This is a genomic window from Amycolatopsis sp. NPDC049159, from assembly GCF_040648295.1.
GTDB lineage: Bacteria > Actinomycetota > Actinomycetes > Mycobacteriales > Pseudonocardiaceae > Amycolatopsis > Amycolatopsis pretoriensis_A.
Genome location: NZ_JBEZDL010000010.1, coordinates 1 through 57671, shown reverse-complemented (window position 1 = coordinate 57671; position 57671 = coordinate 1). Strand labels below are relative to the sequence as shown.

Here is a 57671-nt window from a genome sequence, read left to right as displayed (position 1 = left end):
TGGCCGACCCGGCGACCGCGCGGAAGGCGTCGAGCATGCCGTCCATGTGCGGGGAGTGGAAGGCGTGGCTGACGGTGAGGCGCCGGGTCCGCCGCCCGAGTCCGGCGAAGTGCGTTTCGAGCTTCGCGACGGCGGTTTCGTCGCCGGCGACGACGACGGACCGGGGCCCGTTGACCGCGGCGAGGGAAACGCCGTCGCCGAGCGGGATTTCGGCCTCGGTCGCTTCGATGGCGGCCATCGCCCCGCCGCCGGGCAGTGCGTCCATCAGCGCGCCGCGGGCGGCGACGAGCCGGGCGGCGTCGGCGAGGTCGAGGATCCCGGCGACGTGCGCGGCGGCGAGTTCGCCGATCGAGTGCCCCGCGACGAAGTCCGGCCGGATGCCGTGGTGCTCGAACAGCCGGAACAACGCCACTTCGACCGCGAAGAGCGCGGGCTGGGTGTAGGCGGTGCGGTCGAGGAGGGTGGTGTCGTCGGCGAAGACGACAGTCTTGAGTGGACGGTCCAGGTGCGGGTCGAGCGCCGCGAAAACCTCGTCGAGGGCGGCGGCGAAGACCGGGTCGGCGTCGTAGAGGGGCTGGGCCATGCGGGCGCGCTGGGAACCCTGTCCGGTGCAGAGGAAAGCGAGCTTGCCCGGGGTCGTGCAGTGGATGCCGGTGCCGTGCCCGGCCAGCGCTTCGAGCGCGTCGAGCTGACCGCCGACGATCCCCGCGCGGTACTCGAACCGGCTCCGCGCGGCCAGCGTGGCCGCCACCTCGCCGGACGCCAGCTCGGGGTGCGCGAGAAGGTGTTCCCGCAGTTCACGGGCTTGCCGCCGGAGCGCGTCCGGGGTCTTGGCACTGAGCACCCACGGCGAGACCGAGCGCCCCGATGTCGCGTCGGGGTGCTCGGGGGGCGCCTCCAGGATGGCGTGGGCGTTCGTGCCGCTGATGCCGAACGACGAGACCGCCGCCCGGCGGGGGCGTGGGACCTCGGGCCAGGCGCGGCTCTCGGTGAGCAGTTCGACCGCGCCCGACGTCCAGTCCACGTGCGGGGTCGGCTCGCCGACGTGCAGCGTCTTCGGCAGGATCCCGTGCCGCATCGCCAGCACGAGCTTCAGCACGCCGCCGATGCCGGCCGCCGCCTGGGCGTGGCCGATGTTCGACTTCAGCGAGCCCAGCCACAACGGCGTCGAGCGGTCCTGGCCGTAGGTCGCCAGGACCGCCGACGCCTCGATCGGGTCGCCCAGGACCGTGCCCGTCCCGTGCGCCTCGACGACGTCCACCTCGGACGCCGTCAGTCCCGCGTCCGCCAGTGCCGCCCGGATCACCCGTCGCTGGGCCGGGCCGCTCGGGGCGGTCAGGCCGTTGGACGCGCCGTCGGAGTTCACCGCCGTGCCGCGGACCAGGGCCAGCACCGGGTGGCCGTGGCGCCGCGCGTCGGACAGCCGCTCCAGCAGCACCACCCCGGCGCCTTCCGCCCAGCCGGTGCCGGCCGCGTCGGCCGAAAACGCGCGGCAGCGGCCGTCGGCGGACAGGCCGCCCTGCTTGGCGAACTCGACGAACATCCCGGGCCCGGACATGACCGTGACCCCGCCCGCGAGCGCCATCCCGCACTCGCCCGCCCGCAGCGACCGCACCGCCAGGTGCAGTGCGACCAGCGACGACGAGCACGCCGTGTCCACCGTGATCGCCGGGCCCTCCAGCCCGAAGACGTGCGCGACGCGGCCGGAGATCAGGCTCGGCGACGTCCCGGTCAGCAGGTGGCCGTCCTCGGCTTCGTGCAGCCGCGGGCCGTATTCGTGCGACGTCGCGCCGAGGAAGACGCCGTCGCGGTGGCCGCGGATCGTCTCGGGTCGGATGCCCGCGCGCTCGTAGGCCTCCCACGCCGCCTGCAGCACCAGCCGCTGCTGCGGGTCCATCGCGAGCGCCTCGCGCGGGCTGATGCCGAAGAACGCCGGGTCGAACTCGGCCGCGCCGGTCAGGAACCCGCCCTCGCGGACGGCGTCGCTGTCCCAGCCGCGGTCCGACGGCGGCGCGGACACCGCGTCCCGGCCCGATGCGACCAGCTGCCAGAGGTCTTCCGGCGTGCGGACGTCACCGGGGAACCGGCAGGCCATCGCCACGATCGCGATGGGTTCGTCCGACGCGGCGGCGAAGTCGTCGCGGGACTCGGCGGCACCGGCCAGGTGCGCGGCCACGGCCTCGGGCGTCGGGTGCTCGAACAGCAGCGTCGCGGGCAGCGCGCGGCCGGTCGCCTCGGCGAGCCGGTCCCGCAGCTCGAGGCCGGTCAGCGAGTCGACGCCGAGGTCGCGGAAGCTCCGCGCCGGGTCGACGTCGGCCGCCGACGCGTACTCCAGGACGGCCGCGACCTCGGCGCGGACCAGGTCGAGGGGAACGAGCGGGTCCCCGGCCCCGCGTTCGGGGACCCGCTCGGCAACCGGACCGGCGGTCAGGATGTCCCGCCGGTCCGGCAGCTCGGCGGGCAGCCAGTAGCCGGCGCGCTGGAAGGGGTACGTCGGCAGCTCGACGCGGTTGCCTTGCCACGGCGCGAAGAGCGCGGCCCAGCCGACGTCGCGACCGGTGACGTGCAGGGTCGCCAGCGCCCGCAGCAATGCAGCGGTCTCGGACCGCGCGCCGCGCTGGGCGGGGACGACGGCGGCCCGCGCGACGGTCGCGCGCACCTGCTCGGTCAGCACCCCGGCCGGGCCGATCTCGACGAAGTCCGTTACGCCGCGGGCTTCCAGCGTCCGGACGCCGTCGGCGAACCGGACCGCCTCGCGCGCGTGCCGCACCCAGTATGCGCCGGTGCCCAGTTCGGCCGTCGCGAGCCAGCCGGTCACGTTCGACACCACCGGGATCCGTGCGTCCGCATAGGACAGTCCACTCGCGACTTCGCCGAACGCCGCCAGCATCGGCTCGATCCGCGCGGAGTGGAAGGCGTGACTGACGGTCAGCCGTTTGGTGCGGTGCCCGCGCGCGGCCAGCTCCGCCGCCGCGGTGAGGACGGCGTCCTCGTCACCGGACAGCACGACCGCCGACGGCCCGTTCACCGCGGCGAGCGAAACGCGCTCGCCGAGCATCGGCTGAACGTCGGCTTCGGCGGCTTCCACCGCGACCATCGCCCCGCCGGCCGGAAGGGCCTGCATGAGCGCGCCGCGGGCGGCGACCAGCCGGGCCGCGTCGGCCAGGGAGAACACGCCGGCGACGTGCGCGGCGGCCAGCTCGCCGACCGAGTGCCCGGCGACGAAGTCCGGCCGCACCCCCGCGGCCTCGAACAGCCGGAACAGCGCCACTTCGAACGCGAAAAGGCCGGCTTGGGTGTACTCCGTCCGGTCGACGGCGTCTTCGAGGACGACGTCGGCCAGCGGCCGGTCGAGCAGGCCGTCGAAGGCCGCGCACGTCTCGGCGAAGGCGTCGGCGAACGCCGGGAAGGCTTCGGCCAGCTCCCGGCCCATCCCGGCGCGCTGGCTGCCCTGCCCGCTGAACAGGAAGGCGAGTGCGCCCCGGTCCGCCACCCGGCCCCGGACGATCTCGTGGGCGCTGCCGCCGGCGGCGAGCGTGCGCAGGCCGGCCAGGAGCGCCGCGCGGTCCCGGCCGATGACGACGGCCCGGTGTTCGTGGTGCTTGCGCGTGGTCGCCAGCGAAAGACCGACGTCGACGGTGTCCATTTCGGACATCGTGGACAGCTGGGAAGCCTGATCGCGCAGGGCTTCCGGCGTCCGCGCCGACAGCAGGAACGGCAACGCGTGCGGGACGTCCGGTGCCGCCTTCTCCCGCGCGGGCGGCTCCTGCAGGACCAGGTGGCAGTTCGTTCCGCCCATGCCGAACGAGGACACGCCGGCCACGAGCGGGCGGCCGGGCTCGGGCCAGTCCGACAACGACGTCTGGACCCGCAAGCCGAGTTCCGCCAACGGGATCGCCGAGGTCTCGAAGCCGGGGGTGGGTGGCAGTTTCCGGTGCCGCAGCGCGAGAACCACCTTGACCAGGCCGGTGATCCCGGCCGCGGCTTCGGTGTGACCGACGTTCGCCTTCGCGGACCCGACGGCCAGCGGCGCGTCCGGGCGGCCGAGGACCCGGCCCAGCGCGGCGGCTTCGACCGGGTCACCGGCCTTCGTGCCGGTGCCGTGCAGCTCGACGTACTGGACCGACCGCGGGTCGATCTCCGCGTACGCCCGCCGCAGGACTTCGGCCTGGCCGTCGGCGTCCGGCGCGGTGAGACCGGCGCCGCCGCCGTCGTTGCCGACCGCGCCGCCGAGGAGCACCGCGTGCACGAGGTCGCCGTCGGCGAGAGCCTGGTCGAGGGGCTTGAGGACGACGGCCGCGCCGCCCTCGCCGCGCACGAACCCGTTGGCGCGCGCGTCGAAGACGTGGGCGGTGCCGTCGGGGGACAGCCCGCCGAAACGTTCGGCCAGGACAGCGCTTTCCGGCACGAGGTTGAGGTGCACACCGCCGGCGAGCGCGACCGCGCATTCCCCGCGGCGCAGGCTTTCCACGGCCTGGTGCACCGCGACCAGCGACGACGACTGTCCGGAGTCGACGGTGAAGCTCGGCCCGCGCAGACCGAGCGCGTAGGAGACGCGGTTGGCGATCAGGCCGCGGCGGATCCCGGCCATGGAGTGCCGCGTGACGGCGTCGGCACCGGCGCGGTCGAGCAGGGTGGCGTAGTCGTCGGAGGCGGCGCCGAGGAAGACGCCGGTCCGCGGTCCCGGCACGAGACCGGCGTTTTCCACGGCCTCCCAAGCGAGTTCGAGCATCAGCCGCTGCTGCGGGTCGATCGCGGCGGCTTCCCGCGGCGAGATCCCGAAGAACGCGGGGTCGAAGTCCGCGACGCGCTCGAGGTACGCCGCCGGCGGCGCGCCGGGGGAAGCGGCGCGGCCGGCGGGTGGTTCCCCGATCGCGCTGCGGCCTTCGCGCAGCAGCGCCCAGAACCCGGCGGGGTCCGCGGCCGAGGGCAGCCGGCAGGACAGGCCGACGATCGCGATCCCGTCCGGCATGGGCCCTCCTCACAGTTTTCTTGCGGTACTTGGAAAAACCTAGAAGGAGTGGCTTCTGCTTCGCTTCCACCGGCTTCCCCGGGCCTGAAAGTCACCGGCCGCGACGGGAGCGACGCGATCCGTGGTGTCCCCCGGACACGAAGAAGGGGACTGCCCTCGCGGACAGTCCCCTTCGGCACCAACGGGTTTCAGGCTCCCGGCGGAGGTGGCACGGTCGCCCAGAAATCGCACTGGCTGCGCGTCGCCAGGTCGATCTTCTGGTTGCCGCCGGCGGACGCGAGGTCCAGCGACAGCGCGTCACGCGCCGTTCCCGTGCTGAAGCGTGGCCACGTGGGCAGGCCCGAAGCGTTCGGGTCGCCCGTGCGGGCGAACGTCGACCAGTACTTCACCATCTGGTCGGAGAGCGCTTGCTGCGGCGCGTTCAGCGTCGCGCCGGTGAACTTCGGGAACAGGTAGTTCAGCTCCGCGCCGTGCTCGGCACCCTCGTCGAAGCCGGGGACGTCGACGACCGGCGGGGCCGTGCGGTCGGAGAACTGGTAGACGAACAGCTTGGCCTGCCCGGCGATCGCGGCGCGGTACGCCGTGACGTGCTGGCAGGTGGCGAGCTGGTCGTCCCCGGCGTCACTGAGCACCTGCGACAGCGCGAGCCCCGGCGTCGGGTACGCGGCCGCGGGGTACTTCGCCAGCACGCGGTCTGCGTCCACGCCGAAGGTGTTCCGGATGATCCGCGGGTACGACTCGGCGGTGACCGGGTTGCCCGCGGCGTCGTACTGGATGCTGACGATCAGCCGCATCTCGTCGCGGTTGTTGCCCCACAGCATCGGCACGCGGTTGAACCTGCCCTGCCGGAACGCGTCGATCGGCTGCAGCGGCTGTTCGCTGCCCCCGGCCACCGGTCCCTGCGGCAGCGGCGGCCACGCCTGCATCAGCGCCTTGACGTCGGTCTTGCCGCGCAGGCAGTTCGCGGCGGTGGCGGCGTCGGCGCAGCCGGACTGCGTGGCCACGGTCGTGCCCATGGTTTCGGCGGCGTCCTTGGTGAGCAGCGGCGATCCGCAGCTGTAGGTTTCGCCGATGGCGCGCTGGAACAACCCGGCCGAGGCGGGCGAAGCGAGGTGGATGCACGCGGACCCGGCGCCGGCGGACTGGCCGCCGATGGTGATGTTGCCCGGGTTCCCGCCGAAGCCGGCGATGTTGCGCTGCACCCACTTCAGCGACGCGCGCTGGTCCTGGATGCCGAAGTTGCCGGACTGCACGCCGGGCGTCTCGCCGTCGAGGGACGGCAGGGCGAGGAAGCCCAGCACGCCGACGCGGTAGTTGACGGTGACGACCACGACGTCACCCTGCGCGGCCAGGCGCGCGGCGTCGTAGGTGGAGCTGGTGCCGTTCTGGAAACCGCCGCCGTAGAACCAGACGACCACCGGCTTGACCCCGGCGGTCTTCGGCGCGAAGACGTTCAGGTAGAGGCAGTTCTCCTCGTAGGACTCGATGATCCCGCCGAGGCCGCCGAGCTGCGCGCACTGGCTGCGGAAGTTCGTGGCGTCGAGGACGCCGTCCCACGCCTTCGCGGCCTGCGGTGCCCGCCAGCGCAGCGCCCCGACCGGCGGGGCGGCGTACGGCACGCCCTTGAACGTCACCAGGTCGGCGGCCGCGGTCCCGCGGACCACACCGGTCTCGGTGAGCGCCAGCTCCCCGACGTACTTCGCCTCACCGGCGGCCGCCGGACCGGCGACCCCCGACACCGCGAGCGCGACCGCGGCACCGACCGCGGCGACGGCTCTACCCCATCTCATCAAAGCTCCGAAGGTTCTCTCGCCGGAAGGGACGGTCGGAACGCTAGGCGCGCCCGCTTCCAATCCGCTTCCCCACCGGCGAGAGCACCCCAATGTGGCGCTCGGTGCGGCTGACGCACCGAAGGCCACATTGAGGTTTTCTCAGTAGCGTCCGTGGTGTTCGTGGTGGGTGAGGACGAGGGCTGCTTGGACGATGGCGCCGATGCGGTGGGGGCAGAGGCTGATGTGCTGGAGTGCTCGCCAGCGGGTTTTGAGGATGGCCATGGCACGTTCGCCGAGAGCGCGGAGTCGGCTGTGGAGCAGGTTGTGGACCCGCTGGCGGGTGCCGAGGGGTGGTTGACCTGCGGCTTTCTTGAACGGGGTATGGATTCCGATGCCGGCTGAGTGGTAGGCCTTGTCGGCCAGTGTCGGCAGGCCTACGGCTGCGGCGGCGGTCAACGCGCCGACGATGCCGAGGTCGCGGGCGGCGGAGAGGTCGTTGCGGGAGCCGGGCAGCACCGGCGAGGTCCAGAGCGGGAACCCGCCGGGGCTGGCCAGGAACTGGATGTTTCCGCCGAAGGTGCGGTGCTTGCCCGAGTACCACAGATGCACCGTGGCCCCACGGTTGCGGCCTTTGGTTTTGGTGGTGGTCGCCGCGACCCGGTCACAGGTGAACAGGGAGCCGTCCAGGACCATGTGTGTATCGCCGGTATCGCGGCGTTGCGCCAGGACCTGGTGCAGGTCCGGGGCCTGGGCAGCCAGGGCGGTGATGGCTTCGTGCAGGTAGCGGTAGGCGGTGGCGATGCTGATGCGGTGGTCGGTGGCCAGCCGGTGCACCGGGATGGCGTCGCGGAACCATCGCAGTACCAGCACCGCGTGCCGGTAGGGGGTCAGCGCCCGCCGGCCCCGGCGCGTGCCGCGCCGTAGCCGTTCCGCCCGCAGGACACCGGCGACGAACCAGACCAGGTCACCTGACACATCGAGCGTGGCGCCATAATTGATCACGTGGGGCCTCTGGAACCTCGGACTTGATCTTCGCAAATCCAGTCCTACCAGGGGCCCCACGCCTCATCTCAGGGCAGCACGCACCTGTCCAGCCCCAGTCTTACTGAGAAACCTCATTGGGGCGCTTGGGGTCAGAGGCGGGCGAGCACCTCGCGGGCCCGGGTCTGCAACGCGGGGAGCCCGGCCGCCAGCCGCAGGCCTTCGCCGCACAGGCGGCGCGCTTCCTCTCGCCGCCCCTGGCCCGCGTGGGCGCGGGCCAGCGCGAGCAGGCAGCGGACCTCGATCAGGCGCAACCCGCCGCCGCGGGCCAGGTCGAGGGCTTCCGTGCCGATCAGCAGGACCTCCGCGTGGTCGCCGCGGGCGCCGTGGACCGCCGCCATGCCGCTCAGCGCTTCCGCCACGTGCCACGGCGAACCCCAGTGCCGGGCCACCGCGACCGCCTCCTGCTGGTGGCGGACCGCCGAGCACGTCTCCCCCAGCGCCGCCTCCGCCCTGGCCAGCGCGTTGAGCGCGCCCACTTCGGTCTCGCGGTTCTGTTCCTGACGCGCGATCTCCAGCCCCTGCACGGCTTGCGCGCGGCCCTGCTCGAACTCGCCGAGGTCGATCGACACCAGGCTCAGCCCGCACAGCGCCGAACCCTGGCCGTACGGGTGGGAGTGCGCCTTGTGCAGGTCGAACGCCCGGGTCAGCGACCGCCGCGCGCCCGGCAGGTCACCCTGCAGCCGTTGGACGACGCCGATCCCGACGAGCACCACCGCCTCCCCGAGCTGGTAGCCCTCGTCGACCGCGAGCTCCAGCGCCTCGTCGAGGCATGCGCGGGCGGCGTCGAGCAGGCAGCGCTGCCGGTGCACCGAAGCCAGGTTGTTCAGCACGCTCACCTGGCCCAGCCGGTAGCCGGACTGCCGCTGCAGCTCCAGCGCCAGCTCGAACTGCGAAGCCGCCTCCTCGAACCGGCCGGCCACCCGCAGCGCGATGGCGGACGCGTTGAGCGCGGCGGCCTTGCCCTCGGGCCAGTCCACGCGCTCGAACACGCGCAGCGCCTCGGTCATCCACTCGACGGCCTGCTCGTGCCGTTCCCGGTGGACGAACGCCAGGCCGATGCTCTGCGCGGTGACCGCTTCCACCGCGGGCACGTCGAGGCGGCGCGCGGCGGCCAGGACCGTGGTCGCGATGTCGACCCACTCGACCCGCCGTCCCCGGTGGTAAAACGCCGAGCGCACGGCGTCGGCGAGGTACCAGGCGATCGGGTACGGCCCGTCGGTGACCGCCTGCGTGACGACGGCGCAGAGGTTCTCGTGCTCGGCGTCGAGCCAGGCCGCGGCCTCGGCGGAGTCGGCGAAGGAGAGGGGGTTCGCCGGCACCACCGCGGGCTCGCGCGGCAGCCGCGGGTCGTGCCGCCTGCCGAAGATCCGCTCGGCCGCGTCCGCGCCCGAGAGGTACAGCTCGACGAACCGGCGCCACGCCCGGGCCCGCGCCGCCGGGGCTTCGTGCGCCCCGGCCTGCCGCAGCGCGTACGCCCGCAGCAGGTCGTGCAGCCGGTAGCGGCCGGCCACGTGCTGCTCGACCAGGTGCGCCGCGGCCAGCAGCCGCAGCTGCCGCGCCACCGCGTCGACCGGGTCGCCGGTGAGCGCCGCGGCGCCGCGGGCGGTGAAGTCGGCGCACGAAGCCAGGCCGAGCAGCCGGAACAGCCGCCGCAGCTCCGGGGCGAGCGCCTCGTAGGAGACGGCGAACGCCCGCGTCACGGCGCTCTCCTCCGCCCCGTCCACGACGAGTTGCTTGAGCCGGTCGCCCTTGGCGAGGTCCGCGGCCATCGCGGCGACCGTGGTGTCCGGGCCGGTCGCGATGTTCGCGGCGGCGATCCGCAGCGCCAGCGGCAGGTGCCCGCACAGCTCGGCCAGCTCCCCGGCCGCCGCCGGCTCGGCCGCCACCCGGCCTTCGCCGAGCACGCCGCCGAGCAACGCCCGCGAGTCGGCCTCGGTCAGCGCGCCGAGGCCGAGGGAGAACGCGCCGTACTCGGCGACCAGCCTGCCGAGCCGGTGACGGCTGGTGACCAGCACCGTCCCGGTCGGCGGCAGCAGCGGCAGGACCTGCTCGGCGTCGCGGACGTTGTCGAGCACGAGCAGCACCTGGCGGTCGGCGAGCAGCGACCGGTAGAGCCCGGCCTGCGCGTCGACCTCCTCCGGGATCCGCCGCGGGTCGGCGCCGAGCGCGCGCAGCAGCTGGGCCAGCGCGACCGCCGGCTCCATCGGCTCGCGATCGGCGTCGAACCCGCGCAGGTTGACGTACAGCTGCCCGTCCGGGAACCGCTCGCGCACGCGGTGGGCCCAGTGCAGCGCGAGCGCGGTCTTCCCGACGCCGGGGATGCCGTGCACGAGCCAGACGTCCGACGCGTAGGACCCGGCGCGCGCGGCGAGCTGGTGGTCCAGCTGCGCCAGCTGTTCGGTCCGCCCGGCGAAGCCCCGGACGTCCCGGGGCAGCTCGGCGGGCCGGGCCGGGACGACGACCTCGCCCACCGGCGCCGGCGGCTCGGGCGGCTCGTCGCCGTCGCCCTTGAGGACCTGCAGGTGCATCGCCCGCAGCCGCTCGCCGGGTTCGACGCCCAGCTCGGCGTCGAGGCGCTCGCGGGTCGCGGTGTAGACCTCCAGCGCTTCCGGCGTCCGGCCGGACCGCTGCAGCGCGAGCATCAGCTGCTCCTGCAGCCGCTCGCCGAAGGGGTATTCGTCGACGAAGTGGCGCAGCTCCCGCACCACGTGCGTGTGCCGGCCGGTGGCGAGTTCGGCGTCGAAGAGCGTCTCGAGCGCGGTCATCCGCTGCTCGGCCAGGAGCTGGCCGCTGCGCCGGACGAGCACGTCGGTGACCCCGCCCAGCGGCGGGCCCTGCCACAGTTCCAGGACCGCGCGCAGGCGTTCGACGCCCCGGCGCGGCTCCCCGCTCTCGATCAGCCGCCGCGCGTCCTTGGCGACGTCGTCGAAGAGCTCGGTGTCCAGTTCGCCGGGCCCGACCTCGATCAGGTACCCCGGTTCGCGGCGCACGATCACTTCGCGGCCGAGCAGCTTGCGCAGCTCCCAGACGCGCACCTGCAGCTGCCCGCGCGCGCTGGCCGGCGGGCGGTCTTCCCACAGCAGTTCGATCAGCTGGTCTTCGGAGACGACCTGGTTGGCGTTGAGCAGCAACGCGGCCAGGACGGTCCGCTGCTTCGGGCCGCCGAGCCGGGCGGGCCCGTCGACGCCGACCGCCGACACCGGCCCGAGCAGGCGGTACTTGAGGTCCGTGAAGGCCGGGAGCGTCAGCACGGGCGCCGGCCGGGTCCGCACCGGCACGGACCGGTACGAGACTTCGTCGGCCGTCATCGGCGTCCTCCGGCGCGCCGGAGGAACCGCGCTCTGCGTGCGTCGTTCGTCATGCGGGCGTCCGCCTTCCCCAGTAAAGTTCAGCCCCAGTGACGGAAAGTGTTCAGATCGTCACCACGTCGTCCCCCGGCCGGGTGAAGACACTCTCGTCGAGCCGAACGTGCCAGCGGCGCGCGAGCAGCGTCAACCGGCTCGAAAACGTTTCGCGCCAGCCCGAAACGTCCACTCGGGACCCGAATTCCGGAACCTCTGTGACGTCGGGCCCGTGCCAGCGAAAACCCGCTCCACCAGGGCTATCCTCAGCCGGGAAGGGAGCGGTCGGCGTTGTTGAAAATTCACTTCACGGAGGCGGACCTGGCGCGGGTGACCATCGCCGAGGACGCCGACCCGATGTGGGAGCTGCTGATGAGCAGCTACCGGATCCGGCGCCCCGAAGGCGAACCGCTGTTCGGCCGGTGGCGCCGGGGATCACGCTCCGCAGTCCCCGAGTCCGGCCGGCTGCTCATGTCGGCGGTACCGCCGTACGGCTATTGCCCCGACTTCCTCACCCCGGCCGGCGCCCGCACCATCGGCGAAGGCGTCTCGACGGTGCTCGAAACGACGTCCCCGGTGCTGGCGGCCGACGTCGCCGAGCTGGCGGCGCAGGGCACCCGCGTGCCGCCGTGGCTGCGGCGCCTCGGCGAGGGCGAACCCGCCGAACTGCGGCGCCTGGGCACGGCCCTGCACGACTACTACCGCCAGTGCGTGGCCCCGGACTGGCCGGCGGTGCGCCGCGCGGTCGCCCGCGACCGCCGCCGCCTGCAGTCCGGCCTGGACCGCGGCGGCCCGCAGCTGCTGCTGTCGACGTTGCACCCGGACATCACGTGGACCCCGCCGGTGCTGCGCGTCCGCTTCCCGATCGAGCAGGAACTGCACCTGGACGGCCGCGGGCTCCGGCTGATCCCGACGTTCTTCGCGCACGGCATGCCGACGACGTACAAGGACCCGGGCCTGCCCCCGGTGCTGGTCTATTCGATCAGCCACACGCGCTTCGACAGCGACGCGGAGCCGGGCCCGTCACTGGCGGCGCTGCTGGGCCACACGCGGGCGCGGGTGCTGATGACGGTCGCGATCACGCGCTGCAACACCAGCGAGCTGGCGGAGCTGACGGGGATTTCGCTGGCCACGGCGAGCCAGCACGCGTCGATCCTGCGGGCGAGCGGGCTGATCACGAGCGCGCGGTCGGGCAAGTCGCAGATCCACGAGATCACGCCGCTGGGCCTGGGAGTCATCCGGGCGAGCTGAGGGACTTGCCCGGCGTGTTAGCCTGTCGCCGTGCAGCGCCCCACGATGTTCTCGCGACTCGTAGTCCGGCGCGCCGGCTGAACCCAGGTCGCCGGCGCGCAGCTCCGGCGATCGCGGATTCCCCGCGGCACCTCTTTCGGGACCTGGCCCCGATCCCATCCGCACTTCCCCGTGGAGATCACGCCATGTCCAGTCCCACGTCTTTCGCCACCCGCCCGGCCATGCTGCTGCGCCGCCGCATCGCCACGTACTTCACCGGTGGTGCCGGGGAAATCCCGGCGCTGGTCCGCGCGCTCGGTGGCACTTCGGTGCACGAGCTGTCCGTCGACATCAGGGACGGGGTCCGGGAGAGCAGCATGGTCTGCGCCGTCCTGCTGGGCGGCGACGAGATCGACGGTCTGCTCGAGCAGCTCCGCGCGTTGCCCTCGGTGGTCTCGGCCGAGCTCGCCTGACGCCGGCTCCGTTTGCCGGCGCGGCCGCCGGGTAGCCCCGGCCCATGACGGATGTGCGAGTTCGACGCAGTACCGCCCGGACCGCCGCGGCGCTGTTCGGGATCGCGTTCCTGGCGGTGGGGGTGCTGGGGTTCGTCCCCGGGATCACCGCGGACTACGGTGCCTTGCGGTTCGCCGGGCACGAGTCGGGTGCGCAGTTGTTCGGCGTGTTCACGGTGTCCGTGCTGCACAACCTGGTCCACGTGCTGTTCGGTGTGCTCGGCGTGCTGGCCTCCCGCGCCAACGGGAGTTCGCGGGCGTTCCTGATGATCGGCGGCGGGGTTTACGTGCTGCTGTGGGTGTTCGGCCTGGCGATGGACCACGACAGCGCGGCGAACTTCCTCCCGATGGACAACGCCGACGACTGGCTGCACCTGGGTCTCGGAGTGGCGATGATCGCCACCGGCATCGCGACGACCGCGGCGGATCGCGCGCGGGGACAGTACCCGGAGCCGGAGAAGCAGGGCCGCTGAGGTGCTCCGGCTCGGTTTCCCGGTGATCGGCGTCTCCGACGTCCCGCGCGCCACCGCCTTCTGGACGGCGGCGCTGAACCTCGTCGCCACCGACGAGTGGGCGAGCGAGGGCTGGCGCACCCTCGAGCACGCCGACGGCTCCGGGCGCGCCCTCGGGCTGATGTCCAGCGAATCGGTGCCCGAGCCGTACCCGCGGATCCACCTCGACCTGCTCGTCGACACGACCGAGGAGCACGAGGCCGAAGTGGCCCGGCTCCTGCGGCTCGGGGCGTCCGAGGTGGCGTGGGACCGCTACCCGGCCGTCCCGGACTTCGTCGTGCTCGCCGACCCGGACGGCAACCGCTTCTGCGTGGTCGACCTCAGCAGGGCTCCGTCCAGCGGCTGACTCACGGCTTCCGGCCCACCCCGGTGGCGATCTCGTGCAGGCGGTGGCGGTCCGGGGCCAGCGGCGCGGTGTCCGCCCCGGCACCCGCACGCAGCCCGGCGAGGAACTCCTTCAGCGTGTCCGCGGCATCGTGGCGCGGCTGCCAGTCCAATTCGGACTGTGCGCGGCTCGTGTCGAGCAACGGCAGCCGCAGGACGGCGTCGAACAGCCCCGGTGTCGCCGGGACGGCGTGCAGGCGCCAGGCCGCGGCCACCGCGGCCCGGACCACGGCCGCCGGCACCGGGATCGTGCGGGCGCCCAGCAGGTCCGCGGCGAACCGCGCGTCCACCACCGGACCGGTCGCGATGTTGAACGCCCCCCGCACCGGCCGGGTCACCGCCTGGCGAACGGCGTCCGCGAGATCCGCTGTGTGCACGATCTGCGCACGCAGCCCACGGACGTCCGGCACCACCGGGAGCAAGCCCGGCCGCACCAGCGAGCCCGGGACGAAGGGCCCGGCGAAGAGCCGCCGCTGTTCGGTCGCCGCGGCGCGCTGGAACACGAACCCCGGCCGCAGGCGGACGACGGCCGGTTCCGGGTGCCGGACCTCGAACGCGTCCAGGTACCGCTCCAGATAAGCTTTTTCCCGCGTGTAGGCCGCTCCTGGCCAGCCGTGCGTCGGCCAGTCCTCGGTGACCGGCTCGTCGTCCGTCCGCGGGGAGTACGCCCCGATCGAGGACGTGTACACGAGTTTGGGCACGCCGGCGGCCGCCACCGCGTCGAACACCCGCATCGAGCCGAGGACGTTCGCGCGCCACGTCCGTTCGGGACGGCGGGCCGGCTGGAACAGCCACGCCAGGTGCACGACCACGTCGGCGCCGCGGAAGTGCGGCACGAGGTCGTCGCGCTCGACGTCGGCCGTGACGATCCCCTCCGCCGGCCGCCTGGCCAGCCCGACGACCGTGCCGACCCGCGGGTCGGCGCGCAAGGCGGCGACCACGCCCGTCCCGATGTTGCCGGTTGCTCCGGTGACGACTACGCGCATGCACGGCGGCTACCCCGCACCCCGGCGGTCAACCCTGCTATCTTCGGAAGCGTGGCAGGTGACGTCGACATCTCCGGATAGCTCCGGAGCAGGCAGGCCCCCGGCAGCGCCGGTGCGGGCCGCCCTTGTCGACCACCTTTTCCGCCACCCTCCACAAAGGTCTTCACCGTGTCCGAAATCGTTCTGTCCGGCCTGTCCTTCTCCTGGCCGGACGACACCCCCGTCTTCGACCGCCTCTCCGCCACCTTCCCCGGTGGGCGCACCGGGCTCGTCGCGCCCAACGGCGCCGGCAAGACGACGCTCCTGAAGCTCGTCGCCGGCACCCTGACCCCGTCGGCCGGCAGCGTCGTCACCGACGGCGTGCTCGGCTACCTCCCGCAGGACCTGCCGTTGAGCGGGGAGCCGTCCGTCGCCGAAATCCTCGGCGTGGCGCCGGTTCTGCGTGCGCTCGCCGCCGTCGAATCCGGGGACGTCGCCGAGGAGCACTTCACCACCATCGGCACCGACTGGGACGTCGAGGAACGCAGCCGCGCCCAGCTCGACCGGCTCGGGCTCGGCGACGTCGCACTCGAGCGCACGCTCGGCACCCTCAGCGGCGGCCAGATCGTCTCGCTGGGTCTCGCCGCGCAGCTGCTGAAGCGCCCCGACGTGCTGCTGCTCGACGAACCCACGAACAACCTCGACCTCGACGCGCGGCGCAAGCTCCACGCCGTGCTCGACGACTGGTCCGGCTGCCTGCTCGTCGTCAGCCACGACCGCGCGCTGCTCGACCGGATGGACCGGATCGCCGAGCTCGACCGCGGCGAAATCCGGTTCCACGGCGGGAACTTCACGTCGTACGAAACGGCCGTCCGAGCCGCGCGTGAGGTCGCGGAGAAGAACATCCGCAGTGCCGAACAGGAAGTCAAGCGCGAGAAGCGGGAACTGCAGCAGGCGCGGGAACGCGCCGCGCGCCGGGCGAGCACCGCGTCGCGCAACCTCGGCAACGCCGGGCTGCCGAAGATCTTCGCCGGCACCATGAAGCGCAACGCCCAGGAGTCGGCGGGCAAGGCGGACGGCACGCACACCGCGCGCGTCGGCGCCGCGAAGGCCAAGCTCGACCAGGCCGAGCGCGAGCTGCGCACCGAGCAGAAGATCAGCTTGGAGCTGCCGCAAACGGTGGTGCCGGCGGGCCGGACACTGTTCCTCGGCGAGGGCCTGCGCGTGCGCGACCTCTTCGGCACCGGCGTCGACCTCGCCATCCGCGGCCCCGAGCGGATCGCGCTCACCGGCCCCAACGGCGCCGGGAAGTCGACCCTGCTGCGGATCCTGCGGGGCGACCTCGAGCCCGGCGGCGGTGCGGTGTCCCGCGCCGACGGCCGGATCGCGTTCCTCTCCCAGCGGCTGGACCTGCTGGACGACGACCGCTCGGTGGCCGAGAACCTGGCCGCGGCCGCCCCCGCGTTGCCGACGGCGCAGCGGATGAACCTGCTGGCCCGCTTCCTGTTCCGCGGCTCGCGCGTGCACCTGCCGGTCGGCGTGCTCTCCGGCGGGGAACGGCTGCGCGCCACGCTGGCCTGCGTCCTGTTCGCCGAACCGGCGCCGCAGCTGCTGCTGCTCGACGAGCCGACGAACAACCTCGACCTGGTGAGCACCGGACAGCTGGAGAGCGCGCTGGCGGCGTTCCGGGGCGCGTTCGTCGTCGTCAGCCACGACGAACGGTTCCTCGACGCGATCGGCGTCGACCGGTGGCTGCGCCTGGAAAACGGTGACTTACACGGGTGACGTCGCACGACGGTCGCCGCGGGGGTGCCCGGATTCCTAGCGTGGTGCCATCACCCGCTGAAAGGAACACGATGTCCGAAGTCACCTACACCGCCGTCGCCACCTCCACCGCGGAGGGCCGCAACGGCGGCCGCGCGACCTCCGACGACGGTGCCCTCGACGTCACCCTCGCCGTCCCGAAAGCCTTCGGCGGCGCGGGCGACGGCACCAACCCGGAGCAGCTGTTCGCGGCGGGCTGGGCGTCCTGCTTCGTCGGTGCGGTGCGCCGCGTCGCGAGCGTGAAGAAGGTGCCGCTGAACGACCTCGCCGTCGTCGCGGAGGTCACTCTCCACCACGACACCGAAGCGGGCGAGTTCCAGCTCAGCGCCGTGCTGCACCTGGAGGCGACCGGTATCGACCAGGCCACCGCCGACGAGCTCGTCAACGGCGCGCACCAGGTGTGCCCCTACTCGAAGGCGACGCGCGGCAACATCGAGGTCACCCTCGACGCGACGGTCGCGTGATGAAACGCGCGCTCGGCGTCCTGGGCGTCGCGGCGGTCGTCGGGGCGGGCGTGCTCACCGCCGCCACCCCCGGCGCCGCCGTGACGTCGCACCCGAAGCCGACGGTCGTGCTGGTCCACGGCGCGTTCGAGGACGCGTCGGCGTGGGCCCCGGTCACCCGACGGCTGCTGGCCGAGCACTACCCGGTGCTCGTGCCGGCGGTCCCGCTGCGCGGCGTCGCGGCGGATGTGGCTTCGCTGCAAGGGGTCCTGGATTCCGTGCCGGGCCCGAAGATCCTCGTCGGGCACTCGTACGGCGGGCTGCTGATCAGCGAGCTGGCGGGCTCGACGTCCGAGGTGAAGGCGCTGGTCTACGCGGCGGCGTTCATCCCGGAGGCGGGCGAGACGGCGGGTCAGCTGAACGCCCGGTTCCCGGGCTCGCTGATCGGCCCGTCGACGACGCACGCGGTCGGCCCGGACCTGTTCGTGAACGCGGCGAGCTACCCCTCGCTGTTCGCCGCGGGCCTGCCGGCCCTGGACACCGCGGTCGCCGCAGCGGGCCAGCGCCCGATCCTGGCGGCGGCGTTCGACGAGAAGGTGCTCTCCACAGCCCCTTCTGCCATCGCGAAGTACGCACTGGTTGCGACGCGCGACCAGGCGATTCCCCCGGCGGCGGAACGCTTCGAGGCCCGGCGCGCCCACGCGTCGATCACCGAGGTGCCCTCCCCGCACGCGATCGCGTCGGCGGCTCCCGACGCCGTCGTCGACGTCATCCACCGCGCGTCCCGCTGAGTGCCGGTCGTGGGTGTTCAGGCGGGTTCTGACCCCCTCGGTTCTGGCGGTCGTTGCAACACCTGACACTGGAGGTGTTGCCATGGTTGACAACCGTCGTCGTTGGCTGTCCCGGGATGCCCGAGTGGCGTTCTGGGACCAGCTACGAGCAGGCCGGCCCGTAGAGCACGCCGCAGTAGCCGCGGGTGTGTCGACGGCCAGCGGAAGACGACTGTTCGAGCAGGCTGGAGGCGTGATCACCAACGCGCCATCAGCCTGCTCGGGCCGCTATCTGTCCCTGGCCGAACGCGAAGAAATCATGGTCCTGCACGCCCAGCAACTCCCGAGAGCGCAGATCGCGCGGCGGCTGGGCAGGGACCGGTCCACGATCGGGCGGGAACTGGACCGCGACAGCACCACGCACGGGTACCGGGCCAGCACCGCCCAGCACGCCGCTGAGCAGCGAGCGAAACGACCGAAGACTGCGAAACTGGCCGCGGACCCGGTGTTGCGGGAACTTGTACGGCAGGATCTGCGGGCCTGCTGGTCCCCGGAGCAGATCGCTGCCAGGCTGAGGCGGGACTTCCCTGACCTGCCGAGGATGCACGTGACCCACGAAACGATCTACCAGGCCATTTACGTCCAGGGCCGGGGCGCGCTGCGGCGTGAGCTGGCGGCGTGCCTGCGCACCGGACGAGCCCTGCGCAAGCCCCAGCGCACACCCGACGGGCGTCGTGCCCGTCAGGGCAAGATCGCCGGGATGGTCCCGATCTCCGAGCGGCCCGCCGAGGCCGCCGACCGGGCTGTTCGGGGGCACTGGGAAGGGGACCTGATCGTCGGCGAGGACAGTCGTTCGGTGATCGGGACCTTGGTGGAGCGCAGCACCCGGTTCTGTTTGCTGCTGCACCTGCCCGAAGGCAAGGACGCCGCCGCGGTCGCCGAGGAGATGATCACCGTGGTCGGTCGGTTGCCTGAGCAGCTGCGCCGGTCGCTGACCTGGGATCAGGGCACCGAAATGGCTCAGCATGCCCGGATCACGATGGCCACCGACATGGCGATCTACTTCTGCGACCCGCACTCGCCCCGGCAGCGTGGTTCCAACGAGAACACCAACGGTCTGCTCCGTCAGTATTTCCCCAAGGGCACCGACCTGTCGGTGCATACCCCTGCTGACCTGGGCAAGTCGCTGCCGAGCTGAACGGTCTTCCTCGCAAGACCCTCGGCTGGGATACCCCAGCCGAGCGACTCGCGATGTTACTGTCCGAAAAGGACCCCGTTGCAACGACCGCTTGAATCCACCCCCGCCTGAACACTCACGACCGGCCCACGTCACATCCGGTCGGCGTCCACAATGGCCTGGGCGAACGGCTTCGGGGCTTCCTGCGGCACGTTGTGGCCGATCCCGTCGAGGACCCGGTGTTCGTACTTGCCCGTGAACTTCGCGCGGTACGCCTTGCCGTCCTTGGCCGCCGCGTCGAAGTCGCTGCCGATCGTGATCGACGGGACCGTGATCGCCGGGCCGGTGGCCAGCTTCTGCTCGTAGGCGTCGTACTGCGGCTCGCCCGGGGCGAGGCTCAGGCGCCAGCGGTAGTTGTGGACGACGATGGCCACGTGGTCCGGGTTGTCGAACGCCGCCGCGCTGCGGTCGTACGTCGCGTCGTCGAAGTGCCACGCCGGGGACGCCGTCTTCCAGATCAGCTTGTTGAAGTCGTGGCGGTTCGCCGCGTAGCCCGCGCGGCCGCGCTCGGTCGCGAAGTAGTACTGGTACCACCAGCCGAGTTCCGCTTGCGGCGCCAGGGGTTTCTGGTTGGCCACCAGGTTCGTGACGATGTACCCGCTCACCGCGACGACCGCCTTGCACCGCTGCGGGAACAGCGCCGCGATGATGTCGACCGTCCGGGCGCCCCAGTCGTAGCCGCCCAGGACGGCCTTGTCGATCTTGAGCGCGTCCATCAGCGCGACGACGTCGAGCGCCACCGCGGCCTGCTGCCCGTTGCGGACGGTCGCCGCCGACTTGAACACGGTCGGCCCGTAGCCGCGCAGGAACGGGATGATCACCCGGTAGCCGGCCGCGGCCAGGATCGGCGCGACGTCGACGTAGCTGTACGGGTCGTACGGCCAGCCGTGCAGCAGCACCACCGGCTGCCCGGTCGCCGGGCCGGCCTCGAAGTACGCCATGTCCAGCACCCCGGCACCGACGTGCTTGACCTCGCCGAGCGAGGTGTGCTCGCCGGACCCGGCCCGCAGGTCGGGTGCCGTGGACGCGACGGGGGCGGCCGGGGACGAGCAGGCCGCCAAGGAGGTCGCCGCCAGTCCCGCCGCGAACGCCTGCCCGAACCTTCTCCTGCTGATCATCGTGACTCCTGCGCGAAAGACTGTGGGACTTTCACGACGTTAGGGAGTGTCCGGTGAGCTGCGCGCCCGTCAGGTGACGCAGCGGGTGTAAGTCACCCTTCCAGGGCCTTCAGCGTCCCGGCGAGGTCGGCGCGCGAACTCACGCCGAGCTTGGGGAAGATGCGGTGCAGGTGCGTGCCGACGGTCCGGTGCGAAAGGTACAGCCGCTGCCCGATCTCCCGGTTCGTCAGCCCCTCCGCGGCCAGCTGCGCGATGCTCAGCTCGTGCGGGGTGAGCTTGTCCCGGGCGTCCGGACCGCGGTTCGGGCTCGACTCGCCCGCGCCGCGCAGCTCGCGCCGGGCCCGCTCGGCCCACGTCGTCATGCCGAGCGCGTCGAACGTCTCGCGGGCGGTGCGCAGGTGCGTCCGCGATTCGACGACCCGCCGCTGCCGCCGCAGCCACTCGCCGAACGCCAGGTGGACGCGGCCGCGTTCGGCGGGCCAGCCGGCCAGGTCGGCCTGCAGCGCTTCGGCGAACCGCTCGTCGCACGGGTCGAGCACGGCGCGCGCGTACCGCAGCCCGATGTGCAGCGCGGGTGACGTCGGGCCGAGGCGCTCCAGCTCGGCCAGGATGTCCCGCACCGCGTCGGTCTGCCCGGCCCGGACGGCGGCTTCGGTCAGCTCGGCGACGCAGTACGCGCGCAACGCCAGCTGGTACGCGGGGTCGGCGGGATCGAGCAGCCGGCGAAGGTCGGCGAAGGCGTCCTCGAAGCGCCCCTCGCCGAGGTTGACGAGGCCACGCGTGAGCTGGACGGTGGCGAGCACCGGCCGCGCCCCGGCGGCGAGCCCGGCGCGTTCGGCCTCCGCGGCCAGCGCCCCGGCCTGCCGGTGGTCACCCCGCAGCGCCGCGATCTCGGCCTGGACGGCGGTGGCCAGCCCGGCCATGAACGGCTGCCCGGTCTCCTGCGCGAACCGGGCCGCCTCCGCCGCGGCGGGCACGGCGCCGGCCAGGTCCCCGAGCCGCACGCGGCTCCAGGCGAGCACGGCGAGCGCGCGCGGCAGCAGCCCGAGCCGCCCCTGCGCGCGCAGCCCGGGCGCGGCGGCCGCGGAGAACCGGGCGGCGAGGTCGAAGGCGCCGACCTGCAGCGCGGCGCTGCCGAAGTACCGGTCGACCTCGGGATCGGCCCCGGTCCGCGCGACCAGCGCCCGAAGGTGCCCGAGGACGGCCTCGCCCCGCTCGAACGGCGCGACGTACGCGGTGACGGCCACGATCCGCGGGTCGTCGGCCGGGACGGGCAGCAGGTCGGCGACGTCGAGCAGCGCTTGCCTCGCGGCGGGCCCGGGCTCGGTCCAGAAGCAGCGCATGGCGGCGCTCCAGAGGATCCGCATGGCGGCGTCGTGCTCCCCGTCGGCCGCGACGGCCCGCGCGACCTCGGCCAGCTCGGCGACGCGCGCGGGATCTTCGCGGACGCCGTCTTCGAACTCGCTGAGCAGCCGGCTCGCGGTGGCCCGGCGTCGAGGGTCGGCGGGCCGGGCTTCGCGGACCAGCCGTTCGGCGGTCTCCCGCCGTCCCGATTCGACGGCCAGTCCGGCGGCCTTGAGCAGCCGATCGGCCCGCGGCCCGGGCGCACAGCTGAGCCGAGCGGCCTGTTCCAGCGCGGCGATCGCGGCGGCGGCTCCGCCCCGGTACCGGGCGCGTTCGGCCGTGCGCTCGAGTTCTTCGGCGACGGCTTCGTCGGGCCCGGCGGTGGCGGCGGCCTGGTGCCAGGCGCGGCGGTCGGGTTGGTCTTGGAGGGCTTCGACGAGGGCGAGGTGGGCCCGGCGCCGGTCGAGAGCGTTGACGGCGGCGGGGATGGCGGAGCGCATGAGGGGGTGGCGGAAGGTGACGACACCGGCGGTGAGTTCGATCAGCCGAGCCTCGACGGCGGGGGCGAGGATTTCGGGATCGGCGCTGGTGGTGGGAGAGTCGGCCGCCGCACCTTGCCCGGCGCCGGTCGCGGGCACGCCGTCCGCGAGCAGTGTGCTGGTCGCCGCCAGCGTCTCCGCCAGTGAAGTCGTCTCGTTCAGCGCCGCCACCAGCAACGCCGTCCGCGTCGCCGCCGGCAACGCCGCCACCCGGGCCGTGAACGTGCGCTCCAGCCGCTCCGTCAACGGCAGCACCGGGTCCAGCCCGTCCAGCTCGGCCACCGCCGCCGGCAGCTCCGTCAACGCCAGCGGGTGGCCCGCCGCCTCGGCCAGCAACCGCGTCCGGACCGCCGGGGCCAGCCGCGGCGCCACCGAGTCCAGCAGCTCCGCCGCGTCGTCGGCCGCCAACCGATCCAGCGGCATCGGCGCCAGACCCGCGTCGAGCAGCGGTGACTCCGCCCCCTCGCGCAGCGTGGCGACCAGCACGACCGGCTCGGTCTCGATCCGCCGCGCGACGAACGCCAGAACGTCCGCGCTCGCGCGGTCCAGCCAGTGCACGTCCTCCGCGACCAGCAGCAGCGGCTTCGCCACGGCTTCCTCGGCCAGCAACGTCAGCGCCGCCAGCCCCACCAGGTAGGCGCTCGGCTCAGCGCCGTCCGCCAGCCCCAGCGCCGTCCGCAGGGCGTCACGCTGCGGCGCCGGCAGCCCGGCCGCCCCGCTACGGACGGGGTACAGCAGCTGGTGCAGGCCGGCGTACGCGAGGTTCTGCTCGCCCTCGGCGCCGGTCGTGCGCAGCACCCGCAGCCCGGCGACCGACGCCGCGGCCGCCGTCTCCGTCACCAGCGCGGACTTGCCGATGCCCGCTTCGCCGCGGATCAGCACCCCGGCTCGGTCTTCCGGGCCGTCGACGAGCTCGCCCAGCTCCTTCAGCTCGGTTTCCCGGCCACGCAGCACCATGGAAACGACCTTACCCAACGCACGTTTCCGCAGTTCAGCGCCGAGTGACGTACATCGACAGCGTCACCCGACGGGCGCGGTGCCCCCGGCCCGGCACCTAGCTTTCGCAGCGGATGAAAGACGCAAGCGATCAGAGAGACCGATGAGACGCATACTCCTCGCGGCCGCCGTGCCGCTCCTGCTGACCACCGTCACGCAGCTCGCACCCGCCGCCTCGGCTTCGGCCGCGCCGGCGTGCGCCGCCGTCGCGGTGCCGGCCCCGCCCGGCGCGAAGGTCGAATCCGTGTCGGCGGAGCGCAAGACCGACGCGCCCGCGTTCTGCCAGATCACCGTGACCCTCACCCACGACGGCCACGACCACGTCAAGGTCGTCGTCGGGCTGCCCGAATCCGGCTGGACCGGGCGCCTGCAGGCCCTCGGCGGCAGCGCCTACGCCGCCGGCGAGTCCGGGGCGCCGTTCACCCAGGCGGTCAAGGACGGCTACAGCGCCGTGACGACCGACGCCGGCGTGTCCGCGAACCCGCTCGACACGGCGTGGGCGCTGACCGCCGGCGGCAAGGTCGACCGCACCCTGCTGACGAACTTCGCCACCCGGTCGGCCCACGAAGAGGCCGTGCTCGGCAAGGCCGTCACGGAACGCCACTACCAGCGGCCGATCACGTTCTCCTACTGGACCGGCTGCTCGACCGGCGGCCGCCAGGGCTACTCGGAGGCCCAGAACCACGCCGGCGACTTCGACGGCATCCTCGCGAACGCCCCGGCCGTCGAGTGGTCGCAGTTCGCGGTCGCGACGCTCTGGCCGCAGGTCGTGATGAACAACGAGCACGACTTCCCCAGCAACTGCGTGCTTTCGGCGTTCCAGAAGGCCGCGGTGCAGGCGTGCGACGCGCGTGACGGCGTCACCGACGGCATCATCGATCACCCGGACGAGTGCAGCTACGACCCGCGCAGCCTGGTCGGCACGAAGGTCGTCTGCGACGGCCACGAGTTCACCGTGACCACGGCCGACGCCGAGGTCATGCGCAAGATCTGGGCCGGGCCGACCGACGAGCGCGGCCGCAAGCTGTGGGCCGGGCTGCCGAAGGGCGCGGACTACACGTGGGTCGCGGGCACGCAGGCCGGACCCGACGGCACGCTGACCGCGCCGGGCTTCCAGGTGGCCGTCCTGTGGGTGCAGTCGTTCCTCGAGAAGCAGCCGGGCTTCGACACCGCCAAGCTGACGTACGCGCAGTACCGGGACGTCTTCCGGCAGTCGGTGCGCGAGTACGACGGCGTGATCGGCACGTCGGACCCCGACCTGTCGGCGTTCCGCCGCTCCGGCGGCAAGCTGCTGACCTACGTCGGCACGAGCGACCAGCTCATCCCGCCCGGCGGCGCGCTGTACTACCGCCAGCAGGTCGAGCGCGCACTGGGCGGCCCGCAGCGGGTGAACGACTTCTACCGGCTGTTCCTGGCCCCGGGCGTCGAGCACTGCGGCGGCGGCATCGGCCCGCAGCCGTCGAACCCGCTGGGCGCGCTGGTCGACTGGGTCGAGCACGGCAAGGCCCCGGCCACCCTCGCGGCGGCGACCGCGAGCGGCGCGACCCGTGACCTGTGCGCGTACCCGAAGGTCTCGCGCTACACCGGCCACGGCGACCCGGCCACGGCGGCGAGCTACCGCTGCCGCTGAGTCCACGCGCCCCGATGCGGCCGGCCCCACCGCATCGGGGCGCCTGCCCGGCGACGTACGCCGGCAGCGTCGTCCGACGGGCGCGAAGCCGATCATGGAAAACCTAGCATCGAGGGCATGACGCACCTGATCCGCGGAGCCGTTCTGACCGCCGTCGTCGCGCTCGCCGCCGCCTGTTCGCCGAGCGCGGCGCCGCCCGCACCACCCGCCACCCCGGCCGGCTGGGCCCCGGCGCCGGTCGTCCCGCTCCCTTCGCAGCCGCCGCCCGCGCTCGTCGTCGACGCGCCGCTGCCCGAGCAGCTCGCGATGGGGCTCGTGGTGCTCCGGTACCGCGCGGAGAACCTGCGGATCGTCCCGGTCTACGGCCCGGCCGCCCTCGACGTCTCCCCACGCGTCGGCCACATCCACGTGACGGTCGACGACGCGCCGTGGCACTGGGCCGACGCCAGTGGCGAGCCGCTCATCATCCAGGCGCTGCCGCCGGGTCCGCACCGGGTGTGGATCGGGCTCGCCGACCCCACCCACAAGGTGCTGGACAGCAAAACGGTGAGCTTCGTCGTGCCCTCGGGTGACGGCCACCACTAGTGGACTTGCGGGTCCAAAAATGCGCGGGCACGGTGGAGAAGTCAACGGATTTCCCTTTCCCAGGAGCACTTCCCATGCCTCTCGACCAGTACTACCTCCTCGGCCGCTCCGGTCTGCGCGTGAGCAGGCTCGCCCTCGGCACGATGAACTTCGGCACCGGCGGCTTCCACGCCGCCTACGGGAAGACCGAGGACGAGGTCCGCCCGATCTTCCGCAAGTACCTCGACGAAGGCGGCAACTTCCTCGACACGGCGGACTTCTACACGGCGGGCGAAAGCGAAACGATCCTCGGCAAGCTGATCGCCGAAACGGGCACGCGCGACCGGGTGGTCCTGACCACCAAGTTCACCAACAGCGTCGACCCGGCCGACCCCAACGCGGGCGGCAACGGGCGCAAGCACATGATCCGCGCCCTGGAGGCGTCGCTGCGCCGGCTGGGCACGGACTACGTCGACCTGTTCCTGCTGCACACGTGGGACCGCATCACCCCGGTGGAGGAGGTCGTCCGCACGTTCGACGACCTCGTCCGCGCGGGCAAGATCCGCTACCCGGGCCTGTCCGACGTCCCGAGCTGGTACGCCGCCCGCGCCCAGACGTACGCCGAGGCCCATTCGCTGGCCCCGATGATCAACCTCCAGCTGCCGTATTCCCTGGTGCAGCGCGAGATCGAGACCGAGCACGTCCCGATGGGCCAGGAACTGGGCCTGGGCGTCACGGCCTGGAGCCCCCTGGCCGGCGGCTTCCTGACGGGCAAGTACCGCGACGGCGGCGCGGGCCGCTTCAGCGACGCGGGCAACCAGTGGACCGACCGCGATTGGCAGCTGCTGAAGCCGCTGGAGCAGGTGGCGGCCCAGCTGGGCGTGACGATGGCCCAGGTGGCGATCAACTGGGTGGCCACCCAGCCGGGCATCGCGTCGGCGATCGTGGGCGCCAGCAGTGCCGAGCAGCTGGGCAAGAGCATGGCCGCGTTGGACTTCGAGCTCCCGGCCGAGCAGCGGAAGCTGCTGGACGAGGCGAGCGCGGTCGCGCCGGCGTCGGTGTACCGGATGTTCACGGCGGAGTACCAGAACTGGATCGTGAGCCCGGGCTTGAAGGTGGGCACCAAGCCGGCGGGCTACGCACCGGCGGTCCGGAACTGGTGACGCTGCGGATATCACGGAGACAGAGTCAACACCCCATCGAGTGAAATACTTTCGCGTTATCACAACTGGTTGCACCCGTCGGAGAAACTGATCACTCCGACGGGTGAATTCGACACTCGGGCGGCATTCTGACCCGCCGATCCGGCGAAGGCCGAGTGTCCACGGTGAACTGAGGACAGCCGCAAACCTTTGACTCCCCACAGGAATCAGCCGCCAGACCTTCGGGTGCACTCTCCCCGAACGTGGCAATCAGCCGGGTGACACCCCACCTCGGATCGGACCTCGTCCCTACTGTATGGTCATGCCACCCCCGACCGGACTACATCAAAAAACACCTCACCAGACCCCGAGGATACTTGTGAGTTCGATGATCACACCTCATCCACTCGGACATCGAGGAACCGGTCTTTTATTCACGAAGGAGTTGTCCCCTTGCGCGCTTTCATGCCGTTCTGGTGGATTATCATGTGACCACCGACGAAGTGAGCTTGACTGCGCCGGGCCCGTCGGCACTCGCCACGGGTTCCGGCGCAGCCGGCGGTCACGACCGGCGCCGCCGTCGAAGTTCGACACCTTCGGCCAGGAGGATGTTCCGCGTCTGCCCGTACGACATGCCGTAAGTAGCGGCGAGTTGACGGATGGTCCGCCCGTCGAGATAGGCGTTGACGAGACCAGGCGGCGTCGGCGGCAACTGGATCCGCTGAGGACGCAGGGTGACACCGGCGTCAATCAACGCGGTGCGAATCTTGCGGTAACTGTACGGGTGACGGGCGACCAGGCTCTCGATCGTTTCTCCCGCAACGTAGTCGGCGACGAGTTCCAGCACGACCTTGTCCGGGATGGGGCCGGGTGAACGCGGTGCTCTGCACTCGTCCTTCACCAGATCATCGCCGCCCCGACCAGCTGATCCGAGTGCGTGATGGCGCGGCCGAGGTCGCTGGCTCGCGGGTCACGCGGTCCGATCCCCAGCCAACGACATCGATGTCGGCGGGTACACCGCCAACCGAGTGGCAGTCGGTCGTCGCTTCGTGCGTTCATGGCGTGCTCCGCTCCCCGTGCGGTGTGCCTGTCCCGAAGGGGAGACGAGCTCGCCCGGCACCCATGACGTCGGAAGCCCAGGAGCTTCTGCGACGGCCACCACACTGCCCGGCCGATCGGGCGGCGGACGGGCGGATCGAATGCATGCCCTCAGGCTGCGGTACTCGACCACCGCCACGCCAGACACCCGATACTGGGTGATGTCAAGCACAATCCAAGTTTCGGGCGCTGATCATCAACGCACGCAGGCGAATCAGCGGGCCCTCGCCGGATCGACGGACACCCGCGCCGCAAACACCCGCAACGAGTGAACGCCTAGCGATCACCCCGCAACGGCGGCGGGAGCATCGCCACCGTGTCCCGCTCGCCTTCGCGGGCCGCCGGGACGACAGCGGCGGACGCGTCGAGGTCGGCGATCAGCTTCTCGATCTCTGCCGCACGCCTCGTCCTCGCGCGTCCTCGGTACAGCTCCGCTGCCTGGACCCACAACCGGCGAGCGTCTTCCCCGTTCCCGTGATCCCTCAGGATCTCCGCCAGCGTCGACAACGCCCTGGCCTGGCCGGTCGCGTGCCCAGTGCGGTCGGCCAGCTGGACCGCCCGGTGCGCGAACCACAACGCAGCCCTCGCGTTGCCCTGCTCGTGCCGCAGCCTGGCCAGCACCGTGTTCAGCTTCATCACCGACGGCAGGCTCAAGCTCGCGGGCGTCAGGTCGGACGCCCGCCGGCACTGTTCGTCGGCCTCGTCCAGCCGGCCCAGGTCGGTCAGGAGCGCGCCTTGCGCCGTGTGGATCTGCAGCCGCGCCGTCACGTCGTCAGAGCCCCGCAGGTAGTCCAGTGCCTCGGCGTACAGCGCCAACGCCTCCTCTTCGAGCCCGCCGGTCGCGACCATCGCGTTCGCCAGCCGGTGGGCCGCAGCGGCGCACAACGGCGGCTCACCGAGCTCGTACGCCAGCTCCAACGCCCACCGGCACAGCACCGCCGCCTCGGCCGCCCGGCCGACTCGCAGGTTCCAGCGCGCCAGGTTCAAGGTCGAGGCGATCCGGCCCAGGGACAGGCCATCGGCCTCGGCGAGTGCCAGGGCCCGCCGGAGGTTTCGTTCCGCCTGCCGCTCCTCCCCCTTGTGCATCAGCACCACGCCGAGGTCGTTCAGGTGCGATCCCAGCACCTGACGCAGTTGCGGCACGGCGTCGCCACCTTGGGCCAGCACCTCCTCGACACCGCTGATCGCCGTGGTCAGGCAACTGACGGCATCGGCGTAGAAACCCATCTCCGTGATCAACTCGGCGAACAGGGCGGGGAGGTAGGTGCTCTCGGCGCCACCCGCGGAGGCGATCTCCAGCAGCAGGTTCTTCTCGCGGACCACCCACTGGCGGGCCAGCGCCGCGCTGCCGAACCCGTTCCCGCGCCACACCAGGGTCGTGGCGGGCAACCGCGGCGGCGGCTTGTGCGGGAAGACCAGCCGATGCGCGTCGTAGGCCATCAGCAGGTAGAACTCGAACATCCGGCGCCGCACGGCCGCGATGTCGGCCAGCTGCTCGGCGACCGAAGCGGCGTAGGCGTGCAAGAGGTCGTGGACGCGGTAGCGGTCCAGGTCGCTGGGATGTTCGAGCAGATGAGCCGCCACCAGGACGTCGAGCGAGCGGCGGACGGCCGGCAGGGGACGCCCGTCAGCCGCGGCGACGGCTCCGGTCGTCACCTCCGGCCCCGGGTGTGCACCGATCACCGCGAGCGCTCGCCGCTCGCCGGGTCCGAGCACCTCGTAGGAGGCTGTGAACGCCGCGCGCAGGCTTCGCTGCGGCCAGTCTCCTTCGTATCCGAGGTCCAGAAGCATGTCCGCGTCCCGCAGCTGACCGGCCAGCGTCGGCAGCTGCATGCCGGCGCGCGCCAGCGCGTGGTCGGCCACCAGCGTGAGCGCCAGCGGGTTTCCCTGGCACATCCGCACCAGTTCGGCCGCCCCGACCTGGTCTTCCCTGGCGCGCCGACCGATCCGGCGGCCGAGCAGGGCGATCGCGTCCTGTGTGGACAGTGTCGGCACCGTAACCACGGGCGGAGACACGGTCGCGGCCAACGACGGCAGGCGCCACCTCGACACCACCAGCACCGTGCAGGTGGCGAGCACACCCAGCAAAGGCGCGATCTGCTCGCGGCTGCGGACGTTGTCGAGGATCACGAGCAAGGGTCGCCGCTGCAGGAGCGCCGACAGCTTCGCGGCTCTCACCACGGGGTTCACGACCTGGTCGACCGGAAAGTCCAGCAACGACAGGAGCGTGTCCACGATCTCGCCACTGTTCGCCGGCGTCGCCTGGCTGTCTCCGCGCAGGTCCAGCAGCACGACGCCGTGCGGAAACCGCCGCCGGACCCGGTGCGCCCACCGCACCACGGCCGTGGACTTGCCCACGCCCGGCCCGCCGGTCACCACGACCACGCCCCGGCGCGGCGCCCCGGTCGAGTCAGAGGTGAAGGCGTCGAGCTCCGCGAGCAGCTCGGCGCGTCCCTCCATCCCGTCGCAGTCCGGCGGAACGTGCCACACCGCCGGACCGCTCGACTCGTCGTCGGCCTCGGCGGCACGGACTTTCACCACCTGGCGCGGGAAATCCCCGCCACCGTCGATCACCTCGTCGTGCACCAGTCGCAGTTCCTCCGCGGCCCGGAGCTCGCCTGCGTCGCGGTATTCTCGCCGCTTCGCGAAGTAGAACTCGGTCACTTCGTCCGGACGGTCCGTCCCGGCCAGCGCCCGCAACCGCAGCTTCGCCAGACTCAGCTCCAGCGGATGCGCGTGTTCGAGCTCCATCAGCCTGCCGAGCGCGAGGTCGGCGTGCCCGACGGCCAGCAGCTCGGAGATCAGGAAAGCGTTGGCGGGCAGCCAATTGCCACGAAGCCAATGAGCACGCCAGTCGTCGGCTCGTTGCGTCCGCAGATCGGCCAGCGGCTCGTCCCGCCACAACCGCACGGCTGCCTGCGCCTCGACCTGGGCGCGGTGGTGATCGCCCCGGTCTCGCAGCTCGCGCGCTCGGGTCATCGCGCTGGTGAACACGCGGTGATCGACCAGCGCCTCGTCGATCTCCACGACGCAGCCCTGCTTCCCGACGCCGACGTTCGCCGGGATCCCGTTCGCCTGCAGCGCCTGCCGCAGGTGCACGGCGTTTTGGTGGAGGGTCGCGAGCGCACCTCGGGGTGCGTTCTCGTGCTCGGCCCACACCCAATCCACGACCGCGTCGATCGGGAACCGCTGGTTCGGGAACGTCAGCAACGCAGCGAGAACCTGCCTCGACCGGGGTTGAGCCCACTTCACATCCACTTTCCCGTGCAGCAGCATGGCCGTTTGCCCGAGAATTCCGAACGCGATTTCCACGAGACCCCCTTCGCCATGACGTCAACCGCCCGCCACCCACTCCTCCGCCGGACATTTTCCCATTCTTCCCAGTAAATCGCCACGTCAGAGCCTTGATCAACCGTGGTAAACGAAGTTCGTTGATCAATTGTCAACCAGCAAAACCACAGGCCGAAAGCCTTTTATCAACCCTCTCCTCCACCTTCGTGACAACAACAGGACACGACCGAGGAGGACCTCGATGGCCGACCACACCTGGGTACGCAGCCCCATCGGGCAGACCGATGGGCACTTCGCGACCCGGCGTGGCACGAAATCCGTGCTCGTGCTCGTCCCGCACGTCGTCGCCGGAACGCGGCTGCTGGACCTGCTGCCGCTGCTCGAAGCCGACCACCGCGTCCAGGTCGCGTTCACCGATCCCGAAGCCGACGGCACCTGGCCGGCCACCCACGACTTCCTGCGCGCCCAGGGCGGGACCGTGCTGCCCTGGGCGCAAGCGCGCCGCAGCGAAGTCGACCTCGTCCTCGCCGGCAGCACTCGTGGTCTCGACGATCTCACCGCCCCGGCCATGCTGATCCCGCACGGCGGTGGGCTCGGGCAGTACCGGCCTTGGCGCCCGCCCGGCGAGGCCGGCCGGCAGCACCAGCCCCAGACCGGTCTCGGACCCGATCAGCTGATGCGCGAGGGGCGGGTCCGGGCCGACGCGATCGTCCTGGTCCACGACCGCGAACACGAGTTGCTCGCCGAAGTCTGCCCGCCCGCACTGCCCGCCGCGGTCGTCGCAGGCGACATCGCCCTCGACCGCCTCATCGCCAGCCTGCCCCACCGCGGCCAGTACCGGCGTGCCCTCGGTGCCTCGGACGACGAGCAGGTCGTCGTGGTCACCTCGACCTGGTCGCCGCGGTCGGCGTACGGACGGCACCCCGACCTGTTCGATCGCGTCCTCGCCGCGCTGCCCCAGGACGGCTATCGGGTCGTCGGTGCCCTGCACCCCGCGATCTGGTCGCACCACGGCGCTTGGCAGATCCGGTCCTGGCTCGCCGGTGCCCTCCGTACCGGGCTTGTCTTGCTGCCGCCGGAGGAAGGGTGGCGCGCCGCGCTGGTTGCCGCCGACCACGTCATCGGCGACTACGGATCCGTCACCGGCTACGGCGCTGCCGTGGGCGCGTCGATCCTGCTCGACGAGAACCCCGGCCAGCCGCTCCTGCCTGGCACCCCGACCGAGGTGCTCGCCCGGCACGCACCCCGCTGGGATCCCGGCCGGCCCCTGCTACCTCAGCTGCGTGCCGCGGCGGAGGCAAGCGACGGCGCTGGGCTGCCCGAAGTGGTCCGCAGGCTCCTCACTTCGCGTCCCGGTCAGACCGGGACCATCCTGCGCCGAACCATGTACCGGCTGCTGGGGATTCCCGAACCGACCCACGGTGTGCCCGTCTCGCCGGTTCCGCTGCCGAAGCCGGTGACGACGTGACCGCCACCCGCTGGTACTACTCGTGCGGCCGCCACCACGGCACGGTCGTCACCGGCCAGGTGAACGCACGGGCCGCACTTGCCGACGGGGTGATCGCGCCGCCCAGTTCCGATCACGCCCACGGCCGGGCGGTCCTGGCCACGCTGTTCGACCGGCTCCCCGGGCTCACCGCGGCCGCCGTCCCGATCGGTGCGGCGGGTTTGCTGCTCGGCGATCGCGTCGGCGACACGACCGTGGTCGGCCGCGGGCCCGGCGAGCTCGTCGTGGCCGCCGCGTGCCTGTGGCTGATCACCGGACGACGGCTAAGCGCCCTCGCCTCGATCACCGTTCTCGAGCGCGACGAGTGCGGCCCGCGCTCGCTCGAGCGCGGCTCCGCCGACCTCGGCCAGCAGCTCGACCGCCTCCACCAAGTACCGGCGGGCTCGAGCCGCCTGGTCGTCGTCACGGGCCACGTCGGCCAGCGCCAGCAGCACGTTCGACTCGTGCACCGCTGACCCCGATCGCCCCAGCACGGCCCGTGCCTGTTCGAGGCGCCGGATCGCCACGTCGGGATGCCCGGATCGCGCGTCGATCCGGGCCAGCCCGAGCGCCACCCGGGCCGCGCCCTTGTCGTCGCCGATCTCGGCGAACATCTGCGCGGCCGCTTCGAGGTGCCGTGCCGCGCCCACTTCCCGGCCCGCGCGCAGGAGCGCCTCCCCGATCCGCCAGTGCCGCGCCGCGACCCCGCGGTCGATGCCCAGCTCCTCCTCGATGCGCAAGCTGTCGGCGAAGAGCGCCACCGCCGCATCCAGGTCGCCCCGGCCTTGCGCCACCATCCCGAGTTGCTCCAGCGCCGCTGACTCGTTGCGCCGGTCCTTGGCCTCTCTGGCCAGGTCCAGCGCCCACCGCGTCTCCCGCTCGGCCGACTGCAGGTCTCCCAGATCCAGGTGGGCACGCCCGAGTTGGTAACGCAGCCGGGACTCCGCCACCCGGTTGCGGCAACGCTGCGCCGCGACGATGCCCAGCTCGTGCGAGCGCACCCATTCCGGGTAGTGCTTGCGGTACAGCAACAGTTCCCACAGCGCTTCACACAACTGCCACGCCACCTCGTCGTGCCGGCCGGCCACCGCCTCGTCCAGGATCGACAGCGCGCTCGGCAGCTGGGCGGTCAGCCAGTCGAGGGCCTCCCCGTCCGTGGCGAACGACGCCGGACGGCCCGCCAGCTGCTCCGCGACCGGGCTGACGCGCCAGCGCACCGGGATCACCACCAGGTTCGCCCGCGTCATTTCCCGCAGGTACCACTCGGCGGCACGGGGGACGACTTCGAACCGGTCTTCGTCCCGCTGGGCCCGCGCGTGCAGTCGCACCAGGTCGTGGAACCGGTAGTGGTCGACCTCGGCCTCCTCGAGCAGGCTCGCGTCGACCAGCACGTCGAGCGCCTCGGCGACCTCGGCCGCCGGCATGCCGGTGACAGCGGCCGCGAGGCCCGCACCGAACTCGGGGACCGGGAGTTCGGCCATCAGGCGGTACAGGACACCCACGTACTGCGGCAATTCCCGGTACGACCAATCGAAAGCCGCCGTCACGGAATCCTCCGAGGCCGACAACCGCGACAACGTCGCCAGCCGCGACCGCTCGTCCCGCAGCTGAGCCGTCACCTTGGAGACCGGCCAGCGCGGCCGGGCGGCCAGCCGGGCCGCGGCCACTTTCAACGTGATCGGGAACCTGCCGCACAGCTCCGCCAATTCGGCCACCGCGGCCGGCTCGGCTTCAGCACGGTGCTGCCCCAGCGCCCGGGTCAGCAGGACGACCGCGTCTTCCTGTGACAACGGTGCCACGTCAACGAACCGCGCGCCGTCGGAGAACAGCCCGTCCAGCCGGAGCCTGCTCGTCACCACGACCGCACACCCGTCCGACGCGGGGATCAGCGGACGCACCTGCGCGGTCGACACCGCGTTGTCCAGCACCACGAGCAACCTGCGTCCCGCGGTCACCGTCCGGTAGAGCCCGACCTGCTCCGCCAGGGTGACCGGCACCCGCTCCGGTGCTACTCCCAGCGCGCGCAAGAACACCCCGAGCACCTCGTCCGGGGTCACCGCCGTTTCCGCGGAAAAGCCGCGCAGATCGGTGTAAAGCTGACCATCGGGATAGCGGTGCGCGTGCCCGGCGGCCCACGTCACCGCCAGCGCCGTCTTACCGACCCCGCCGGGTCCGACAACCACGACCAGCCGAGCCTGCGGGGCGCCGCCATCGGTCAGCGCGTCGAGGTTCGACAGTTCACCAGCGCGGCTGACGAAGTGCACGGGTGGCCGCGGCAGCTGACGCGGGCTGCCTGACAACGGCACCGGCGATCCCGGCACCGCGCCGGCCTCCTGCCGGTCAGCGGAAACCTGCTGAGCCGGCACACCCGTGAACCGCGCTTTCTCCGGCGCGGGAGGGTCGTTTCGCTTTTCCGCGCCCGTCGGCGCCCCGCGTCCACCGCCGTTGACGGCATCCACTCGAACCACCCCCCGACGCACCCCGAACTTTCCTGTCTACAGGGTGAGCACGGAAAAGTCAGGAGACCCGCGCGTGAAATAGGTGACACGCACCGATCAGGCGGCCGTCCCGCCAACGACCTCCCCACCCTGCACGACGTGCGTGAAGTTCTTCGGCTCCGCCAAAACCCCGATGTCCGCCAGCGGATCCCCCGCCACCACCAGCAGGTCCGCGTGCGCACCCACCGCCAGTGTGCCGATCTCCCCCGTCAGGTTCACCAGGTCCGCCGCCGTCGACGTGGCCGAACGGATGACCTCCAACGGCGTCTGCACTTCGCCTCGCAGGCGGAACTCGTGGTTCTGGTGCCGGTGCATCCCGCCCAGCAAGTCCGTCCCGTAGACGATCTTCACCCCGCCGCGGGCCGCGCGCTCCAGGGCTGACAACCCCGCGCCCAGGACGTCGTCCACCTTGCGCCAGCTCGACTCCGGGAGGCCGTGCTCGCGACCTTCCTCCTTCAGCGCCCAGTACGTCACCAGCGTCGGGACCAGGTACGCGTCCTGGGACCGGAACAGCTCGACACTCCGGTCGTCCAGCAGGTTGCCGTGCTCGATCGACCGGATGCCCAGTTCCAGGGCGCGGTTGATCGCCCGAGCGGTGTACGCGTGGGCCGCCACGTAACGGTTGGCCGCCGATGCCTCCTCGACGATCGCGCGCAGTTCGTCGGCCGAATACTGGGTCGAATCGATGCGGTCCGTCGGGGAGGCGACGCCGCCCGAGGCCATCACCTTGATGTGGTGGGCGCCTTTCCTCAGCTCGTCGCGGGCGGCCGCGCGGACCGCGTCGACGCCGTCGGCCACGCGGCCGAGACCCGCGCAGCACGGGTGGTCGTCCTTCGCGTGGGCTCCCCTGGTGCGGCTGTCGCCGTGGCCGCCCGTCTGGCTCAGCGCGCGGCCGCAGAACAGCAGGCGGGGGCCGCGGAACAGGCCCTCCGACTGGGCGTCCGCCAGGCCGTAGTCGGCGCCCGACGCGTCGCGGACCGTCGTGAAGCCGCGGTCCAGCATGCGGCTCATCGTGCGGGCGCTGTGGGCGGTCACGTAGGACGGTGACGTCGACGGGAGCGAGCCCAGGTCCGCCGTCGACGCCGTGACGTGGACGTGCGCGTCCACCAGGCCCGGCAGCACGACCGCGCCGCGGAGGTCGAGGGAAGGCACGTCGGGCGCGGTGAGCCCGGGGCCGGTTTCCACGATGCGGCCGTCGGCGCACCGCAGGTCGCCCTCGGTGTATTCGCCGGACAGCGGGTCGAGCAGACGGGCGTTGCGCAGCACCAGGTTCACCGGGTCACCTCCAGCAGGGCCGGCACCGCGAGCGGGGCCAGGGATTCGGCCAGTGCGACCGACTTCTCGTCGTACGCGCCTTCCGCGTCGAGGATGTTCAGCACCCCGAGCGTGCGGCCGCCGGACACCACCGGCACGTTGATGATCGAGCCGCAGCCGAGGGATTCGATCAGCTCGTGGTCGGCGAAGATCTCGCGCACCGCCGCGCGGTCCGGGCCGAAGTACGGCTCCCGCGCGGTGATGCAGCGGTCCAGCCAGCCGGCCGCGACCTCCACCGTCTTCTCGCCGCCCACCGGGTACTCCGCCGGGTGGCTGCTGTGCACGCGCCGCAACGCCCCGCGCTCCGGGATCCACGCGAGGACCGTGAACAGCCGCACGCCCAGCTCGGTCCGCACCCGTTCTTCCACTGTGGACAGCGTCACTTCGTCATCTCCTTCGCGACCGCCTTCGGGGCGCCGTGTTCGGTCAGTTCTTCCAGGGACCGGCCCGCGGTGGACAGGCCGAAGACGAGCACGCAGAGCACGCCGGCGGCCAGCACCGCCGTCGTCAGGCCGAAGACGCCGGCGAAGCCGAGGCTCGCCGCGGACAGGCCGATGATCGTCGGGGCCAGGATGCTGCCGACCCGGCCGAACGCGCTGGACAGGCCGGTGCCGCTGGCGCGGATCCAGGTCGGGAACACCTCGGGCGTGTAGGAGTACACCCCGGCGTACGTGCCGTTGAGGAAGAACGACAGCACCGCGCCGGCGAGGGTGATCGACCACGGCGCGCTCGTCTGGCTCAGCCAGAACGCGCTCACCGCCGAACCCGCGAGGTACAGCGCGATCGTGTGCTTGCGGTCGAGCCGCTCGGACAGCCACGCGGCCGAGAAGTACCCGGGCACCTGGGCCAGGTAGATGATGATCGAGAACTCGAAGCTCTTCGTCACCGTGATGCCGCGCTCCACGAGCAGCGTCGGGATCCAGGAGAAGAAACCGTAGTAGGAGAACGTGATCACGAACCAGACTGTCCAGATCACCGCCGTCCGGCGCCGCATCGCGGGGCTCCACAGGAACTTCAGGGCGCTGAACAGGTTGACCTTCGGCGTCTCGGTCGCGGGCTGCGCGCCGGACGGCGGCACCGGCGGCAGGACCGCGCCGGTCGCCCGTTCGACGTCGCGCTCCAGCTTCGCGACGACGTTTTCGGCTTCGGTCGACCGCCCTTGCGCCAGCAGGAACCGCGGCGACTCGGGCAGGGACCGGCGCCACCACAGCAGCATCACGATCGGCAGCGCGGTGACGAGCTGCGCGACGCGCCAGCCTTCGTCGAACGACGGCACCACGAACCGCCCGATCAGCGCGGCCGCGACGAAGCCGAAGGAGAAGAACCCGGCGAGCGCGCCGACGAACCAGCCGCGCCGCTTGGCCGGGACGAACTCGGACAGGAACGGCGCGATGATCGCGCTTTCCGCGCCCGCACCGGCGCCGGCCAGCACGCGGGCGCCGAGGAAGACCTCGTAGTTGGGTGAGAAGGACGCGATGACCGAGAACAGCGCGTAGAAGGCCAGCGCGTACATCATGACCTTCTTGCGGCCGATGCGATCGCCGAGCAGGCCGGCCGCGATCGCGCCGAAGAGGAAGCCGAACGGCGTCGCGGAGCCGATCAGCCCGAGCTGGCCGTTGTCGAGCCCCCACGCGGCCTTGGCGCTGGGCAGCAGGAAGGCCACGACCGCCGAGTCCATGCCGTCGAAGGTGTAGCCGAGCCCGCCGATGAGCAGCAGTTTGTAGTGGGGCCGGCTCAGCGGGAGCCGGTCCAGTCGCGCCAGCAGGGTCATGGGGAACGCCTTCCGTGTCCGGGCGTCGGGGAGTGCGGACAACGTATACTGCGTTTCTCGGAATTTGCAACGTTCATTGCAAGACGAACTCGCTGCGTTACGGTCTACGCGGACGAGGGGAGGCACCGAAGTGGCGGAGACCGACGACGGTTTCGAGACGTGGCTGCGCGACCGGCTGCCCGCGCGGGGCCTGCGGCCGAAGTCGGCCGCCGTGCTGGAGGTGCTGGTCTCCCAGCCGCGGCGGGCGTCGTTCGGGTCGACGGCCGAGCTGGCGCAGCTCGCCGGCGTCAACGTCGCGACCGTGACGCGCACGGCGCAGGCGCTGGGCTTCGCCGGGTGGCCGGCGCTGCAGCAGGAGCTGCGGGCGCGGTACATGTCGTCGCTGAGCGCGCCGCAGGTCGCCGAGGAGCACCGCGGCGTCGACTCGCCGGGCTCGGCGTCCCTGCGCCGCGACCTCGACGGCCTGGCCCTGCTCAACCGCCGGTTCGACGAGGAGGTGCTGCGCGAAGTCGCCCGCGCGATCGGCGCGGCCCGCCGCACGCTGGTCATCGCCGACGGCAGCTACGCGGCGGTCGGGATCGCGATGGCGCACAACGCGCGCCTGGCCGGTTACGACGTCCACGCCGTGACGGCGGGCGACGCGGAGCTCGCCAACCAGACGGCGAAGCTGACCGGCGACGACGTCCTGGTCGCCATCAGCTTCTGGCGCCTTTACGAGAGCACGGTCCTGGCGGCGAACGAGGCGAAGAGCCGCGGCGCGCGCGTCTTCGCCATCACCGACGCCGCCAGCCCGGCGCTCGCGGGCGCGGCCGAGCACGTGCTGATGGTGCCCGCCGAGGGCGTGACGTTCTTCCCGTCCCTGACCGCGGGCATGGCCCTGGTCCAGGCGATCGTCGCCCAGCTGGCGGCGGCCGACCCGGCCCGCACGAGCGAGTCGATCGAGGCGGCGGAGGCCATGTGGTCGCGGTTCGACCTCCTGCACCGGCGCCCGTCCGCCAAATCCGGGTAGCCCGGGGGCATGGAACTCGGACTGCTGTACCCGACCCGCGACCGCGGCGAGGACGACTTCGCCGAGCTGTGCCGGCGGCTCGACCCGGCCATCGGCGTCGGCTTCGCCTATCCGGAGTGGGGCCCGGCCGCCGGCCGGTCGGACGCGGCAGGCCAGATCGCGGCCGTGCGCGAGATCGGCGCGCCCGAGCGCCTCACCCGGGCCGCCGACGCGTTCGCCACCACCCCGGACGTCGTCAGCTGGGCCTGCTCGAGCTGCAGTTTCACCCGCGGGCTCGACGGCGCCCGCGCCCAGGCCGGCGCGCTCGCCGCGCACCTCGGAGTGCCCGCGAGCAGCACTTCACTCGCCTACCTCGCCGCGCTCGAGCGGCTGGGCGCCGGGCGCGTCGCACTCGCTTCCGTCTACCACCCGGAGCTGACCGCCCGGTTCGCCGCGTTCCTCACCGAGACGGGCGTCGAGACGGTGCACGCGGTCTCGGCCGGCGCCGGCTCGGACCGGGACCTGGCCACTTGGAGCCCGGCGCGGATCACCGGACTGGCCGAAGCCGGCGCGCACGACGACGCCGAAGCCGTGCTCCTGCCCGAGACCGCCCTGCACACCACGCCGCTGCTCGGTGAGCTGGAAGCGCGGCTCGGCAAACCGGTGCTGACCGCCACCGCCGTCACCGTCTGGGACGCGCTGGACCGGCTCGGTGCGGAGCCGGTCCAGGACGGTCTCGGGACGTTGTTCAGTGGCGCGGCGGACCGCCGTCGGCCGAGCTCATCCTCCTCGTGAAGCGGGCCGCGACGTCGCGGAGCTTGATGTTCGTGTGCTGGGACTCCACGATCAGGCGTTGCATCGCGGCGTCCTCGTTGACCCGGTGGATCAGCATCAGCATGCCTTTGGCCTGCTCGATCACCGCGCGCGTCTCCATCGCGTTGCGCAGCTCGTCGGCCAGGCGCCGGGCTTCGCGGTAGCGGCGGGTCAGGCGCAGGACCGTCTCCACGCACAACGTGAACAGGCGCAGCACCTTCGTGTCGAACTCGTGGTAGCCGTGGGCGCCGAAGCCGAACAGCGTGACCGCGCCGACCAGGGTGTCGTCCACGCGCAGCGGGACCGCCAGGTAGCTGCCGACGCCGGTTTCCTTCGCCGCGGCCACGAACTCGGGCCACTGCTCGTCCGTCTCGCCGACGGTCACCCGCACGACTTCGCCCGTCAGCGCCGCGACCAGGCCGGGACCGTCGCCCGCCGCGTACTGCACGTCGTCGATGCGCCGGGCGCGCTCGTCGGTGAACGCCGCCGTCTGCGTCACGCCGTCGCGGACCACCATGATGCTGGCCAGGTCCGCGTCCGGCACCACGCGGACCGCCTCGCCGCAGACCGCGTCGAGCAGCCCGGGTGTGTCGGACACCGATTCGAGGACCCCGACGAGATCGGCCAGTACGGCGTTCAGCTCGTCGACCCGCTCCGCCATGCCGTCGCCAGTGGTCGGCAAGGCCCACCCCTCCCATGCGTCAAGCGGCGAGCACGGGGATGAGCTCGCCAGCAGCGTCAACCAAGACCACCGCTGGCGTTTCAACGGGTCCGGGTGAACTCTACCGGCCCAGGGCCCCCGGTCCGGCGAGGGCCGCGCCGGTGGGCCGCCGACGACGGACCGCGGTCAGCGGGCCACGGCCTGCCAGCGCTGGTTCGGGCCGTTGGTCGGCCGGTACAGGCCGATCCGGGCGCCGTCGTCGCGGGACTCGCCCGGCACGTCCAGCAGTTGCCCGGTCGCCGCGTTGACGAACGTCCACGTGCCGTCGCCGGTCGTGGAGAGCGTCCACTGGGCGGCCGGGTCGCACGTGCCCGCCGGGGCCAGGGTCACCGCGCCGCCGGCCGTGGCCAGCACCTGGCCGGTGCCCGTGTTGGTGATCGTGAACCGGTCGCGGTTGCCGTAGCGGCCGGTGCGGTCGGTGAGCGTCCAACGCTGGGTGACCGCCGAGGCGTCGGTCGTGCGCTGGACCAGGGTGCCGTTCTCCGCCGAGAGCGTCTTGCCGCTCTGCACGCCGGTGAAGGCGAACGGCTTGCCCGAGCCCAGGCCCGTGCCGGCCGCCGTCGCGGAGACGCCGTCGACCAGGAAGCTCGTCACCGAGCGCGCGGGCACCCGCAGCGTGGCGTGCGCCGACGTCACCTTCACCGGCTTGCCCCGCTTCAACGCACCCGTGACGTCGGTGACGACCGGCGTCACCGAGGCACCCGGGCGGATGCCGCGGAAGCCGGACAGGTCGAGGGTGACGTCCTGGGCGTCCGTGCCCGCGTTCGTGTGCACGACCGTCGCCAGGTCCTCGCCGCGCATGGCGGCCGTCGACGCCGGGTCGTCCACCCCGGTCAGCCGGTCACCCGGCCGGATGTAGTGGGTGAAGTTCCGCATCGTGTCGAACTTCGTGTTGGTCCGGATCCGGCACGTCTGCGGCGTGGCCGAGGCCGGGCAGTCGAAGGGGACCTGGATCTCGCCCCAGTTCATCCCGGCCGCGGACTCCCCGCCGGGCTTCATGTTGTTGTAGTCCTCGATCGGCTGCCAGCTCACCCACGCGCTCGGCTCCAGCAGGCGCAGGTCGTCGGTGATCTGCTCGGCCATTCCGAGGCCGGGGTCCATCGACGTGAAGTCCTGCCGGTCGAGCCAGCTCCCGCCGACCTCGCTCATCCACAGCGGCTTCGACGCGCCCTTGGCCAGGTCCCGCGGGATCGGCCGGTTGCCGGTGCCGTAGGTGTGCACGTTGAGCCGGCCCGCCGCCGCGCGGGCCGCGTCCGACCAGCCGGACCAGTCCGCGGCGAAGATGTCCGGGTTGGTCTCGTCGGGCGCGGAGACGATCGTCTTCGACCCGGCCAGCGCGGCCGCCATCGCCGGGATCAGCTGCGCCTGGACCGACGGGCCGATGTGCGCGCCTTCCTGCCGCCCGCCGGTCGGGTTGCCGTCGGCGCCGAGGGTGGTCTTCCAGTAGTTCGTGTTGGGCTCGTTCAGCGGGTTCACCGAGGTGAACTTGATGCCGTGCGCGCGTTCGAGGGTGCGCACCGCCTGCGCCAGGTACGCGGTGAAGTCGCCGATCTTGTCCGGGCGCAGCTGCTCGTCGGTGGCGGTGAAGCCGCCCGAGACGTATCCCGACACGGTCTGGAAGTACGGCGGCGAGTTGCTGAACGCCTCCCACTTCGTGACGCGCTGCTTGATCCTGTCGACCCACCAGCGCTGGTTCGGGTCCGCGGCGGTGTCGAACTCGGCCGGGTCGCCGGGGGTCCACCAATCCTTGTCCGCGCGCGTGGTGCCCGCCGGCGCCTTCCACCAGCCCGGGACGGCGCCGCCCGCGCGCAGGTACGGCGGGACGTCGGGGGCGTTGCCGCCGCCGACGTCGAACCGGGCGATGTTCAGGTTCAGCCCGTCGGCGCCGAAGACCAGGTCGGCCAGCCGGTTGCGGATCGCGTCGGGGTAGCCGCCGGTCGCCTCGGCCATCCAGGCCAGGCTGGCGCCCCAGCCGTCGAACGGCTGCTGCCGGTAGGCCGGGTCGGGCTTGACCGTGACGGCGGTGGCCGCCGCCGCCGGTGCCGCGACCACCGCGGCGCCGATCAGAGGTACACAAAGGACGGTGAGCAAACGCCTGCGGTTCATCGTCGAACTGCCCTTCGGTGCGGTGGGGGACCTCTCTCAGGCCTCCGTGTGGCCCAGCAGCGGCCGCGGCGTGAACCGGGCCGCGGGGTCGAGCATCGTGCCCAGTTCGAGCACGACGAGTTCGTTGCCGCCGGCCCGGACCACCGGGCGCGGCACGTACAACGTCCGCTGCGGCCCGCGCCGCCAGTACCGGCCGAGCGGGAAGCCGTTGAACCACGCCAGGCCCTTGCCCCACTCCCCGGTGTCGAGGAAGAGGTCGGCGGGCGCGTCGACATCGATGTCGGCGCGCAGCAGGACCGGCCCCGCCACCGGGCCCGGAACCACGGCCTTGGTCGCGGACCGCAGCGAAGGCACCTCGGTCAGGTCGAACGGCAGGACGTCCCAGCCGGTCAGCGGCTCGCCGTGCAGCTCCGCGCCGCCGACGATCCCCTTGGCCTCGCCGATCCTCGGGCCGTAGTCGACGCGGCCCTGGTCCTCGACCAGCACCAGCAGCTCGCCCGCCGCCCGCGGCAGCGCGATCGCGCGGTCGTGGTGCTCCCGCGAGAGCGTGCCCACCGGGTCGCCGTCGAAGAACACCGTCGCGCGGTCGCGCACCTCGCCGAAGGTCAGCACGCCGGGCCGGTCCCCCTCGACGGCGCAGCGCAGCAACGCCAGCCGCGGCATCGGCGTCAGGTCGTCGAACGCGGGCAGCTCTTCGTGGAACTCCCAGGTGCCCCAGCGGTCCGGGGCGTCGAGGAGGCGGACCGGGTCGCGCAGGACGCCGTGCGGGGTCGGTGCCGGGCGCGCCGGCGGTGGGACGGTGTCGGGAACCTTGTGGTAGCGGGCGATCACGTCGCGGAAGGCGTGGTACTTCGGCGTCGGGTCACCGGCTTCGTCGAGCGGCGCGTCGTAGTCGTAGGACGTCACGATCGGCTGGTAGACGCCCTTGTCGTTGGCGCCGTTGGTGAACCCGAAGTTGGTGCCGCCGTGGAACATGTACAGGTTGACCGACGCGCCGGCCGCGAGGAGTGCGTCGAGCTCGGCCGCCGAATCCGCGGCGGACGTCGTGTGGTGGTGCGCGCCCCAGTTGTCGAACCAGCCGTTCCAGAACTCACTGCACATCAACGGCCCGGTCGGCTGGTGCGCCCGCAGGATCGCCAGCCGCTCCACCGCGCCGGACCCGAAGGAAGCGGTGCGGTGCACCCCGTCCAGGCTGCCGGCCTCGAGCATCTCCGGCGTCGGCTGGTCCACTGTGGTCAGCGGCACCGTGATCCCCGACGCAAGCGTGTGCTCGGCAAGCGCTTTCAGGTAGCGCTTGTCGTCGCCGAACGCGCCGTACTCGTTCTCGACCTGGACCAGCAGCACCGGCCCGCCGCGGTCGACCTGGTGCGGGACCACGACTTCGTAGACGCGCGTGAGGTACTCGCGCACGGCGGCGAGGTAGCGCGGTTCGAAGCGCCGCACCCCCACCTCCGGGTCGCGGAACAGCCACGCCGGCAGGCCGCCGTTGTCCCATTCGGCACAGATGTACGGGCCGGGCCGCACGATCGCGTACATCCCGGCGTCGGCGACGAGCCGCAGGAAGCGGTCCAGGTCGAGCCCGCCGGTGAGGTCGAAGACGCCGGGCTCGGGCGCGTGCGCGTTCCACGGCACGTACGTCTCGATGGTGTTGAGGCCCATCCGCCGGGCCTTGTCGATCCGGTCGGCCCACAGGTCCGGGTGCACCCGGAAGTAGTGCAGGGCACCGGAAAGGATCCGGAACGGACGGCCGTCCAGCAGGAAGTCGGTGTCCCCGACGGCGAACTCAGGCATGCCGGCCCGCCTCCGGGCTCAGCTGGAGCACGGTCCAGGACAGCGGTGGCAGTGTCGCGGTGATGGTGGTCCCCCCTGGGTCGGACGTCACGGCGGTGCCGGGGAGCGGCACCGGCCGGACCGGTTGCGAGACAGCGGTGTTGACGGTGTGCCGGGTTTCGCCCTCCGGCGCGGTCAGCGTTTCGGCGGCGTACACGCCGAACCCGGCGCCGCGGAGCCGGATGCGGACCTCGGTCGGCGACGCCGTGGCGCGGTTGGTCAGGAACACCGCGCCGCGCCCGGACTCCTCGGCCGTCGCGGCGACGTCGACGAGGTCGACTTCGCCGTGCTGCGCGGTGCGCAGCCGCGGGCCGTCGACGGTCAGGCGCAGGCTCGACCCGCCGGCCAGTGCGGCGACCTGCCGGAACGGGTGGAACGTCGACTGCCGCCAGGCCGGGCCGCCGGGCTCGGTGCGGATCGGCGCGATGACGTTGACCAGCTGCGCCTGGTTCGCCATGGTGACGTGGTCGACGTTGCGCAGCAGCGAACTCAGCAGCGAGCCGAAGACGACGGCATCGGTGACGGTGTAGTCGTCCTCGATGATCCGCGGGTGCTCCCGCCAGCCGCCTTCGGCCAGGCGCGCCTGGTCGACTTCGTTCCAGCGGCGCAGGTCCCAGACGTTCCACTCGTCGACGCTGATCCCGACGCGGCCGCCGAGCCCGAGTTCGTCGATGATCCCGGCGACCTTGCCGATGTAGGCGTCGAGCGCGGCCCCGCTGGCCAGGTAGCTGTCGGTGTCGCCGTGCAGTTCCTGGTAGTAGGCGTGCAGCGAGATGTGGTCGACCAGCCCGGCCGTGTGGCGCAGCACCGTGCGTTCCCACTCGCCGAACGTCGGCATGTCCGCGTGCGAGCTGCCCGCGACGACCAGTTCGACGGCCGGGTCGATCATCCGCATGACTCGCGCGGTCTCGGCGGCCAAGCGGCCGTACTCGTCGGCCGTCTTGTGGCCGATCTGCCACGGGCCGTCCATCTCGTTGCCCAGGCACCACAGCTTGAAGCCGAACGGCTGGTCGGCGCCGTTCGCGCGCCGCCGCTCGCTCAGCGCCGTGCCACCGGCGTGGTTGCAGTACTCCAGGACGTCGACGGCTTCCTGGATGCCGCGGGTGCCGAGGTTGACCGCGTACATCACCTCGGCACCCGCGGCTTCGGCCCACGCGACGAACTCGTGCAGGCCGAAGCGGTTGGATTCCACGCTGTGCCAGGCCGGGTCGAGCCGGACGGGCCGGTCCGGGCCGACGCCGTCCTCCCAGCGGTAGCCGGAGACGAAGTTGCCGCCGGGGTACCGGACGACGGTCGGCCCGAGTTCCCGCACCAGCTCCAGGACGTCGCCGCGGAACCCGCGTTCGTCCGAAGTGGAGTGTCCGGGCTCGTACAACCCGGTGTACACGGAACGGCCCATGTGCTCGACGAACGAGCCGAAGAGGCGACGCGGGACCGGGCCGACGACCTGGCCCGCGTCACCTTCGATGTGGACGGTCATCCCGCGCTGACCGTGAAGCCCTGCTGGTTGCCGTAGTCCACAATGGCCTGCTGCCAGGCCGCCAACCCGGCGTCGAGCCCGGTGCCGTTGAGGTAGGCCTTGCCCGCGGTGTCGCTGAAGACGCTGTTGGCGTAGGTCTGGTACGGCAGGTAGGTCCAGCCCGGTGCGACGTCCTTCGACGCCTGGGTCAGCACCTCGTTGACCTTCTGGCCGCCGAAGTACGGCACGGCCTGATCGACGAACGCGGGCGCGCCCAGGTCCGCCGTCGTGGACGGGAAGCCGCCGCTCTTGATGAACGGCTGGACACCGCCGCCGTGGTTGAGCCAGCGCACGAACGCCGCGGCCAGCGCCGGGTTCTTGCTCTGCTTGAGCACCGACTGCGTGCTACCACCGTTTTCCGAGGTCACCGGCTTACCGTCGTAGGTCGGCATCGGCGCGACCGCCCACTTGCCGGCCCCGCCGGGCACCGAGGAGATGAAGTTGCCCGGCATCCAGGCGCCGGTGACCAGCGAGGAGATGGTGCCGTCGCCGAGGGCGCGGAACCAGTCGTCGGACCACTCCTTGACCGGGGCGAGCTGCTTGCCCTGGATCAGCTGGTCCCACATCGCGGTCCACTTCTTGGTGCCCGCGTCGGCGAGGTTGACCTTCACGTTCCGGCCGTCGACGGCGAAGGGGCGCCCGCCCGCCTGCCAGATCATGCTCAGCACGAAGCCCGGGTCACCGGTGTCCGAGGTGATGTACTTGGTGGGGTCGGCGGCGTGCAGCTTCTTCGCCGCGGCGATGTACTCGTCCCACGTCTTCGGCACGGCGATGGCGTTCTTGTCGAAGACTTCCTTGTTGTAGAACAGTGCCATCGGCCCGGAGTCCTGCGGCAGGCCGTAGACCCCGTTGCCGTTCTTGACCTGCGCCCACGTCGAGGCGCTGTAGTCCTTTTCGAACGAGCCGAAGCCGAACTGGTTCAGGTCGGCGAGTGAATCGGTCAGCGCGAACTGCGGCAGGGCGTAGTACTCGATCTGCGCGACGTCCGGGGCGCCGGAGCCTGCCTTGATCGCGTTCTGCAGCTTGGTGTACTCGTCCTTGTTCGTCCCGGCGTTGACGTAGTTGACCTTGACGTTCGGGTATTCCTTCTCGAACGCGGCGACCTGATCCTTGGCCGACGGCGTCCAGCTCCAGTAGGTGATCTCCCCGCCCGCCTTGAGCGCGGCGTCGACCGAGTCCTGGGTGCCGGCGGCGGCGGGCCCGGACGAGCTCCCGGACGAGCAACCGGCCGCCAGTGCGGCGGCCAGCGCCACGGCGGCGAACGCCTTGGCGCGACTGCGGATGCGTGACATCGAATGTCCCTTCACGACGGTGTGACGGCTATTGCTTGACGCTGCCCGCGCTCAGCCCGGACTGCCAGAACCGTTGCATGAGCAGGAAAGCGAGGACGAGGGGGATGATGGTGAGCAGCGAACCGGTGAGCACCAGGTTGAAGATCGGCTGCGCTCCGGCACCGTTGGCCTGCGCGCTCCACTGGTTCAGCCCGACGGTCAGCGGGTACCACTTGGGCTCGCTGAGCATGATCAGCGGCAGGAAGTAGTTGTTCCACGTCTGCACCACGGTGAACAGCGCGACGGTGACGATCCCGGGCACGAGCTGGCGCAGCGTCACGGTGAGGAAGATCCGGAACTCGCCCGCGCCGTCGATCCGCGCCGCTTCCAGCAGCTCGTCGGGGATGGCGTCGGCGGCGTAGACCCAGATCAGGTAGAGGCCGAACGGGCTGATCAGCGACGGGATGATGATGGCGAGCGGGGTGTTGGTCAGCCCGAGCTTGCTGAACATCAGGAACGTCGGCACGGCGAGCGCGGTGGCGGGCACGGCCACCGCACCGAGCACGACGGCGAACACCGCGCGGCGGCCCGGGAAGCGGTACTTGGCCAGCCCGTACCCCGCCGCCGTGGCGAGGATGGTCGCCCCGCCGGCGCCGACCACGACGTAGAGCAGGGTGTTGCCGAGCCAGCGGAAGAAGATCCCGTTGTTGTAGGTGAACGTCTGGGCGATGTTGTCGAACAGCGCGAACGGGCCGCCGAAGGACAGGCCCGACGTCGAGAACAGGGCCGCCTGCGTCTTGGTCGCGTTGATCACCAGCCACACCAGGGGAACCAGGGTGTAGAGCAGGTACAGCGCCATGACGGCGGTGAGCGTGCGCGACTTCTTGGGGCGCGTCACCGAAAGCGTGGCCACGTCACATCCCCTTCCGGGTGCCGCGCAGCTGCACGACGTAGGCGATGACCGCGGTGATCACGCCCATCACGATCGCGACCGTGGCGGAGTAGTTGTACTGCTGGCCGGCGAAGGAAAGGTTGTAGGCGTACATGTTCGGCGTGTAGAAGGTGCCGATCACGTTCGGCACCAGGTTGCGCATGATGTTGGGTTCGTTGAACAGCTGGAAGCTGCCGATGATCGAGAAGATCGTCGCGATCACGATCGCGCCGCGGATCGCGGGGAGCTTGACGGAGACGATCGTGCGGAACGCGCCGGCGCCGTCGATCGCGGCGGCTTCGAACAGCTCCTTCGGGATCACCTTCAGCGCCGAGTAGAAGATGAGCATGTTGTAGCCGACGAACTCCCACGTGACGACGTTGCCGATCGACGTGAGCAGCCAGTTCTGGGACAGCGGTTTCACGGCGTCGGTGCCGAGCAGGTGGTTGAGGTCCGCGGCGAGTCCGAAGTGGTCACCGTAGATGAAGCCCCACATCAGCGCGGCGACCACGGCGGGCACCGCGTAGGGCAGGAAGATCACGATCCGGAAGAACCCGGCGGCGTGCAGCCGGGCGCTGTCGATCGCGAGCGCCGCGACCAGCGCGAGCAGCAGCATGATCGGCACCTGCACGGCGAGGAACACCAGCACCCGCTGGAAGGACTCCCAGAACTTCGGGTCGGCGAGCACCTGCGCGTAGTTGTCGGCGCCGACGAACACCGTGCCACCGAAGAAGGCCTGGTCCCGGAAGAGGCTGAGGACGAAGGCGTAGACGACGGGCGCGATGAACGTCAGCGCGAACACCAGCATGAAGGGGGCGACGAAGAGCCAGCCGCGCCAGTTGCGCCGCCGGCGACGGGCCGGCGGCGCCGGGCGGGCCGGTGCCGCGACCGGCGGTGCCGCTGTGGACGTCATCGTCCCTCCGGTGTTCGTGCAGATGTTTACGTCAACATGGACGGTCGGAGGGTAACGTGTTGACGTAAACATGTCCAGGACACTTCGAGGAGCCACCCGTGCCGACTGCTTCCCCGCGCCGTGGACCGTCGATGGCGGACGTCGCGCGCGAGGCTGGGGTCTCCGGCCAGACGGTGTCCCGGGTCGCGAACGGCAAGACGAACGTCGACGACGCCACGCGCGATCGGGTCCTCGCCGCGATGCGCCGGATCGGCTACCGCCCCAACAGCGCGGCCCGCGCACTGCGCAACGGCAAGTTCCGCAGCATCGGCGTGATCATTTCGGCGCTCCCGACGTTCGGCAACAGCCGCACCCTGGACGCCATCGCGGCGGCGGTCGTCGCCCAGGGGTTTTCGATCATCCTGATGCCGGTGACGCGGCCGACGCAGGGCGAGGTGACGGGCGCGTTCAGCAAGCTCAACGAGCAGGCGGTCGACGGCGTGATCATCCTGATCGAGCAGCACCAGCTCGACCAGAGCTCGATCGAGCTCCCGCACGGGCTCCCGGTGGTGGTGATCGACTCCAGCGCGCGCTACGACTACCCGGTCGTCGACACGGACCAGGCGGACGGCGCCGCGACGGCGACCCGGCACCTGCTTTCGCTGGGGCACGAGACGGTGTGGCACATCGCGGGGCCCCCGCAGTCCTATTCGGCCGAACGGCGGCGGAAGTCGTGGCGGTCCACTTTGGAGCTCGCGGGCGCGTTCGTGCCCCCGGTGCTGACCGGTGACTGGTCGCCGTCGTCGGGGTACGAGGCGGGGGTGGCGCTGGCGGCGGACCCCACGGTGACGGCGGTGTTCGCGGCGAACGACCAGATGGCGCTGGGATTGCTGCGGGCACTGCACGAGGCGGGCCGGGCGGTGCCGGGCGAGGTGAGCGTGGTGGGGTTCGACGACATGGAGGAGTCGGCGCACTTCTGGCCGCCGCTGACGACGATCCGCCAGTCGTTCGAGGCGGTGGGCAGCTACGCGGTGGCGGCGCTGCTGGCGGAGATCGAGACGGGCGCGGAGGTGGGGGAACCGGTGAGCGTGCCGACGGAACTGGTCCTGCGCTCCAGCACCGCGCCTCCCCCGTCCTGACGCGACGCGGAGTCCGGCTCGGCTCCCCCAGTGGAATTGTCGGTGCCGGCCGGTAGCGTGGAAAACGGGGGCGGCAGCCACGCGGAAGTTCTCGTTTCACCGCGCGGAAGCCGGGGCATTACCGGCCAGCCAAGCCGGGACCACCGGTACCGCGAACGTCGTAATGGTGTGGACCATTCGGCGTCATCCCCACCGAAACGAGGGTCTCATGCTCGCCATTCTCGCCGCCGTGCTCTTCGGGCTCGCCCTGTTGATGGAGCTGGCCGGGTTCGGGCTCGGTCCGGTCGTCACGACCGGCACGCTGACCACCGCCGGGTTGCTGTGCGTCGCCTTGCACCTGGCCGGCGTCGCCACCGACCGGTCGCGGTTCAGCCGGCGGCGGCGCCGCTGACCTCCGCCGCGCGCGTCAGCACCTGCGCGAACACCTCGGGCGACTGGGCTCCGGCGACGCCGAAGCGCTGGTCGACCACGAAGAACGGGACGCCGGACGCGCCGAGGGCGCGGGCCTGCTCGCCGTCCGCCGCGACTTCGGCTTCGTAGGCGTCGGATTCGAGCACGGCCCGCGCTTCCGCCGCGTCCAGGCCCGCTTCGGCGGCCAGCTCCACCAGTGAATCGCGGTCGAACAGCGACCGGCGCTCGGTGAAGTGCGCGCGGTAGAAGCGATCGACGACGGCGTCGGCCACGCCGCGGTCGGTGGCGAGGTGGACCAGGCGGTGGCCGTCGACGGTGTTGCCCATGTGGACACCGTCCAGGTGGTATTCGAGCCCGTCGGCGGCCGCGCGCTCTTCCATCTGCGCTTCCATCGCGTCGGCTTCTTCCAGTGTCCGGCCGTACTTCTCGGACAGCACCTCGCGCGTCGGCCGGGAAGTCCCGCGCGGGAACGACGGGTCGAGCTGGAACGAGTGGTGCACCACCTCGACGTCGACCCCGAGTTCGGCGACCGCCTGCTCGAAGCGGCGTTTGCCGAGATAGCACCAGGGACAGACCAGATCGGACCAGATGTCTACGCGCACGACGTCCACGCTAACCGACCGGGCCCCGCGCACTTCAAGGTAACTGTCCGCGACCTGCGGGATAGGGTTGGCCCGGTGACCGTCTCGACCGACGACATCGTCCGGCACGCCGCCCGCCTGCTGATCACCGGCACCCGCCTCGACCTCGGCCGGATGGCCGCCGAACTGGGGATCTCGCGCACGACGTTCTTCCGCCGCGTCGGCAACCGCGACGACCTCATGGGCGCGGGGCTGCGGCTGCTGTCCGACCGCACCTGGCAGCGCGCGCTCGACGGCTGGCGCACCACGCACGGCGACGCGGTCCGCACGCCGGAGGGCCGGTTGCGCTGCCTGTGGGTCATGGAGGAGTACCGCCGCGAGGTCGCCGCCAGCGACGGCATGCGCAAGCTGATCGAGGCGGAGTCGACGGTCGCCCTGCGGGTGCTGACCGATCCGCGCGGCGCGGTCCAGCCGGCGTTGGTCGACGAGCACGTGGAGCTCTTCCGCGCCGACGCCGAGGCGGCCGGGCTGACCCCGTTGGTGGGGCTGCCGGATCTCGCGTTCGCGGTGGTGCGGCTCGGGGAGTCGTTCCTGTACTCGGACGTGCTGGCCGCGCGCACGGTCGACCTGACGGTGGCCACGACCCTGCTGGACACGCTCGTCCGCGGCGCGCTGGAGCCGAGCGCCACCCCCTGAGCCCGCACTTTCACGTGAAAGTGCGGGTCGTTGAGCGCCCGGGACCCGGCGGTTTTGTCACGCGCGTGAGTGCCGCGCCTCTCCAACCCACTGAGCGACCGCCCAGTCTGTCAACCACTCACCCGTTCGGCCGTTGTGGAACATTTCGACGAAGTGTTTCATAGGGCGACCGGGAAGCGGTTCCCCGCACCCGGGGTGACGGCACGCTCTTCGTTGCCGTGCAACGGTTCCATCGGTCCGCCCGTCCGTGTCCGGGCCCGCTTTCGCCTGCCCGGGGAAAGAGAGCGATCCATGTCCTTACTCACCAGCCCGCCGACGTCGTCTGGCCCGGGTGAGAAAATTTCCCGCCGCCGCCCCTGGCGCGCCAAGGCCGCCGGGGTCATCGCCGCCGCGCTGGCGGTGACCACCGCGGTCGCCTCGCCGGCACCCGCCGCCGACAACCCCTACGAACGCGGGCCCGCCCCGACCACGGCCAGCATCGAGGCCAGCCGGGGCAGCTTCGCGACCAGCACCGCCACCGTTTCGCGGCTGTCCGTCTCCGGCTTCGGCGGCGGCACCATCTACTACCCGACGACCACCACCGCCGGCACCTTCGGCGCGATCTCCATCGCCCCCGGCTTCACCGCCACGCAGTCGAGCATGGCGTGGCTCGGCCCGCGCCTGGCGTCCCAGGGCTTCGTGGTGTTCACCATCGACACCCTGACCACCAGCGACCAGCCCGACAGCCGGGGCAGGCAGCTGCTGGCCTCGCTCGACTACCTCACCCAGCAGAGCTCGGTGCGGTCCCGCATCGACAGCAGCAGGCTCGGCGTCGTCGGGCACTCGATGGGCGGCGGCGGTACGCTCGAAGCGGCGCGCTCACGGCCGTCGCTGCAGGCCGCGGTGCCGCTGACCGGCTGGAACCTGACGAAGAGCTGGTCGACGGTGCGCGTGCCGACGCTGGTCGTCGGGGCCGAAGCGGACACCATCGCGCCGGTGGCGACGCACTCGATCCCGTTCTACACCAGCCTGCCGTCCTCTTTGGACAAGGCGTACCTGGAACTGCGCGGTGCCAGCCACTTCGCGCCGAACTCGTCGAACACGACGATCGCGAAGTACACGCTGTCCTGGCTCAAGCGGTTCATCGACAACGACACCCGCTACGAGCAGTTCCTCTGCCCGATCCCGGGCACCAGCCTGTCCATTTCGGACTACCGGGGCAACTGCCCGCACAACGGCTGACACCCGGCCCGCCGGGCCCGCGGTCAGCGTTGCGCGGGCTCGGCGGACCACTGCAGCAGGAACCGCAGCGCTTCTTCCGACGGCGACCCGGGTTCGGCGGTGTAGGCCACCAGCCGCTGACCCGGGTGCGTCTCGACGGCGAACTGCTGGACGTCCAGGGTGACCGGGCCGGCCACCGGGTGGCGGTAGGTCTTGGTCAGCTCGCGGGCCCCGCGCACCTGGTGGCGCTCCCACCACAGCCGGAAGTCCGCGTCCTTCTCCCGCAGCTCGCGCACGAGCGCGGCGAGCACCGGGTCGGCCGGGTCGCGGCCCGACTCCATCCGCAGCACCTCGACGCACGCGCCCGCGGCCCGCGGCCAGTCCGCGTACCGGGCGCGGTAGTCCTCGTCGAGGAACGTCAGCCGGATCAGGTTGCGCTCGGCGGGCGGGCGCGCGCCGAAGTCGCCCAGCAGCGCGACCGCCGCGCGGTTCCAGGCCAGCACGTCCTGACGGCGGTTGAGCACCATCGCCGGCACGTCCGGCATGCCGTCGAGCAGCTGCCGCAGCGGGCCGGCGACGTGGTCCCCGGCCGGTGCCCGGGTCTCCGGGGCGACGTCGGCCAGCGTGAACAGGTACGCGCGTTCGTCCGGAGCGAGCTGCAACGCGTCCGCGAGCGCGTCGAGGACCGGCCGGGACACCCGCCGCGTGCGGCCCTGCTCCAGCCGGACCACGTAGTCGATGCTGATGTGCGCGAGCTGGGCCAGCTCCTCCCGGCGCAGGCCGGGGACCCGCCGGAGCCGGCCGTCGTCGGGCACCCCGGCCCGTCGCGGGTCGAGCGCCGCGCGACGAGCCCGCAGGAACTCGCCCAGTTCGGTGGCTGCCATGCCCCCAGTGTCGCAAGACCGCCCGCCGCGTGCCTGGTACCAGGCTGCATAGGCAGTTCCCTCCCTGGCCGCCACCGGAGGACCGGGCGACGGTGGAGCCATGACCGAACGAACCACCCTCCAGCTCGGCGACCTGACGACCGGCCGGATCGGCTACGGCGCGATGCGGCTCACCGGCCCCGGCCACTGGGGTGACTACCCCGACCGGGCCGCGGGCCTCGAGCTGCTGCGCCGGGTCGTCGACGCCGGCGTGACGCTGATCGACACCGCCGACGTCTACGGCCCGCACACCAACGAGCAGCTGATCCGCGAAGCCCTCCACCCCTACCCCGGGCACCTGCTGCTCGCGACCAAGGGCGGCTTCGTCCGCAGCGGCCCGGAGCTCTCGACGATCGCCGCGATCGGGCACCGCCAGTACCTGCGCCAGTCCGCGATGCTGAGCGCGCGCCGCCTCGGCGTCGAGCGGATCGACCTCTACTACCTGCACAGCGGCTACGCGCGGGACGCATCCTTCGAAGACCAGGTCGGCACGCTCGCCGAGCTGCGCCGGGAAGGCGTGATCCGGCACATCGGCCTGTCCAACGTGACGCTGGAGCAGCTGAAGGCGGCGCGGGAGATCGTCGAGATCACCGCCGTCACCGCGCACTACAACCTGGTGGACCGCCACGAACAGCCGTTGCTCGACGCCGCCGCCGAGGCCGGCGCGGTCTTCGTCCCCTGGCAGCCGGTCTCGCTCAGCACGCCGGGCGCGCCGACCGACACCGAAGGCCCGGCGGCGGTCCGCGGCGTCCTCGAACCGATCGCCGCGCGCCACGGCGCCACCGTCTCCCAGGTCGCGCTCGCCTGGCTGCTCGACCGCTCGCCCGCCGTCCTGCCGATCCCCGGGACGACGTCGCTCGCGCACGTGCGGGAGAACCTCGCCGCGCAGGACCTCGTCCTGAGCCCCGAAGAGCTCGCCGCGATCACCGCGCTGCGCGGGTGACGGCGACCTTTCCCCTGGTGTGCCCGGCTTCCTGGTAGGCGAACGCGGCCCGCAGGTCGTCGAACGGGTAGGTCCGGTCGAGGACCGGGGTGAGCTCGCCGCGCTCGGCGAACGCCGCCAGCTCACCCAGGACCGCCTTCTTGTCCGGGCAGCCCACCGCGTCGGCGAGCACGACCCGCCGCCGTGCGAACGGCCCGGCGGCCAGCGCGGCGAAGACGTGCCCGGCGGGCTGCAGCCAGCGCCCGGCCGGGCCGCCGACGGCGACGAACGTCCCGCCGCGCTCGAGGATCCGGCGGCAGGCGAACACCGACCGGCCGCCGGCGATGTCCAGAACGAAGTCGTAGCGGCGGCCGACGCGGGTGAAGTCCTCGGTCCGGTAGTCGACGACGTGTTCGGCGCCTAGCGAGCGGACCAGGTCGGCGTTGGCCGCGCCGCACACGGCGTCGACGTGCGCGCCGAGCGCCTTGGCCAGCTGGACGGCGAAGGTGCCGACACCGCCGGAAGCGCCGTTGACCAGGACCCGGTGCCCGGGCCGCACCCCGCGCAGGGCGAGCAGCGCCGTGACGCCCGCCATCGGCAGCGTCGCGGCCTGCTCGGGGGAGAGGTTCGCCGGCATCCGCGCCAGCAGGCTCTCCGGCACGCAGACGTACTCGGCGTGCGCACCCCGGGGCAGCAGCGCGTAGACGTCGTCGCCGGGGCCGAACTCCGTCCCGGCGGTCTCGACCCGGCCCGCGAGGTCGCAGCCGAGGACGCCCACCGGCGGGCGGCGCAGCCCGAAGCCGCCGGTCATCAGCCGCGCCGCGTAGGGCTCGCCTCTGAGGAAGTGCCAGTCGTACGGGTTGACCGAAGTGGCGTGCACGCGGACCAGCACTTCGCCTTCGCCCGGCACCGGATCGGGTACGTCTTCCCAGGTCAGACTGTCGGGCGGGCCGTACACACGCTGGACGAGCGCCTTCATGACCTCTCCCTTACGTTGTAAGTCTTACGTCGTAAGGTAGCTCCGGGCACGACGCCGCGTCAAGGAAGACTTACGCTGTACGATCTTGCGCGTGACCACCGAAGCCCGGATCCCGCTGAGCCGGGAGCGCGTCCTGCGCACGGCCGTCGCGCTCGCCGACGAGCACGGCCTGGCCGCGGTGACGATGCGCCGGCTCGCGGAGGAGCTCGGCGCCGAAGCGATGTCGCTCTACTACCACGTGGCCAAGAAGGAAGACGTGCTCGCCGGGATCGTCGACGTCGTGGCCCAGGAGATCAACGAGGCCGTCGCGCGCCTGGACGCCGGCCCGGACTGGAAGGACACGGCCCGGCGGCGCATCCTCGCCGCGCGTGCGGTGCTCCTCCGCCACCGCTGGGCGCCGGCGCTGTTCGGGACGCGGTCCTCGACCAGCGTGGCGGTGCTGAAGTACTACGACAACCTGGTCGGCCTGATGCGCGAGGGCGGGTTCTCGCACGACCGGATCCACCACGCGCTGCACGCGCTCGGCAGCCGGGCCCTGGGGTTCAGCCAGGAGCCGTTCGACCCCGGCCCGGGCGCGTCGGCCGAGGTCTCGGCGGAAGTGGCCGCGCAGCTGCCGAACCTGGTGGCCATGCTGAGCGAGATCGCCCACGACGACCCGGGTTCGACGCTGGGCTGGTGCGACGACCAGGCGGAGTTCGAGTTCGGCCTGGACCTGATCCTCGACGGGCTGGACCGGGTGCGGTAGTCCACCACGTGGGACACCCCGGAGCACCGGAGCAGAATCGGCGGGGTGGCACGACCTCTGCGGAAGCTCGGCTTCCTGACCATCGGCCTCTTCGACGCGGCCGACCCGCGCCGGGGGCACGAGTCGACCCTCGAGATCATCGAACTGGGTGAGCGGCTCGGGTTCGACAGCGCGTGGGTGCGGCACCGGCACCTGCAGTACGGCATCTCGTCGCCGGTCGCCGTGCTCGCCGCCGCGTCGCAGCGGACCAGCCGGATCCACCTCGGCACCGCCGTCATCCCGCTCGGCTGGGAGAACCCGCTGCGGCTCGCCGAGGACCTCGCCACCGTCGACCTGCTCTCCGGCGGGCGGCTCAACCCGGGCCTCAGCGTGGGGCCGCCGATGCGCTGGGACGACGTCAAAGGCGCCCTCTACCCGGACACCGCCGACGTCGAGGACTTCTCCTACGACCGCGTGGAACGGCTGCTCGGCTTCGTGCGCGGCAAGCCGGCCACCGGGTTCAGCGGGACCCAGGGGTTCGAGGTGTTCTCCGACCGGGTGCAGCCGCAGGCACCCGGGCTCGGCGACCGGATGTGGTACGGCGGTGCGAGCCTGCGCTCGGCCGCGTGGGCGGGCAAGCACGCGATGAACTTCCTGACCAGCAGCGTGGTCAAGGCCGAAAGCGACAGCACGGACTTCGCGGAAATCCAGCTGTCGCACATCAGGGCGTTCCGCGCGCACCACCCGGACGGCGAGGCCGCCCGGGTCTCGCAGGGCCTGGTCGTGATCCCGACCGACAGCGCGACCGCGGAGCAGCGCGCGAAGTACGAGGATTACGCCCGGAAACGGCTGCCGCGCACGGCCGAACCGCAAGGCCCGGCGCGGATGCTCTTTTCCCCCGATTTCGTGGGCACGTCCGCGGAAATCGCGGAACGCCTCCACGCGCACAAGGCGTTCCGCGAAGTCGACGAGGTGGCTTTCGCCCTGCCGTTCACCTTCGACCACGAAGATTACGTGCAGATCCTCACCGACATCGCGGAACGCCTCGGCCCGGCACTGGGCCGGAATTCCTGACTTACTTGTTGGTGCCCGGGGTCAGCACCTTGTCGATCACGAAGACCGTGGCGTTCTTGGTGGGGATGTTGCCGCAGAGGATCTTCGCGCCGTTGACGGTCATGTTCTCGCCCGAACCCTCGATCTTCAGCGGGCCGCCGGCGGCGTTGAGCGA

Annotated in this window: 44 protein-coding genes and 1 pseudogene (1 of these 45 running past the window's edge); 21 read left to right on the top strand and 24 right to left on the bottom strand. The window is 72.0% G+C overall.

Annotation, left to right across the window (positions count from 1 at the left end):
* The 4 genes from AB0B33_RS19930 to AB0B33_RS19915 form a co-directional block, all read right to left on the bottom strand.
* On the bottom strand, positions 1-4972 hold the 5' portion of the coding sequence (locus AB0B33_RS19930) for a type I polyketide synthase (RefSeq protein ID WP_360773668.1). The gene continues 7763 nt to the left of window position 1, outside the view; the window shows 4972 of its 12735 coding nt (coding positions 1-4972); its start codon is at positions 4970-4972; its stop codon lies off the left edge, out of view.
* A 188-nt stretch (positions 4973-5160) separates the two neighbouring features.
* On the bottom strand, positions 5161-6762 hold the full coding sequence (locus tag AB0B33_RS19925) for a carboxylesterase family protein (protein ID WP_360773665.1): 1602 nt from the start codon (positions 6760-6762) through the stop codon (positions 5161-5163).
* 141 nt (positions 6763-6903) lie between these two features.
* A complete protein-coding gene (locus AB0B33_RS19920; protein WP_360773662.1) occupies positions 6904-7746 on the bottom strand; it encodes a transposase family protein in 843 nt (280 codons plus the stop codon).
* 131 nt (positions 7747-7877) lie between these two features.
* Positions 7878-11096 carry a BTAD domain-containing putative transcriptional regulator gene (locus AB0B33_RS19915; RefSeq protein WP_360773659.1) on the bottom strand — a complete coding sequence of 1073 codons (3219 nt, stop codon included), beginning with the start codon at positions 11094-11096 and terminating at the stop codon, positions 7878-7880.
* Between the two features lie 324 nt (positions 11097-11420).
* On the opposite strand from AB0B33_RS19915, the gene AB0B33_RS19910 reads away from it, so the two are divergent.
* The 4 genes from AB0B33_RS19910 to AB0B33_RS19895 all read left to right on the top strand — a co-directional run bounded on the left by AB0B33_RS19910 (position 11421) and on the right by AB0B33_RS19895 (position 13729).
* The gene (locus AB0B33_RS19910; RefSeq protein ID WP_247019666.1) at positions 11421-12380 is read left to right on the top strand and encodes a winged helix-turn-helix domain-containing protein; all 960 of its coding nucleotides are present in this window, start codon (positions 11421-11423) and stop codon (positions 12378-12380) included.
* Positions 12381-12565: 185 nt separating this feature from the next.
* Positions 12566-12832, top strand: coding sequence for a hypothetical protein (locus AB0B33_RS19905; RefSeq protein WP_360773657.1), 267 nt, complete (start codon positions 12566-12568; stop codon positions 12830-12832).
* A gap of 44 nt (positions 12833-12876) precedes the next feature.
* A complete protein-coding gene (locus tag AB0B33_RS19900) occupies positions 12877-13344 on the top strand; it encodes a DUF4383 domain-containing protein (RefSeq protein WP_360773654.1) in 468 nt (155 codons plus the stop codon).
* Position 13345: 1 nt separating this feature from the next.
* Entirely contained in the window at positions 13346-13729 is a 384-nt protein-coding gene (locus tag AB0B33_RS19895) for a VOC family protein (RefSeq protein ID WP_360773651.1), read from the top strand.
* A gap of 1 nt (position 13730) precedes the next feature.
* Here the strand turns inward: AB0B33_RS19895 and AB0B33_RS19890 are convergent, their stop codons facing one another.
* Positions 13731-14753, bottom strand: a complete 1023-nt coding sequence (locus tag AB0B33_RS19890; protein ID WP_360773648.1) for an NAD-dependent epimerase/dehydratase family protein — start codon at positions 14751-14753, stop codon at positions 13731-13733.
* Between the two features lie 168 nt (positions 14754-14921).
* Here AB0B33_RS19890 and AB0B33_RS19885 point away from each other — a divergent pair, with 168 nt between their 5' ends.
* From AB0B33_RS19885 to AB0B33_RS19870, 4 genes and pseudogenes are all read left to right on the top strand, one after another.
* Entirely contained in the window at positions 14922-16517 is a 1596-nt protein-coding gene (locus AB0B33_RS19885) for an ABC-F family ATP-binding cassette domain-containing protein (RefSeq protein WP_360773645.1), read from the top strand.
* A 71-nt stretch (positions 16518-16588) separates the two neighbouring features.
* Entirely contained in the window at positions 16589-17020 is a 432-nt protein-coding gene (locus AB0B33_RS19880) for an organic hydroperoxide resistance protein (RefSeq protein ID WP_247019663.1), read from the top strand.
* Positions 17020-17790: an alpha/beta hydrolase gene (locus tag AB0B33_RS19875; RefSeq protein WP_360773642.1), complete on the top strand. Its 771-nt coding sequence runs from the start codon at positions 17020-17022 to the stop codon at positions 17788-17790. The genes AB0B33_RS19880 and AB0B33_RS19875 overlap by 1 nt, the downstream gene beginning before the upstream one ends.
* 298 nt (positions 17791-18088) lie before the next feature.
* Positions 18089-19062 (top strand): annotated as a pseudogene (locus tag AB0B33_RS19870) (IS30 family transposase).
* A 36-nt stretch (positions 19063-19098) separates the two neighbouring features.
* Here AB0B33_RS19870 and AB0B33_RS19865 read toward each other — a convergent pair.
* Complete coding sequence (locus AB0B33_RS19865) at positions 19099-20124, bottom strand: alpha/beta hydrolase (RefSeq protein ID WP_360773639.1); 1026 nt, start codon at positions 20122-20124, stop codon at positions 19099-19101.
* A 92-nt stretch (positions 20125-20216) separates the two neighbouring features.
* Positions 20217-22964, bottom strand: a complete 2748-nt coding sequence (locus AB0B33_RS19860; protein ID WP_360773636.1) for an AAA family ATPase — start codon at positions 22962-22964, stop codon at positions 20217-20219.
* 142 nt (positions 22965-23106) lie between these two features.
* On the opposite strand from AB0B33_RS19860, the gene AB0B33_RS19855 reads away from it, so the two are divergent.
* From AB0B33_RS19855 to AB0B33_RS19845, 3 genes are all read left to right on the top strand, one after another.
* The gene (locus tag AB0B33_RS19855) at positions 23107-24633 is read left to right on the top strand and encodes a tannase/feruloyl esterase family alpha/beta hydrolase (RefSeq protein ID WP_360773633.1); all 1527 of its coding nucleotides are present in this window, start codon (positions 23107-23109) and stop codon (positions 24631-24633) included.
* A 117-nt stretch (positions 24634-24750) separates the two neighbouring features.
* Entirely contained in the window at positions 24751-25218 is a 468-nt protein-coding gene (locus AB0B33_RS19850; RefSeq protein WP_360773630.1) for a DUF6130 family protein, read from the top strand.
* Positions 25219-25292: 74 nt separating this feature from the next.
* On the top strand, positions 25293-26360 hold the full coding sequence (locus AB0B33_RS19845; protein WP_360773627.1) for an aldo/keto reductase: 1068 nt from the start codon (positions 25293-25295) through the stop codon (positions 26358-26360).
* Positions 26361-26901: 541 nt separating this feature from the next.
* On the opposite strand, the gene AB0B33_RS19840 is transcribed toward AB0B33_RS19845, so the two are convergent.
* Together AB0B33_RS19840 and AB0B33_RS19835 are read right to left on the bottom strand one after the other, a co-directional pair.
* Positions 26902-27186, bottom strand: a complete 285-nt coding sequence (locus tag AB0B33_RS19840; protein ID WP_360773625.1) for a hypothetical protein — start codon at positions 27184-27186, stop codon at positions 26902-26904.
* A 527-nt stretch (positions 27187-27713) separates the two neighbouring features.
* Complete coding sequence (locus AB0B33_RS19835; protein ID WP_360773622.1) at positions 27714-30647, bottom strand: BTAD domain-containing putative transcriptional regulator; 2934 nt, start codon at positions 30645-30647, stop codon at positions 27714-27716.
* A gap of 322 nt (positions 30648-30969) precedes the next feature.
* Between AB0B33_RS19835 and AB0B33_RS19830 the strand changes: the two genes are divergently transcribed.
* On the top strand, positions 30970-32196 hold the full coding sequence (locus tag AB0B33_RS19830; RefSeq protein ID WP_360773619.1) for a hypothetical protein: 1227 nt from the start codon (positions 30970-30972) through the stop codon (positions 32194-32196).
* A gap of 302 nt (positions 32197-32498) precedes the next feature.
* On the opposite strand, the gene AB0B33_RS19825 is transcribed toward AB0B33_RS19830, so the two are convergent.
* The 4 genes from AB0B33_RS19825 to AB0B33_RS19810 form a co-directional block, all read right to left on the bottom strand.
* Complete coding sequence (locus AB0B33_RS19825; protein WP_360773616.1) at positions 32499-34520, bottom strand: NB-ARC domain-containing protein; 2022 nt, start codon at positions 34518-34520, stop codon at positions 32499-32501.
* A gap of 249 nt (positions 34521-34769) precedes the next feature.
* Positions 34770-35987, bottom strand: a complete 1218-nt coding sequence (locus AB0B33_RS19820) for an amidohydrolase family protein (RefSeq protein ID WP_360773613.1) — start codon at positions 35985-35987, stop codon at positions 34770-34772.
* The gene (locus AB0B33_RS19815; protein WP_360773611.1) at positions 35984-36409 is read right to left on the bottom strand and encodes a GAF domain-containing protein; all 426 of its coding nucleotides are present in this window, start codon (positions 36407-36409) and stop codon (positions 35984-35986) included. The genes AB0B33_RS19820 and AB0B33_RS19815 overlap by 4 nt, the downstream gene beginning before the upstream one ends.
* Positions 36406-37797 carry an MFS transporter gene (locus AB0B33_RS19810; RefSeq protein WP_360773608.1) on the bottom strand — a complete coding sequence of 464 codons (1392 nt, stop codon included), beginning with the start codon at positions 37795-37797 and terminating at the stop codon, positions 36406-36408. Before AB0B33_RS19810 ends, AB0B33_RS19815 begins: the two co-directional genes overlap by 4 nt.
* 130 nt (positions 37798-37927) lie before the next feature.
* Here AB0B33_RS19810 and AB0B33_RS19805 point away from each other — a divergent pair, with 130 nt between their 5' ends.
* Together AB0B33_RS19805 and AB0B33_RS19800 are read left to right on the top strand one after the other, a co-directional pair.
* On the top strand, positions 37928-38806 hold the full coding sequence (locus AB0B33_RS19805) for a MurR/RpiR family transcriptional regulator (protein WP_360773605.1): 879 nt from the start codon (positions 37928-37930) through the stop codon (positions 38804-38806).
* Positions 38807-38815: 9 nt separating this feature from the next.
* Positions 38816-39580 carry a decarboxylase gene (locus tag AB0B33_RS19800; protein WP_360773601.1) on the top strand — a complete coding sequence of 255 codons (765 nt, stop codon included), beginning with the start codon at positions 38816-38818 and terminating at the stop codon, positions 39578-39580.
* Here the strand turns inward: AB0B33_RS19800 and AB0B33_RS19795 are convergent.
* From AB0B33_RS19795 to AB0B33_RS19765, 7 genes are all read right to left on the bottom strand, one after another.
* Positions 39534-40259 (bottom strand): GAF and ANTAR domain-containing protein, encoded by a 726-nt coding sequence (locus AB0B33_RS19795; protein ID WP_360774147.1) that lies wholly within the window; start codon positions 40257-40259, stop codon positions 39534-39536. The genes AB0B33_RS19800 and AB0B33_RS19795 overlap by 47 nt on opposite strands.
* A gap of 186 nt (positions 40260-40445) precedes the next feature.
* Positions 40446-42425: an RICIN domain-containing protein gene (locus AB0B33_RS19790; protein ID WP_360773598.1), complete on the bottom strand. Its 1980-nt coding sequence runs from the start codon at positions 42423-42425 to the stop codon at positions 40446-40448.
* Positions 42426-42461: 36 nt separating this feature from the next.
* Positions 42462-44216 carry a beta-galactosidase family protein gene (locus AB0B33_RS19785; RefSeq protein ID WP_360773595.1) on the bottom strand — a complete coding sequence of 585 codons (1755 nt, stop codon included), beginning with the start codon at positions 44214-44216 and terminating at the stop codon, positions 42462-42464.
* Positions 44209-45735 carry an alpha-L-arabinofuranosidase C-terminal domain-containing protein gene (locus AB0B33_RS19780; protein ID WP_360773592.1) on the bottom strand — a complete coding sequence of 509 codons (1527 nt, stop codon included), beginning with the start codon at positions 45733-45735 and terminating at the stop codon, positions 44209-44211. The genes AB0B33_RS19785 and AB0B33_RS19780 overlap by 8 nt, the downstream gene beginning before the upstream one ends.
* Positions 45732-47066, bottom strand: a complete 1335-nt coding sequence (locus AB0B33_RS19775; protein WP_360773589.1) for a sugar ABC transporter substrate-binding protein — start codon at positions 47064-47066, stop codon at positions 45732-45734. The genes AB0B33_RS19780 and AB0B33_RS19775 overlap by 4 nt, the downstream gene beginning before the upstream one ends.
* A 28-nt stretch (positions 47067-47094) precedes the next feature.
* Positions 47095-47958, bottom strand: a complete 864-nt coding sequence (locus AB0B33_RS19770; protein ID WP_360773586.1) for a carbohydrate ABC transporter permease — start codon at positions 47956-47958, stop codon at positions 47095-47097.
* Position 47959: 1 nt separating this feature from the next.
* Complete coding sequence (locus AB0B33_RS19765) at positions 47960-48889, bottom strand: sugar ABC transporter permease (protein WP_247019646.1); 930 nt, start codon at positions 48887-48889, stop codon at positions 47960-47962.
* A gap of 131 nt (positions 48890-49020) precedes the next feature.
* Here AB0B33_RS19765 and AB0B33_RS19760 point away from each other — a divergent pair, with 131 nt between their 5' ends.
* Positions 49021-50007 carry a LacI family DNA-binding transcriptional regulator gene (locus AB0B33_RS19760; RefSeq protein ID WP_360774144.1) on the top strand — a complete coding sequence of 329 codons (987 nt, stop codon included), beginning with the start codon at positions 49021-49023 and terminating at the stop codon, positions 50005-50007.
* Between the two features lie 208 nt (positions 50008-50215).
* Entirely contained in the window at positions 50216-50398 is a 183-nt protein-coding gene (locus tag AB0B33_RS19755) for a hypothetical protein (RefSeq protein WP_160701928.1), read from the top strand.
* On the opposite strand, the gene AB0B33_RS19750 is transcribed toward AB0B33_RS19755, so the two are convergent.
* A complete protein-coding gene (locus AB0B33_RS19750) occupies positions 50376-51008 on the bottom strand; it encodes a DsbA family oxidoreductase (RefSeq protein ID WP_360774141.1) in 633 nt (210 codons plus the stop codon). The genes AB0B33_RS19755 and AB0B33_RS19750 overlap by 23 nt on opposite strands.
* 87 nt (positions 51009-51095) lie before the next feature.
* Between AB0B33_RS19750 and AB0B33_RS19745 the strand changes: the two genes are divergently transcribed.
* Positions 51096-51695 carry a QsdR family transcriptional regulator gene (locus AB0B33_RS19745; RefSeq protein WP_360773581.1) on the top strand — a complete coding sequence of 200 codons (600 nt, stop codon included), beginning with the start codon at positions 51096-51098 and terminating at the stop codon, positions 51693-51695.
* Between the two features lie 291 nt (positions 51696-51986).
* Positions 51987-52916, top strand: a complete 930-nt coding sequence (locus tag AB0B33_RS19740) for a dienelactone hydrolase family protein (RefSeq protein WP_247019642.1) — start codon at positions 51987-51989, stop codon at positions 52914-52916.
* Positions 52917-52939: 23 nt separating this feature from the next.
* On the opposite strand, the gene AB0B33_RS19735 is transcribed toward AB0B33_RS19740, so the two are convergent.
* A complete protein-coding gene (locus tag AB0B33_RS19735; protein WP_360773577.1) occupies positions 52940-53779 on the bottom strand; it encodes a helix-turn-helix transcriptional regulator in 840 nt (279 codons plus the stop codon).
* Between the two features lie 100 nt (positions 53780-53879).
* On the opposite strand from AB0B33_RS19735, the gene AB0B33_RS19730 reads away from it, so the two are divergent.
* On the top strand, positions 53880-54761 hold the full coding sequence (locus AB0B33_RS19730) for an aldo/keto reductase (protein ID WP_360773574.1): 882 nt from the start codon (positions 53880-53882) through the stop codon (positions 54759-54761).
* On the opposite strand, the gene AB0B33_RS19725 is transcribed toward AB0B33_RS19730, so the two are convergent.
* Entirely contained in the window at positions 54742-55719 is a 978-nt protein-coding gene (locus tag AB0B33_RS19725; protein ID WP_360773571.1) for an NAD(P)-dependent alcohol dehydrogenase, read from the bottom strand. The two genes, AB0B33_RS19730 and AB0B33_RS19725, sit on opposite strands and share 20 nt — an antisense overlap.
* A gap of 91 nt (positions 55720-55810) precedes the next feature.
* Here AB0B33_RS19725 and AB0B33_RS19720 point away from each other — a divergent pair, with 91 nt between their 5' ends.
* Complete coding sequence (locus AB0B33_RS19720) at positions 55811-56464, top strand: TetR/AcrR family transcriptional regulator C-terminal domain-containing protein (protein ID WP_360773568.1); 654 nt, start codon at positions 55811-55813, stop codon at positions 56462-56464.
* 45 nt (positions 56465-56509) lie between these two features.
* Positions 56510-57517: an LLM class flavin-dependent oxidoreductase gene (locus tag AB0B33_RS19715; RefSeq protein WP_360773565.1), complete on the top strand. Its 1008-nt coding sequence runs from the start codon at positions 56510-56512 to the stop codon at positions 57515-57517.
* A gap of 1 nt (position 57518) precedes the next feature.
* Here AB0B33_RS19715 and AB0B33_RS19710 read toward each other — a convergent pair.
* Positions 57519-57671 (bottom strand): fasciclin domain-containing protein (locus AB0B33_RS19710; RefSeq protein ID WP_360774138.1); only part of this gene is annotated, 153 nt, incomplete at its 5' end.

Excerpts from the sequence above, each read along its gene's own strand:
- AB0B33_RS19925 (WP_360773665.1), bottom strand. The coding sequence starts at position 6,762 with ATGAGATGGGGTAGAGCCGTCGCCGCGGTCGGTGCCGCGGTCGCGCTC.
- AB0B33_RS19915 (WP_360773659.1), bottom strand. The coding sequence starts at position 11,096 with ATGACGGCCGACGAAGTCTCGTACCGGTCCGTGCCGGTGCGGACCCGG.
- AB0B33_RS19905 (WP_360773657.1), top strand. The coding sequence starts at position 12,566 with ATGTCCAGTCCCACGTCTTTCGCCACCCGCCCGGCCATGCTGCTGCGC.
- AB0B33_RS19900 (WP_360773654.1), top strand. The coding sequence starts at position 12,877 with ATGACGGATGTGCGAGTTCGACGCAGTACCGCCCGGACCGCCGCGGCG.
- AB0B33_RS19890 (WP_360773648.1), bottom strand. The coding sequence starts at position 14,753 with ATGCGCGTAGTCGTCACCGGAGCAACCGGCAACATCGGGACGGGCGTG.
- AB0B33_RS19880 (WP_247019663.1), top strand. The coding sequence starts at position 16,589 with ATGTCCGAAGTCACCTACACCGCCGTCGCCACCTCCACCGCGGAGGGC.
- AB0B33_RS19875 (WP_360773642.1), top strand. The coding sequence starts at position 17,020 with ATGAAACGCGCGCTCGGCGTCCTGGGCGTCGCGGCGGTCGTCGGGGCG.
- AB0B33_RS19865 (WP_360773639.1), bottom strand. The coding sequence starts at position 20,124 with ATGATCAGCAGGAGAAGGTTCGGGCAGGCGTTCGCGGCGGGACTGGCG.
- AB0B33_RS19860 (WP_360773636.1), bottom strand. The coding sequence starts at position 22,964 with ATGGTGCTGCGTGGCCGGGAAACCGAGCTGAAGGAGCTGGGCGAGCTC.
- AB0B33_RS19855 (WP_360773633.1), top strand. The coding sequence starts at position 23,107 with ATGAGACGCATACTCCTCGCGGCCGCCGTGCCGCTCCTGCTGACCACC.
- AB0B33_RS19850 (WP_360773630.1), top strand. The coding sequence starts at position 24,751 with ATGACGCACCTGATCCGCGGAGCCGTTCTGACCGCCGTCGTCGCGCTC.
- AB0B33_RS19845 (WP_360773627.1), top strand. The coding sequence starts at position 25,293 with ATGCCTCTCGACCAGTACTACCTCCTCGGCCGCTCCGGTCTGCGCGTG.
- AB0B33_RS19830 (WP_360773619.1), top strand. The coding sequence starts at position 30,970 with ATGGCCGACCACACCTGGGTACGCAGCCCCATCGGGCAGACCGATGGG.
- AB0B33_RS19810 (WP_360773608.1), bottom strand. The coding sequence starts at position 37,797 with ATGACCCTGCTGGCGCGACTGGACCGGCTCCCGCTGAGCCGGCCCCAC.
- AB0B33_RS19800 (WP_360773601.1), top strand. The coding sequence starts at position 38,816 with ATGGAACTCGGACTGCTGTACCCGACCCGCGACCGCGGCGAGGACGAC.
- AB0B33_RS19795 (WP_360774147.1), bottom strand. The coding sequence starts at position 40,259 with ATGGCGGAGCGGGTCGACGAGCTGAACGCCGTACTGGCCGATCTCGTC.
- AB0B33_RS19790 (WP_360773598.1), bottom strand. The coding sequence starts at position 42,425 with ATGAACCGCAGGCGTTTGCTCACCGTCCTTTGTGTACCTCTGATCGGC.
- AB0B33_RS19785 (WP_360773595.1), bottom strand. The coding sequence starts at position 44,216 with ATGCCTGAGTTCGCCGTCGGGGACACCGACTTCCTGCTGGACGGCCGT.
- AB0B33_RS19780 (WP_360773592.1), bottom strand. The coding sequence starts at position 45,735 with ATGACCGTCCACATCGAAGGTGACGCGGGCCAGGTCGTCGGCCCGGTC.
- AB0B33_RS19775 (WP_360773589.1), bottom strand. The coding sequence starts at position 47,066 with ATGTCACGCATCCGCAGTCGCGCCAAGGCGTTCGCCGCCGTGGCGCTG.
- AB0B33_RS19765 (WP_247019646.1), bottom strand. The coding sequence starts at position 48,889 with ATGACGTCCACAGCGGCACCGCCGGTCGCGGCACCGGCCCGCCCGGCG.
- AB0B33_RS19760 (WP_360774144.1), top strand. The coding sequence starts at position 49,021 with ATGGCGGACGTCGCGCGCGAGGCTGGGGTCTCCGGCCAGACGGTGTCC.
- AB0B33_RS19755 (WP_160701928.1), top strand. The coding sequence starts at position 50,216 with ATGCTCGCCATTCTCGCCGCCGTGCTCTTCGGGCTCGCCCTGTTGATG.
- AB0B33_RS19740 (WP_247019642.1), top strand. The coding sequence starts at position 51,987 with ATGTCCTTACTCACCAGCCCGCCGACGTCGTCTGGCCCGGGTGAGAAA.
- AB0B33_RS19735 (WP_360773577.1), bottom strand. The coding sequence starts at position 53,779 with ATGGCAGCCACCGAACTGGGCGAGTTCCTGCGGGCTCGTCGCGCGGCG.
- AB0B33_RS19730 (WP_360773574.1), top strand. The coding sequence starts at position 53,880 with ATGACCGAACGAACCACCCTCCAGCTCGGCGACCTGACGACCGGCCGG.
- AB0B33_RS19725 (WP_360773571.1), bottom strand. The coding sequence starts at position 55,719 with ATGAAGGCGCTCGTCCAGCGTGTGTACGGCCCGCCCGACAGTCTGACC.